This is a genomic window from Nocardia sp. IFM 10818 (genome assembly GCF_054655275.1).
In genome coordinates, this window is the sequence record NZ_BAAHJH010000001.1 from 6,876,825 (window position 1) to 6,933,866 (window position 57,042).

Here is a 57,042-nt window from a genome sequence, read left to right on the forward strand (position 1 = left end):
CAGGTATCGATGCTACGTCGTTTTCTTGCTCCACGACCAGCTTTGATAGCTGTTTTCGTACCCTAGGATTGTTTTGTTACCTAATCGGGACTTGCCCGCGATCGAATGGGAATCGTCGAAATTCTTCGATCGCCTGGTAAACGCACCATTAGGACCGATTGGTATTTTATGGACATTGTTCAACGTAAAGATAGTGGATGTGCGGCAACCCACACGCAAGGAGGGTTGCCCGGTCAACCGCTAGCCTGAGCGGGTGACTGCTGCGCGCCCCGACCAATTCCGCATCTCCGGCACGTTCAACTTCCGCGATGTGGGCGGCGCCCGCACCATCGGCGGCGCCACGGTCCGCGAGGGGATCCTGCTCCGCTCCGCCCAGCTCAGCAGGCTCGACGACACCGGACGCGACACGCTGCTCGGGCTCGGGGTCACCGATGTGCACGATCTGCGCGGGCCCGCCGAGATCGACTTCATCGGCCACGACGCACTGCCCGGCGCGGTGCGGTTGCACATCACGCCGTTCGACGCCGCCATGGGCGAGACCCCGCCGCACGAGGCGCGCCGCCACTCCTCGGCGCACGGCCACATGCTGGAGGTGTACCGGGAGTTCCCGGCCAAGCCCGAGGCGCACGCCGCCATCAAGCGGCTGGCCGACTCGGTGCTCGGCGGCACCGCGCTGGTGCACTGTGCGGCCGGCAAGGACCGCACCGGCTGGGCGGTGGCCACCCTGCTGCGCGCGGTGGACGTCCTCGAGGACGACGTCTACGCCGACTACCTGCTCAGCAATGACGCGGTGCCGACATTGCGCGCCTTCATGACCGCGGACATGAACGAGGAACTCTCCGACGACCTGCTCGGCGTGAAGCCGGAGTACCTGGCCTCGGCCACCGCCTCCATGCAGGACATGTACGGCGGCATCGACGGCTATCTCACCGAGATCGGCATCGCGCCCGAGGATCGCGCGGCCCTGCGCGTGCGCCTGCTCGACTGAACCGCGCCCGTCGCGCCGGGCACCGCCTCAGTCGACCAGGGCGCGACGGACCAGACCGTCCGGATCGATGCTGACCTGGTTGCCGGTGTGGAACCACGGTCCGGTGAAGCGGGACTCGGTGGTCTGCGGATCGTTCCAGTACCGGCGGCTCACATTCGGCCCGCGGCAGAGCAATTCGCCGTGGCCGGTGGCCGCCTCCGGGCCCCAGAGCGCCAATTCGGTGCCGCCGAAGGCGAATCCGAGAATGTCGCGCGCGGCCGCACCGTCCTCGCGGGCCAGGCCGATGCCGCTGGTCTCGGTCGCGCCCCAGACCGACCACTGCCGGGCCTCCGGGAAGACCTCGCGTAGCGTGTCGGCCACGGATTCGGCGGTATTCGGATCGGCCGCGGCCAGCTCGGTGCGATGCCCGGCGCTGCACACCTGGCGCACCCGCTCCATCCGGAGGCCCGCCAGCTCCGGCAGCAGTCCGGCGAAGATGCGCGGCGTCGCCGACACCATATCGATGCGTTCGGCGACAAGGGTTTCCGGAACGGCGGCCCGATCGGGCGCGAGCACCACGGTGCCGCCGACGGCGAAGGTCGGCAGCAGCTGATCCACACAGCCGCTGGCGTGCGCGAGCGGCAGCAGCACCAGATTGCGCAGGCCCTCGGTGGGCAGATCCAGCGCGCCGACCACGGATCGGATGGCCGACAGCAGGTTCTCATTGGTGAGCTCCACCCCGCGCGGGCCGCCCCCCGGACCCGGGCTGGTGTAGCAGAGCAGCGCCAGCTCGCTCAGCGAGGCGCCGTCGTCGATGAAGGCCGCCGCATCGGGCAGCGCCTCCCGATACCCGGCCGCGCTGCCGCCGCCGTCGAGGATGTAGTCGGCGCAGGCATCGCGGATCACGCGCTCCGCCACCGCATCCGGCAGTCCGTCGTGGACCAGCACCGGGACCGCGCCGGAGAGCAGGGCGCCCAGGAAGGCCTGCACCCAGCGCGCGCCCACCGGCATGCGCACCGCGACCCGGTCGCCGTAGCCGATGCCGTGCTCCTGCAACCCGCCCGCGATCCGCGAGGCCGAGTACCAGAGCTCGCGATAGGTGAGGCGGGGGCCGCCGATCTCGACCACCGCCTCCCGCGCGGAGAAGGTGTGCACCTGGATGTCCAGCAGCTCGGTGAGCGCCGGGGTCAGGTTGCCGTAGCGCAGGATGCCGTCCGCGCCACGCGCAAGAGGGTTGTCGCACCGGGCATTTCGCGTGTGCGGGTATTCCACCAGTATTTGCGACATACAGTCCCTCCGAGTGCCCTCGAGCCCTGCCAGGCACCAGTGACTATATGATGCACATCACATCTGTGGGCGGATTGTCGGCAAACGTAGTGGAGTCCTTACGGGGCGGAAACAGGTCAGCGCCCCGTGTAGGTAGCTTTCCCCGGACCGGCTTCCAGGAAACTCCGCACCGCATTCCGCAGGTCCTCGGTACCGAAGAGTTGCCCGGAGACCTGCGGCGTCACCGAATCCGCGTGCGCCACACCGCCGGAACGCCAGGCGCCGATGATCTCCTTGGTGGCGGCGTGCGCGCGTGTCGGGCCATCGGCGAGTCGCGCTAGCAGGGCGCGCGCCGCGGTGTCGACATCCTCGTGCACGGCATTGACCACGCCCCAGTCGGCGAGGGTGGCGGCGTCGTACAGATCACCGGTCATGACGAATTCGCGGGCGCGGCCGGATCCCGCGCGCTCGGCGAGCCGCTGCGGGCCGCCCATCGACGGGGTCAGGCCGACAACGGTTTCCACCAGACCGAACTTGGCCTTGGGCGCGGCCAGGATGATGTCGCAGGCCAGCGCGATCTCGAAGGCGGCGGTCAGGGCGAGGCCGTGCGCGGCGAACACGACCGGGCACGGCAGCGCCTCGAGCGGGTGAATGATGCGCGCGAACAGGGTCTGCCACAACTGGGCGCCCTCCGCGGTCGACAGGCCGTCGAAGACATGCACGTCCACCCCGCCGGAGACCAGCTTGCCGTCGGCTCGCACCAGCAGCGCGCGCGGCGGCTCGGCGGCGAGCTCCTCGATATCGACGGCGAGGGCCTCGAGCAGCGCCTTGTCGAAGAGGTTCAGCGGCGGATGGTCGATGGTCAGCACCGCGGCTCGCGCACCCCCCTCGGTGGCGATGTACTCCAGGCGGGTGGGCTTCGTCTCAGTCATGCGCCCGAATCTACGATACGGGTCTGCCAGTATGGGTGACGTGACCACCTCTGCATCGGAGTCCGGCAGCTACGTCGAACCGGGCGAGTTCAAACGGGATACGAACTACATCACCACCCGCATTACCGCCGATGGCCGGGACGGGTACCCGGTCGAGCCGGGCCGGTATCGCCTGGTAGCGGCCAGGGCCTGCCCGTGGGCCAACCGGACGCTGATCGTGCGGCGGCTGCTCGGGCTGGAATCGGCGCTGTCGCTGGGGCTGTGCGGGCCCACGCACGACAAGCGCAGCTGGACATTCGATCTGGATCCGGGCGGGGTGGATCCGGTACTGGGCATTCACTTTCTGCGGGATGCCTACTTCAAGCGGTATCCGGACTATCCGCGCGGGATCACGGTGCCCGCCATTGTGGACGTGCCGACCGGTCAGGTGGTCACCAATGACTACGCGCAGATGACCCTCGACTTCTCCACCGAGTGGACCGAATTCCATCGGCCCGGCGCGCCGCAGCTGTACCCGGAGGACCTGCGCGCCGAGATCGACACGGTGAACCGGCGGGTGTACACCGAGGTCAACAATGGCGTGTACCGGTGCGGGTTCGCCGGCGATCAGCAGGCGTACGAGACCGCCTACGATCGGCTCTTCACCGCGCTGGACTGGCTCTCGGAGCGGCTGGCCGGGCAGCGATACCTGGTGGGCGACACCATTACCGAGGCCGATGTGCGGCTGTTCACCACGCTGGTGCGCTTCGACGCCGTCTACCACGGGCACTTCAAGTGCAATCGGCAGAAGCTGACCGAGCTACCCGTGCTGTGGGGTTACGCGCGCGACCTGTACCAGACCCCCGGTTTCGGGGACACGATCGACTTCGAGCAGATCAAGCAGCACTACTACATCGTGCACACCGACATCAATCCCACCCGGATCGTGCCCAAGGGACCCGACCTGGCCAACTGGCTCACACCGCACGGCCGGGAATCCCTGGGCGGCAGTCCATTCGGCGACGGAACTCCCCCGCCGGTCTAGCGCTCAGCACCCGCGTAGGTCCCGAAGCTCCAGTAGACGCCTTCGGGATCACGGCAGACGAAATCGCGGGATTCGTAGTCGATCTGGTCGGTGAGCTCGCGGATCATGGTCGCGCCCGCGGCCTTCGCCCGGGCGTAGAGGGCATCGGGATCGTCCACGACGATGTAGACGGAGCCGACGCCGGTCGGCAGATCCTTCAGCGCCGAACCCTCCCGCGCCGAACCGAGCATGAGGGCGCCCCCGCCCGGCCAGGCGAGTTCGGCGTGATCGACCCGCTCCCCTTCCCCGTAGCAGGCGATGGTTTCGAAGCCGAAGGCCTGCTCCAGGAAGCGGATGGCGGCGCGGGCGTCACGGTAGGACAGCGTCGGCCACACCACGGCGGCCCGGACTGAGGTTGTCGAATCGGTCATGCGCCTAGCGTGCGTGCCCGGCGGGCAGTTGGTCTTGGACGAATGGGAACACCTCGCGCTCGCGCCATACCGACGGCGGCATCCCGGCCAGCTCGCGCCACTCCCGCGCCATGTGCGCCTGGTCGTAGTACCCGGTCAGCGCCGCGATCTCGGCGAGGGACGGCGGGTCGGGCCTGCGCAGCAACCGGTGCGAGCGCTCGAAGCGGGCGATGCGGACCGCGTCCTTGGGCGTGACCCCGAATTCGGCGCTGAACCGGTTGGCCAGATGCCGGCGGCTCCACCCGATCTCCTCGGCCACCGCCGCCACCCGCACCGTCGGATCCGGCCCGGACAGCAGCGTCCAGGCGTGCGACAGCTCCGGATCCCACGGCACCGGATGGATGCGGCGCAGCAGGATCTCGTCCAGGATGGCGAAGCGCCGCGGCCAGCTCGCCACGGCCGCCAGCCGCTCCCGCAACTCCCCCGCCGGCCCCAGCACCTCCCCCAGTTCCACGATCCACGAGCCCAGCGCCGCCGTGGGCACCCCGAACAGCGCCCGGCAGCCCAGCGGCGTCAGATCCAGCTGGATACCGTGCTGATATCCGTTGTGCGCGATCACTGCCGGGCGCACGGTGAGCCCGCTGGCCAGCATGCTCCAGGTGCCGCCCGCCTGCTCCGGATGCGAGGAGACCGGCACCTGGATCGGCTCGTCGATGGTGATGATCACGGTCAGCGCCCGCGCGGGCATCCCCACATGGATCCCCGGCTCGAACCCGCGCAACAGATAACCCTCATACCCGAGGACATACGCCCGCAAGCGCGGATCCGGCAACCCGCTCGCGCCCTCCGACACACCGGTCACCAACTCACCGTAAGCGCCCCACCCCGGGCGCGGCGAACGCGACAACTGATTTGGCGAGCCAGGGGGTAACTCCGGGGGTACGACCAGAACCCGGCACGGCACCTATCCGCAGGCCCGGGGCGGAAATTGCGGAGCACCCGAGGGGCCGGCAGAAGGCGCGGAGAGGCGGGGGAGCCTCGCCGGGTGGAACTGCCTGCTCTCGCGGTTCGTTGACCCGGTGCCATAGAGTTTCGGTCGGAGGACCGTGCGAATTAAGGGGTATCGATGTTCAAGTCCGGGCTCGAGAAGGCGGTCGTCTCGCTGCTCGACAATGGGGCGCAGGTGCAGGCACCCGCCGTCGCCAAGTACGTCGAGCGGACCCGACGCAGTCATCCCGATGACACCCCCGCCCAGGTGCTGCAGCGGCTGGAGAAGCTCTACCTCAATACCGTGACCGCCAGCGGCACCGCCGTGGGCGCCACCGCCGCGGTGCCGGGCGTCGGCACCGTCGCCTCGCTCACCGCCATGAGCGCCGAGACCGCGTTCTTCCTGGAGGCCTCCGCGGTGTTCACCCTCGCCGTGGCCGCCGTGCACGGCATCGCCCCCGAGGACAAGGAACGCCGCCGCGCCCTGGTGCTGGCCGTCGTGCTCGGCGAGAGCGGCATGGAGATCGTGCAGAAGAGCGTCGGCCACTCCGCCAAGAACTGGGGCAATCTGCTGGCCAACAAGATTCCCGGCATCAGCTCCATGAACGATTCGCTGCTCAAGCGCTTCATGGTGCAGTTCCTGGCCAAGCGCAGCGCGCTCATGCTGGGCAAGGTGATCCCGGCCGGAATCGGCGCGGCCATCGGCGGATTCGGCAACCGGGCCATGGGGCACCATGTGATCGACAATGCCCGCAAGGCCTTCGGCGCGCCCCCGGTGACCTGGCCCGAGCCGCTGGTCATCGATGCCGATCCGCTGCCCGCCGTGGAAGCCGCGCCGCGGAAACCGCAGGCATGAGCAGACCGCGGCCGCTCGCCTTCGCCGCCGGCGGGCTCAGCAAGGTGTTCGGGACCGTCACGGCGGTCGACGATGTGAGTTTCGTGGTGCCCGCGGGGAAGATCGCCGCGCTGGTGGGGCCGCCCGGGTCGGGCAAGTCCACGGTGCTGCGCATGCTGCTGGGCCAGTTGCGGCCGACGGCGGGCACCGCGAGCGTGGGCGGGCCCGGTTCCGGGGTGCGCCCGGGGCGGCAGGCCGTCGGCGCCATGCTGTCGCCGCGCGGACTGCATCCGGCGCGCACCGTCGCCGGTCAGCTGCGGGTGTTCGCGGCCGCCGCGGGGGTCTCCGACTCCCGGGTGGCAGAGCTGCTGACCCTGGTGCGGCTCGATGCCGTTGCCGGGCAACGGCTGTCGGTCCTGCCCGCCGGAGCGCACACCCGGCTGGCGCTGGCCATCGCGCTGCTCGGCGATCCGCCGCTACTGCTGCTCGACGATCCCGCCGCGGGCCTGGATCCCGCGGAGGCCGTGTGGCTCAACGACTTCCTGCACTCGCATGCGCGCCGCGGCGGCACCGTGCTGCTGACCGCGCGCACCCTCACCGCGGTGCTGTCCGTGGCCGATGAGCTCATCGTGCTGAATCAGGGCAGGATCGCTTATCAGGGCAGCCCGGCCCGGCTGCGCCGCAGTCATCCGGATCGCATCCTGGTCAAGGCTTCCAGCCCGATCGCACTGGCCACCGCCCTTGCGGCAGCGGGTTTCACCGATGCCGTCATGCGCCCCGACGGCCGGCTCGCCGTCGCGGAGGCGAGCCTGCCGCAGCTGGAGGCGGCGGCCGCCACGGCGCGGGTGCAGCTCACCGAGATCACCGCCGAGCACATTCACCCCGACCACGTCCTCGCCACCCTCACCCGCCCGGCGGTCGCCGCCCACCCGTCGCCGACGACGTACGGGATGCCGCGTTGACCCTCGCGCGCGGGTGCGAATTTCCACGAAGGGACTTCCGATGATCCTCACCGCTGTGCCGGAATCCGTGCTGCGGGCGGTGAACTCCGAAGTCCGCAAGGTCGTTTCGCTGCGCATGAACCGGACGCTGGCGGCGATCGTCATGGGCGGCGGTCTGTTCGCGTTCACCGCCATGGGCCTGTTCCTCGACTCCACGCTCGAGGGCGGCGAGCTCATCTTCAGCGGCGGCTGGTCCGCGGCGGCGGTGGCGGTCGCCCTGGTCGGGTCGGTGGTGCTGGCGGCGGTCTTCGGGGCGGCGGCCGCGGGCAGTGAGTTCCGGTATCGGACGATCGACACCAGCCTGCTGTTCACCCCGGACCGGAATGTGCTGCTGGGGTCGAAACTCGGTGTGGTGGGGGCGGTTTCGCTGGGCACCGTACTGTTCACGGAACTGCTAGGCGGGGCGGCCATGCTGATCTTCGGGCGGGAACGGCTCGGTATCGGCGCCGGATTCCTGGCCATTCTGGGCGGGGTGCTGCTGGCCGCGGTGTGCTGGTCGGTCATCGCCGCGGCGCTGGGGCTGCTGCTGCGCTCACCGGTGCGGGCCATGGCCGCCGTGCTCGGCGCGGCCGTGCTGGAACCGCTGGTCTGGGTGGTCGCGCGGGCCATGGGGACCCCGGGGGTGGCGACCATCCTGCCCATCTCGGCCACCGTGGGCACCATGAGCGGCGGCGAATTCGACGACGGCGTGTACATCGCCCCGACTCCGGCGGCCATTGTGGTGCTGCTGCTGTGGACGACCGCCGCGGTGTCGGCGGCCTGGTGGTTCTTCACCCGCCGCGACCTCTGACCCCGATACGACCCGGTCGCCACGCACGGATCCGGCTCCGGGCAACCACGATCGATTCACCTGTCGGTGCCGAGGGGCACACTGGGTGATCGAGTGGTAGTCGGGAGCGGGAACAAACAGGGGGTACGGCGGTCTTACCGCTGTTGATGAGTGCGAAGGTGGATGAAGCGATGGGGCGGGAGTCGGACGAAGCGACGGCCGGCTGGCTGCGGCGACTGTGGGGACGCAGCAAGCAGCACCCGTGGCTGCTCGCGGGAATCGCCGCAGCGGTCGTGATCGGCGCGGTCGTGGAGGTCACCGGGCCGCTGCTGGCCAAGCGGGCCCTGGACGGGGCCACGGCCGGGAACACCGAGATCATCGCGGCCATGGCGGGGCTGCTCGCGCTGCTGGCCGCCGGGCGCTTCCTCGCCAGCTTCAGCCGGCGCATGTTCGCCGGGCGCCTCGCCCTCGACGTGCAGCACGAGCTGCGGGTGGATCTGCTCGGCGCGCTGCAGCGCCTGGACGGGCCCGGACAGGACGCCTTGCGGACCGGGCAGGTGGTCTCGCGATCCATCAGCGATCTGACACTGGTGCAGGGGCTGCTGGCCATGGGGCCGTGGTCCTCGCTGGCGGCACTGCAATTCGTACTGGCGGCCGGTGTGATGCTGTGGCTGTCTCCCCCCTTGGCACTGACGGCGCTGCTGGTGGTGCCGCTGCTCGGCGTGGTCGTCTATCGGGTGCGGCCCGCGCTGTACGCGGCGACCTGGTCGGCGCAGCAGCGGGCGGCGGATCTGGCCCAGCACGTGGAGGAGACCGTCACCGGCGTGCGGGTGGTGAAGGGCTTCGGGCAGGAAGCCCGCATGGTGGATCTGCTGGAACGGCACGGGCGGCGGCTGTACGCGGAACGCATGCGGGCGGCGCGGATCGACGCGCGATTCGCGCCCACGCTGGCGACCATTCCGCAGCTGGGGCTGGTCGGTGTCATCGCCATGGGCGGCGCGCTGGCCCTGCAGGGCGTGATCGGGCTCGGCACCTTCCTGGCCTTCGTCGCCTATGTCAGCACCATGACCAATGCGACCCGCACCGTGTCCATGGTGATCGTGATGGCGCAGTTGACCCGCGCCGCCGCCGAGCGCGTGAATCAGGTCATCGACAGCGCGCCCGCCCGCATCGACCCCGAACACCCGGTGCCGCTGCCCCGCGGGCCGCTGGGCATCGACATCGATGCGCTCAGCTTCGGATTCGATTCCGGCCGCCACGTCCTGCGCGATTTCGACCTCACCGTCGCGCCGGGCGAGACGGTCGCCGTCATCGGGCCCGCGGGCTCCGGCAAATCCACGCTGTCGCTGCTGCTCCCCCGCTTCTACGCACCCGAGTCCGGCCGGATCACGCTGTACGGCGCCGATTCCCGCGCGGACATCGCGGACCTGCGCGCCGCCGATCTGCGTTCGGCCATCAGCGTGGTGTTCGACGAGGCCTTCCTGCTCTCCGACACCATCTCCGCGAATATCGCCCTCGGCCGGCCCGAGGCCACCGACGACGAAATCCGCACCGCCGCCATCCGGGCCGCCGCACACGATTTCATCGAGGCGCTGCCCGAGGGCTACGACACCGTGGTCGGCGAACGCGGCCTGACGCTGTCCGGCGGCCAGCGCCAGCGCATCGCCCTGGCCCGCGCCCTGCTCACCGACCCGCGCATCCTCATCCTCGACGACGCCACCTCCGCCGTGGACGCTCTCACCGAGGCCGCCATCTTCGACGCCCTGCCAACCGATTCGGGCCGCACCACCCTCATCCTCGCCCACCGCGAATCCACCCTGGCCCGCGCCGACCGCGTCGTCAGGTTGCCCGGCCCGGATTCCGCACGCCGCGACACCACGGACTCGCACTCGCCCGCAACGGGATTCGCCTCCACCGACCCAGCCCCCGCGACGAGCACAACCGGGGCCGGTGCGGCACTCACGCCCCTCGGCCAAACGGGCGACAAGCGCCAGGCCGAAAATCCTCCTCGTCATTCCGGCGCGCTCTTGGCCGGAATCCAACCGGCCGGTGCGGATCCCGGCCAAAAGCATGCCGGGATCACGAGCGGAACTGCTCGCCAGCCGCTCGGCTCGGCGCCGCTGTCCAGCCAGGATTCGCAGGCCCGGGCCGACGATACGGCCGAGCGGGATTCGCGAGCGACCCGAACCGACGACACGACCGAGCGGGATTCACAACCGACCCGAACCGACGACACGACCGGTCAGGATTCGCGAGCGGTCCGGGCCGAGGAGGCGGTGGATCCGGATACGCCGGCGGAAGTCCGGCGGGCGCTGAGTCGGCTGCGGGCCGCGGTGGAGCAACCCGGGCTGGATGATCGGGAGTTGCGTGAGCCCGATCCCGGGTTCCGGCTGTCGCGGGCATTGCGGCCGGTGCGCTGGCTGGTGATCGGCATGGTGGCGCTGCTGGCGGTGGATGCCGTTGTCGGCGTGGGTTTTCCGACGATCGTGCGCTATGCCGTGGACAACGGCGTGACCGGCGGCGATGGCGGGGCGCTGGCGCGGGCGGCCTTGGTGGGCGCGCTACTGGCCGGCTTCGGGTGGCTGGTGGCGTCGACCGCGCTGGTGTGGGGCGCCAAGGCCGGTGAGCGCGCGCTGTACGGGCTGCGGGTGCGCAGTTACGCGCATCTGCAGCGGCTCGGGCTGGACTATTACGAGCGGGAACTGTCCGGGAAGATCATGACCCGGATGACCACGGATATCGACGCGCTGTCGACCTTCCTGCAGACGGGTCTGCCGGACGCGCTCATCGCGCTGCTGATGGTGGTGGGCATCGCGGGCGCGCTGGTGCTGATCGACGCGCATCTGGCCCTGATCATCTTCGCCACGCTGCCGCCGCTGCTGGTGGCCGTGTGGCTGTTCCGGCGGGTCTCCAATGCCGCCTACAGCGCCTCCCGCGAGCACGCCGCCACCGTGAACGGCGACTTCGCCGAGAATGTGGCCGGATTGCGGGTGGTGCAGGCCAATCGGCACGAGGCGGTGGCCGCGCGGCGCTTCGCGGAGTATTCGCAGCGCTACCGGGACAGCCGCATGCGGGCGCAGCGCGCCATCTCGGTGTTCTTCGCCTTCGTCGGCGCGTGGGCCGATCTGGCCCTGGCCGCCGTGGTTTTCGTGGGCGCGCGCCAGGTCGCCGACGGCGCCACCACCGCGGGCACGCTGGTGGCGTTCGTGCTGTATCTGCAATTGCTGTTCGGGCCCATCCATCAGCTGTCGCAGCTGTTCGACGGCTATCAGCAGGCGCGGGTCGGGCTGCGGCGCATCGGGGAACTGCTGCGCACGCCCTCGTCCATCGCCGCCGACCCCGCGGACGCGGTGCGCATCGACAGCACGCTGCGCGGCGAGGTGGTCTTCGACAATGTGCGCTTCAACTACCCTGGCGCGGCCCTGCCCGCCCTCGACGGGATCAGCCTGCGCATCCCGGCGGGCACCAGCCTGGCGCTCGTGGGCGCCACCGGTGCGGGCAAATCGACCATCGTCAAACTCCTCGCCCGGCTCTACGACATGCCCCGGGACGAGAACACGTTGCACGGCTCGGGTGATGCGGTTCACACTGCCGCGCAGGGCTCGGCAGCGGACGGCATCGGCGCCTCGGAGCAGGGTGTCCGAGAACCCCTGCACACCGGCTCGATTCGCGTCGACGGCGTCGATATCCGCGACTACAAACTCACCGACTTCCGGACTCAGCTGGGAGTTGTGCCACAGGAAGCTCACTTATTCACCGGCGACATCGCCAGCAACATTGCATTTGGCAAACCTTTTGCGAAGCCGGCGGAGATCGCGGCGGCCGCCGCGGCGGTCGGCGCACTGGAAACCATCGAGGCATTGCCGCACGGAATGCGGCAACCGGTCGGCGAACGCGGGCGCGGGCTCTCGGCCGGGCAACGGCAGCTGATCGCGCTGGCCCGCGCCGAACTGGTCGACCCGCGACTATTGCTCTTGGACGAGGCCACCGCCGTCCTGGATCCGGCGGCCGAGGCATCGGTGCTGGTAGCGAGCGAATCGGTGACCCGGGGCCGGACCGCGGTGATTGTCGCGCACCGTTTGGCGACCGCCGCGCAGGCCGATCGGATCGCCGTCGTCGAGCACGGGCGAATCACCGAAATGGGGACTCATGACGAACTGCTGGCGGTACGGGGAACGTACAACCGACTGTGGGCTGCGGCGCGGGCTACAGAGGGAATATTCTCGAGCGAGGACGAGTCGTCACGAGAAGATGTGTCCGCCCGGTGGTAGCCGTGCCCATGAGTGAACAGGGGTGGGCATATCCTCAGAGGGGGCGCATCGGCGCGCATCCGCCGATTACCCGTGCCGGGCACGTCACAAACGTCGCAGCGCGAAGAACGAAATGAGGCGAACACCTGCTGTGAGCAGCTCAACATCCCAGTTCGGACAGAACCAGTGGCTCGTCGACGAGATGTACCAGAAGTACAAGCAAGACCCGTCGTCGGTCGATGAGAGCTGGCACGAGTTCCTCGCTGACTACACGCCGGAGAACACCGGCGACACCGGCAACAGCCAGCCGGTCCCCACCACCCAGGCCGCGCCCGCGCCGGCCCCCGCCGTCGCGGCTCCCGCGCCCGCCGTCGCTCCGCAGCCCGCTCCCGCAGCCGCCGCGCCCGCCGCCCCGGCCCCCGCTCCGGCGCCCGCGCAGGTGCGCGCTCCGCAGACGACTCCGGCCCCGACCTCCAATGCCGCGCCGACCTCCGGTGGCCCCAAGCCCACCGCCGAGGACGAGACCAAGGTGCTACGCGGCCCGGCCGCCGCCGTCGTGAAGAACATGTCGGCGTCGCTGGCCATCCCGACCGCCACCTCGGTCCGCGCCATCCCGGCCAAGCTGATGATCGACAACCGTCTGGTCATCAACAACCACCTCGCGCGCACCCGCGGCGGCAAGATCTCCTTCACCCACCTGCTGGGTTACGCCATCGTGCAGGCGATCAAGTCGTTCCCGAACATGAACCGGCACTTCGCCGAGATCGACGGCAAGCCGAACGCGGTCACCCCCGCGCACACCAACCTGGGCCTGGCCATCGACCTGCCCGGCAAGGACGGCAACCGTTCGCTGGTGGTCGCGGCCATCAAGAACTGCGAGACCATGAACTTCGCGCAGTTCCACAATGCGTACGAGGACATCGTGCGCCGCGCGCGCGACGGCAAGCTGACCGCCGACGACTTCGCCGGCGTCACCATCTCGCTGACCAACCCGGGCACCATCGGCACCAACCACTCGGTGCCGCGCCTCATGCAGGGTCAGGGCGCCATCATCGGCGCGGGCGCCATGGAGTACCCGGCCGAGTTCCAGGGCATGAGCGATGAGCAGCTCGCCGAGATCGGCATCGGCAAGCTCATGACGCTGACCTCGACCTACGATCACCGCATCATCCAGGGCGCGGAGTCCGGCGACTTCCTGCGCACCATCCACAAGCTGCTGATCTCCGACGAGCTCTACGACGAGATCTTCCACGGCATGGGTGTGCCCTACGAGCCGGTGCGCTGGCGCAAGGACATCAAGGAACGCGGCATCGACAAGAGCGTCCGCGTGCAGGAGCTCATCGCCGCCTACCGCAACCGCGGTCACCTCATGGCCGACACCGACCCGCTGCGGCTGGTGAAGGACAAGTTCCGCTCGCATCCGGACCTCGATGTCACCCAGCACGGCCTGACGCTGTGGGACCTGGACCGCGAGTTCAATGTCGCGGGCTTCCACGGCCAGGAGCGCATGAAGCTGCGCGATGTGCTGTCCATCCTGCGCGATGCCTACTGTCGCCACGTGGGCGTGGAGTACACCCACATCCTCGATCCCGAGCAGCTGCAGTGGATTCAGGACCGGGTCGAGCAGAAGCACGAGAAGCCGACCGTCGCCGAGCAGAAGTACATCATGTCCCGGCTCAATGCGGCCGAGGCGTTCGAGACCTTCCTGGCGACCAAGTACGTCGGCCAGAAGCGCTTCTCGCTGGAAGGCGCGGAAGCCGTCATCCCGATGATGGACGGCGTCATCGATCAGTGCGCCGAGCACGCCCTCGACGAGGTCGTCATCGGTATGCCGCACCGCGGCCGCCTGAACGTGCTCGCCAATATCGTGGGCAAGCCCTACTCGAAGATCTTCACCGAGTTCGAGGGCAATATGAACCCGGCCGCCACGCACGGCTCCGGTGACGTGAAGTACCACCTGGGCGCGCAGGGCACCTACATCCAGATGTTCGGCGACAACGACATTCAGGTGTCGCTGACCGCCAACCCCTCGCACCTCGAGGCCGTCGACCCGGTGCTGGAGGGTCTGGTCCGCGCCAAGCAGGATCTGCTCACCAAGGAAGACCTGGTCACCAAGGGCGAAGAGGCGCGCACCTTCTCGGTCGTGCCGCTCATGCTGCACGGTGACGCGGCCTTCGCCGGCCAGGGTGTGGTCGCCGAGACCCTGAACCTGTCCGGCCTGCGCGGCTACCGCACCGGCGGCACCGTGCACATCGTGGTGAACAACCAGATCGGCTTCACCACCGCGCCGGAGTACTCGCGCTCCACCGAATACTCCACCGATATCGCCAAGTTCATCGGCGCGCCGATCTTCCACGTGAACGGCGACGATCCGGAAGCCTGCGTGTGGGTGGCCAAGCTGGCCGTCGACTTCCGGCAGAAGTTCCAGAAGGACGTCGTCATCGACCTCATCTGCTACCGCCGCCGCGGGCACAACGAGGGCGACGACCCGTCGATGACGCAGCCGCACATGTACGACGTCATCGACACCAAGCGCTCGGTGCGCAAGTCCTACACCGAGAGCCTGATCGGCCGTGGCGACATCTCCATGAAGGAAGCCGAAGACGCCCTGCGCGACTACCAGGGGCAGCTGGAGCGGATCTTCAACGAGGTGCGCGAGCTGGAGAAGTACCCGCCGGAGCCGTCGGAGTCGGTGGAGGACGAGCAGCAGATGCCGTCCACCCTGGTCACCGCCGTGGACAAGACCGTGCTGCAGCGCATCGGCGACGCGTTCGTGAACTCCCCCGAGGGCTTCACGGTGCATCCGCGCGTCAAGCCGGTCATGGAGCGGCGCCGCGAGATGGCCTACGAGGGCAAGATCGACTGGGCCATGGCCGAGTTGCTGGCCTTCGGCACCCTGATCGACGAGGGCCGCGCGGTGCGCCTCACCGGTCAGGACTCCCGCCGCGGCACCTTCACCCAGCGGCACGCGGTCATCATCGACCGCAAGACCGGCGCCGAGTACACCCCGCTGCACAACATCGGCTCCGCCAACCCGGGCTGGTTCGCGGTGCACGACTCGGCGCTGTCGGAGTACGCGGCCGTCGGCTTCGAATACGGCTACTCGCTGGGCAATCCGGATGCGCTCGTGCTCTGGGAGGCGCAGTTCGGCGACTTCGTCAATGGCGCGCAGACCATCATCGACGAGTTCATCTCCTCCGGTGAGGCCAAGTGGGGCCAGCTCTCCGAGGTCGTGCTGCTGCTGCCGCACGGTCACGAGGGCCAGGGCCCGGACCACACCTCCGGCCGTATCGAGCGCTTCCTGCAGCTGTGCGCCGAGGGTTCGATGACCGTGGCGGTGCCGTCCACGCCGTCGAACTACTTCCACCTGCTGCGCCGCCACGCCCTGGACGGCATCCGCCGCCCGCTGGTGGTCTTCACCCCGAAGTCCATGCTGCGCAACAAGGCCGCGGTCTCCGATGTCGAGGACTTCACGGACAACAAGTTCCGCACCGTCCTGGAGGAGCCGACCTACGAGTCGGGCGACGGCGATCGCGCGAAGGTCAAGCGCGTGCTGCTCACCTCCGGCAAGCTCTACTACGAGCTGGTCGCCGAGAAGAACAAGAACAACCGCGACGACGTGGCCATCGTCCGCGTCGAGCAGCTGTACCCGATTCCGAAGTTCCGCCTGAACGAGGCGCTCGAGGGCTACACCAATGCCACCGACCTCGTCTGGATCCAGGAAGAACCGGCCAACCAGGGCGCCTGGCCCTTCTTCGGCCTCAACCTCCCGGAGATCCTCCCGGCCCGCTTCGGCAAGCTGCGCCGCATCTCCCGCCGCGCCATGTCGGCCCCGTCCTCGGGTTCGTCCAAGGTGCACGCCGTCGAGCAGCAGGAGATCGTCGAGGAAGCCTTCGCCCCCACGGTCTAGGTTTTCGCGAAACAGCGCGAACGACACAGCCCGCCGAGTCATCGACTCGGCGGGCTGTTCTCGTTGCGGCGGAACGGATGTCAGGCCTGGGCGTCCTGCGCGTCGCCCTTGTCCTCGGCGGCAGCGGCCGGGCTCTGGATGTTCCAGGCGGCCATCATGGCGGCCACGCCTTCGGCGGCGGTGACTTCCTGAGCCTGCTGTTCCTGGTCCGACATATCGGGTACCTCCTTCTGCTACTTCCCTTGCGAAAGGTGATGCTACCGGTCGGTTTTCGGGTCATCGGGGTGAGAAATGTGCTGCGACAAGGGGTTTCACGGGCGAGTGAGGCGACTCACAGTCCAGTGAGCGAGGGTTGCCAGGGCCTATTCCAGAGTCATATATTCCACGTGGAATATTTGGCACGGAGGAACTGGGAGGTCAGCGGTGGGCGAGAAGCCGGCGGGGGCGGGGCTGACGCCGTTGTCGATCGCGGTGCTCGCGCTGCTCGAGGAGCGGCCGATGCATCCGTACGAGATGTATCAGCTGCTGATGACGCGGCACGAGGATGAACTGGTGAAGGTCAAGCCCGGATCGCTCTATCACGGCGTGGCCCGGCTGGCCGAGGGCGGGCTGGTGGTGGCGGAGGGCACGGACCGGGCCGGGAATCGGCCCGAGCGCACCACCTATCGCATTACCGAGGCGGGGCGCACGGCGCTGCGCGAGCGCATCACGAACATCCTCAGACAGCCCGTGAAGGAATATCCCCTCTTCCCCGTCGGACTCGCCGAGGCGCACAACCTGCCGGCCGACGAGGTGATCACGCTGCTGAGCGAGCGGATCACCTGGCTCGAAGGCCGGCGTACCGAAATCGAGGCCATGCGCGACCACGCCGCCAAACGCGATGTGCCGCGCCGATTCTGGATAGTCCTCGAATTCATGCAATCCCGAATCAGCACCGAGGCCGAGTGGTTGCGCGGGTTCATCGCCGAGCTGGAGAGCGGCGAGATGCCCTGGGATCCCAATGACCCGGCCCCCCTCACCCGACCGAGATAGGAACCAATCCCATGTCCACTCAACGCAATCCATGGCTGGCGCTGTACGCGCTGGTCGTCGGGTTCTTCATGATCCTGCTGGACATGACCATCGTCGCGGTGGCCAATCCGGCGATCATGCGGGATCTGCACGCCGACATCAACAGCGTCATCTGGGTGACCAGCGCCTATCTGCTCACCTACGCGGTGCCGCTGCTGGTGACCGGGCGGCTCGGAGATCGCTTCGGGCCCAAGAACATCTACCTCGTCGGCCTGGCCGTGTTCACCCTCGCCTCACTGTGGTGCGCGGAATCGGACTCCATCACTATGCTCATCGCGGCGCGCGCCGTGCAGGGCCTGGGCGCGGCGCTCATGACGCCGCAGACCATGGCCGTCATCACCCGCACCTTCCCGCCGGACAAGCGCGGCGCGGCCATGGGCCTGTGGGGCGGCGTGGCCGGGCTGGCCACCCTGGTCGGCCCGATCCTGGGCGGCTTCCTGGTGGACAGCCACGGCTGGGAGTGGATCTTCTATGTGAACGTGCCGGTCGGCATCATCGCCTTCGGGCTGGCGCTCTGGCTGGTGCCGGCGCTGCCGACGAATGAGCACAAGTTCGATCTGGTCGGCGTGGCGCTCAGCGGAATCGGCCTGTTCCTCTTGGTCTTCGGCATTCAGGAAGGCAATAACCGGGATTGGGACGGCGTCATCTGGGCGCTGATCATCGGCGGCCTGGTGGTGCTGGGGCTGTTCGTGGTCAACCAGTCCCGCAATACCGGTGAACCGCTGGTGCCGCTGGGCTTGTTCAAGGATCGCAACTTCGCGCTGTCCAATCTGGCCATTGCGGCCATGGGCGCGGCGGTGACGGCCATCTTCGTGCCCGCCTACTTCTACCTGCAGGCGGTCCGGGACCTGACCCCGACCAAATCGGCGCTGGTCTTCGCGCCCATGGCCATTCTGACCGGCGTCTTCGCACCGCTCATCGGCAAACTGTCGGATCGCATGCCGCCGCGCGTGATTCCGGCCATCGGATTCGCGGCCTTCGCGGCGACCGTCTTCGGATTCGCGGCGCTCATGACACCGGATTCGCCGCTCGCCGCCTTCCTCGCCATCGGCGGGGTCGCCGGTATCGCCAACGCCTGCATCTGGGCGCCGCTGGCCACCACCGCGACGCACAATCTGCCGGTGCAGCAGGCCGGTGCGGGCGCGGGCATCTACAACACCACCCGCCAGGTCGGCTCGGTGCTCGGCTCGGCCGCGGTGGCCGCGCTCATGTCGTCCAGGTTCGCGGCGCAGGGGCTGGCGAGCGGTCCCATCGGAGAGGGCGGCGCGGGTGCGGAGCGGATGCCCGAGCAGATTCTCGACAAGGTCAGCACCGCGCTGAGCCAGTCCATGTATCTGCCCGCGGCGATCCTGCTGATCGGCGTGGTGGCGGCCGCGCTGTTCATCGGCCATCCCGAGGGCGGCGGCAAACAGCCGCCCGCACCCGCCAAGGCGGATATCGCGGGCTGAATCGCGCGGCGGGGTGGGACCGTCAGTAGACGAGACCGAACAACCGGGTCCAGTCGATGCGGATCTCGATCGGCATGTCCACGACGGTCTCCCCCGCTATGTGCACGAGCCGCCGGTGCGGGCGATAGTGACCCAGCACCAGCACATGCGTCTGAATGGCGCTGACCCGGTCCCGATCCATGTACACCAGCCAGTACCAGGGGATTCCGGCCAGCGCGTACTCGGCCTGTTTGTCCGCGGTGTCGACGCGTTCGGTCACCGGCGACACCACTTCGATCGCGATCTTGACCCGGGCGGCGGACAGCAGCCCGGAATCATTGGGCGAGCAGGAGAACAGCGCGATATCCGGGCGCCGCACCGTGATCCGCGGTAGCTCCCACAGCAGCACGTCCTGATCGAGGCCGACATACAGCCAGCCGTCGTTGTAGCGGCTCATATGCTTTTCGGCGGCGGCCTCCAGCATGGACGCAATGCGCGTGGCCGCGTTGCGATGTGGCTGTGCGGGCGCTTCGGCCCGCACCACATCGCCGTTCACCACCTCGACCAACCGGCAGAAGTCGCGCGGCAACTTCTTCCAGACATCGAGCGTGATCGGTTCGGGCTGCAAGTTTTCTGCCCGCGCCCATTCGAGTACTCCAGACACGCGCGCTGTTCCGCCTCTCCGCGACTTTGGCGCACGGCATGGGTGCCGTAGATCGTTGGGCACGCGTGCCGGCGGTTGATTGCCAAAACCATTCTGGATGTACCCGGCGAGTTATCCGGGCCTCACGAAATCAGGTGTCACCTTGACATAAACATACCGGGTGCCGGGCACGATTCAGCCGATTCGCACGGTGATCGAGGGGTAGCCGGTGGCTCCGTCGGGCACCACGTCGCGGCGTTGGTCGGTCTGCACCGCCCCGGTGCCGTCGGTGGCGCGGGCCCAGATGGTGTGCTGGCCGGGGGTGGCCTCCCAGTCGTAGACCCACTGCCGCCAGGAGTCGATGCTCGGTTCGGCGGCGAGGCGGGCCGGTTGCCATTCGCCGTCGTCGATGCGCACCTCCACCGCGCTGATGCCGCGGTGCTGGGCCCACGCGACCCCGGCAATGGTGATGCGGCCGGGCTCGAGGCGGCTGCGGGCGCCGGGCGTGTCGATGCGGGCGGCAGTCTTGATCGGGCCGCGTTCCGACCAGCCGCGTTTGGTCCAATACGCTTCGGCGCGATCGAATCTGGTGATCTCCAGTTCGGTCACCCATTTGGTGGCGGAGACGTAGCCGTACAGGCCGGGCACCACCAGCCGGGCCGGATAGCCGTGCGCGACCGGGAGCGGTTCGCCGTTCATGCCGACGGCGAGCATGGCGTCGCGGCCGTCGGTCATGACCGCGAGCGGGCTGCCCGCCGTCCAGCCGTCGATGCTGCGGGACAGCACCATATCGGCGTCGGGATGCGGTCCGGCCTCGGCGAGCAGTTCATCGAGCCGGTAGCCCAGCCATTTCGCATTGCCGACCAGATCCCCGCCGATCGGATTGGAGACGCAGGCCAGGGTGACCAGCCGTTCGATGGGAGTGCGGGCGGCGAGATCGGCGTAGGTGAGCGTGATTTCGCGATCCACCATGCCGTGGATCCGCAATGACCAGTTCTCCTTGCTGACCTGCGGGACCGTCAGCGCGGTATCGATCCGGTAGAAGTCCGAATTCGGCGTGACATAGGAGGCCAGCCCCGGAAGCCGCAGATCCGCCGCGGGGTCCACGCCCGTCATCGGCCCGGACGGCGACGGCAGCTGCACAGCGGCCCGCTCCCCCGAAACATCCCGGGACCGCAATCCGAACAGCCGGCCGGTGAGTCCGGCGCCCATGCCCGCGGCCGCGGCAATGGCGATGGCGCGCACCACCTGCCGACGCTCCAGCTCCACATCCGACGACATAGTCGACTGCGCCCCAGCAACTTTCGCACCGCCACCAGCGATTCTCGCGTCGCCTCCTGCGACTTTCGCGTCATCCGCGGCGACTTCGGCCGCACCCGCGGCGCCGTCCCGGGATTCGGCGGCAATGTCCTCGTAGGCGGCGATGCGCCGGGCGGCCATGCGCAGCACCGCGATTCCCGCCCAGACGCCGAGCACCGACGGTACGGCCCACGTCCACGCGGCGGGCGGTCGGGTCAGGGCGGCGAGCACCGACAGGATTCCGAAGACGACGAACAGGGCCGACCCGATCGGCTGCCGCACCCGTTCCAGCAGCCCCGCGAGCGCCGCGACGCCCAGGGCCACCACGCCCATCGAAATGAACAGCACCAGTTTGTCATTGGTGCCGAACAGGTCGATCGCCCACTCCCGCAACCCATCCGGAGTGTTGTCCACGACCCAGTCGCCCACCGCCTGCAGGGGCGTACTGTCCGGGCTGATCAGCACGGACACCAGTTCGGCGACGCCGAGGATCACCCCGGCGGCCACTATTCCACTCGCTATCCGCAGCCCGCGACCGGTCATGAACGCGACCCTACTGCCGGATTCGCCGGATACACCCGATCGAGGTGTGACAGAACGGTGACGGACCCGAAGCCCCCGGTCCTAGCCGGTCGCGGCCTTGTGGCGCTGGTAATACCGGGCGACACGAGCCCGATTCCCGCAGCGTTCCGGTGAGCACCACTGCCGGCGCGGATGCGCGGGCAGGAAGAGCATCACGCAGTCCTCGGCGGCGCACCGCTTCACCTTGGCGAGGGCGGGATCGGTCAGCAGATCCACCGCGGCATCGGCGAGGGCGGCGGCCAGGCGAGCGCCGGCGGTCCCGGCGCGCGTCGGTATCGCGACGAGACCCGTTCCGTCCCAGTCCATGACGCGAATGGCAGGCGCGGCCGATTGCGCCGCCGTCAAACCCGCGAGCGCGGCCGAGGGCGGCCGCCGGTCGTGCAACAGGGCGTCGAGCACGGCGGCGGTGTATTCCCGCACGGCGCGCACGGCCTGGAGGTCGGCCTCGTCGAGCCGAGCCGGAATCGGTTCGCCCAGCCGGTCGGCCTGCCGTCGCAACCAGTCCGCCAGCTGTTCGGGCGTGGTCAGCAGGTCGGCGCCGACCGGCCGGGTGTTGACCAGGTCGAGGGCCAGCGGTTCACCGATCAGCGGTTCGAGGTCACTCACATTTCTAATGCTAACTCACCCACTTGACACATTAGAAGTGATCCGGCTAAAACTAATGCAACATCTCAACGAGAAAGCATGTGAGTCATGAGCGAGCTCCCCCTGATCCGCCACCAGAGCATCGAGGTCGACGGCGTCGAGGTCTTCTACCGCGAATCCGTCCCCACTCGTCCCGACGCACCGACCCTGTTGCTCCTGCACGGTTTCCCCTCGGGCTCACACCAATTCCGCCGCCTCATCGACACCCTCGGCGACCGCTACCGCCTCATCGCCCCCGACTACCCCGGCTTCGGAAACACCGTCGCCCCAGCCGATTTCGCGTATTCCTTCGACCGCCTGGCCGACATCACCGAGGGCTTCGTCCGCGAGCTGGGCCTGACCCGCTTCGCCCTCTACGTCTTCGACTTCGGCGCCCCCGTCGGCTTCCGCCTGGCCACCCGCCACCCGGAGTGGATCACCGGCCTCATCGTCCAGAACGGCAACGCCTACGAATCCGGACTCTCCGACGGCGCAAAGGATTTCATCTCCCTGCGCCCCGATCAGGACGGCGCGGAGGACACCATCCGCGGCCTGCTCACCCTCGAAGGCACCCGCGGCCAATACGAACACGGCGTCGCCGACCCGTCTCGGCTCTCCCCTGACAGCTGGACCCTGGACCAGCACTACCTCGACCTCCCCGGCCGCAAGGAGGCCCAGGTAGCCCTCGCCTTCGACTACCACTCGAACCTCGCCCGCTACCCCGAATGGCAGTCCTGGCTCCGCGAACACCGCCCGCCCACCCTCATCACCTGGGGCGCCAACGACCCCTTCTTCCCCGCCCCCGGCGCCCACGCCTACCTCGCCGACCTCCCCGACGCCGACCTGCACCTCTTCGACACCGGCCATTTCGCACTGGAAACCCACCTGCGCGAAATCGCCGGCCTCATCGCCGATTTCCTCGACCGCCTGCCCGCACGGTGACACCGCTCACCCACCGTCACGTTCCACCGGGCCGCCTCCGAGTACGGCCCCGGACACGCCACAGGAGCGCTCCTGCGACTTCAGAATCGCGATAAGACGGGATTTTGCGCTAAGACACCCCCTGTGTCGAGCGACGTCATCTATCGCCATCCCGGCATGCTTTCGGCCGGGATCCACACCGGTGACGACCGGACAAGGCCGAACCAGGACGGCGCCGCCAACCCGCCCGCATTCCGGATGCGACCGCACGGGTGTTGCCGGGGTGCGGTCACACGGTGCACGAGGACTGCCCGGCGGCCGCGATTCCATTGCTGGCCGGGTTCCTCGGTTGAGACGGGCTAGGAGGCCGGGGTGTAGCCGACCATCCACGGCACCGCGAACTTGTCGGTGAGCATGCCGAAGCCCTCGGCCCATTCGGTCTTGCCGAAGGGGAGGGAGACTGCGCCGCCCGCGGAGAGTTCGGCGAAGACGCGTTCGGCTTCCTCGCGGTCGTCCATGTCGACCGAGACGGCGTAGGCGGGGCTGGCGGTGTCGACCGTCTGGCCGGGCGGGCAGTCGGAGCCCATCAGCAGGTGGGAGGTGCCGCGCAGCGGGAGGGCCACGTGGGCGACCAGGTTCTTGGCCTCCTCCGGAAGGCTTGCGCCGTCGCCCATCTCGCCGAAGCGGGTGAGTTGGAGGTCGCCACCGAAGACGGATCGGTAGAAGGTGAACGCCTCCTCGGCGTTGCCGTTGAAGAACAGGTAGGGGTTCAGGTTCACGGTGCCTCCTCGCTCGATGGGGTATCCGGGAAACGGCGGCGGCCGCCGCCCCCGTAATGGGGACGACGGCCGCTGCCGGGATTCATCGGTGATCAGCCGTAGATCGCGTCCACATCCGCGGCGTACTGCTTCATCACGACATTGCGCTTGAGCGACATCTTCGGGGTGAGCTCGCCGCCCTCCTGGGTCCAGTCGACCGGGAGGATGCGGATCTTCTTGATGGCCTCGGCGTGCGAGACCAGCTTGTTGGTATTGGCCACCGCCTCGTTGATCTCGGCCACCAGCGCCGGATTCTCGATCAGATGCTCCATGGTGGTGTCGGTGGAGATGCCGTTGCGTTCCTTCCAGCCCGGCAGCGCCTCCTGATCCAGGGTGATGAGCGCGCCGATGAACGGCTGGCCGTCGCCGACCACCATGACCTGGCTGATCAGCGGGTGCTGGCGCAGGGAGTCCTCGAGCATGGCCGGGGAGACGTTCTTGCCGCCGGCGGTGACGATGATTTCCTTCTTGCGGCCGACGATGGAGATGAAGCCGTTCTCGTCGATGGCGCCCAGGTCACCGGTCTTGAACCAGCCGTCCGCGAAGGCGTCGGCGGAGGCCTCCGGATTGTTCCAGTAACCGCCGAACACGACCGGGCCCTTGATGAGCAGCTCGCCGTCCTCGGCGACTTTGGCGGCGTGCCCCGGCAGCGGGCGGCCCACCGAGCCGACCTTGATGTGCTGGGGGGTGTTCACGCTGACGGCCGCGGTGGACTCGGTCAGGCCGTAGCCCTCGTAGATGGTGACGCCGGCGCCGCGGAAGTAGTGGCCCAGGCGCGCGCCCAGCGGACCGCCGCCGGAGACCGCGGACAGGCAGCGGCCGCCCATGGCCTCGCGCAGCTTGCTGTACACCAGCTTGTCGAACAGGCTGTGCTGCAACTTCAGCACCAGACCGGGCTTGCCGTCCTGCAGCGCCTGGCTGTACCGAATGGCGACCTCGGCGGCATAGTCGAAGATCTTGCCCTTGCCGCCGTCGTGCGCCTTCTGCTTGGCGCCGTTGAAGACCTTCTCGAACACGCGCGGCACCGAGAGGATGAAATCCGGCTTGTACTGGCCGAACTGCTCCACCAGCGTGGTCCAGTCGGAGGTGTGCGCGACGGTGACGCCGGCGTCGAAGGCGGCCAGCGCGACGGCGCGCGCGAAGACGTGGGCCAGCGGCAGGAACAGCAGCGACTTGCGGCCCGGCCGCAGGAATTCGCTCATGGCCGCGCGGTCGGCGGCGGATTCGGCGTACAGGTTGGCGTGCGAGAGCATGACGCCCTTGGGCCGCCCGGTGGTGCCGGAGGTGTAGATCAGGGTGGCCGGGGAAGCCGCCTTCACCTGAGCGCGGCGCTCGTGCACCACGGCGTCGTCGAGATCGGCGCCGCGCGCGACGAGATCGGCGATGGCGCTCTTGTCGAGTTGCAGCACCTCCTTCATCTCGCTCAGCCCGCCTTCGATTTCGGCGATGGTGGCGCGGTGCTTGTCGTTCTCGACCACGGCGAGCTTGGTGGCGGAGTCGGACAGGATCCACCGGCACTGCTCGGCCGAGGAGCTGTCGAAGATGGCGACGGTGCAGCCGCCGGCGGCCCAGATGGCGAAGTCGAGGACGACCCAGTCGTAGCTGGTGGCGGCCATGATGGCGACGCGATCACCGAGTTCGACGCCGGAGGCGACCAGACCCTTGGCCACACTGGTCACGGTCTTCGCGAACTCCGCCGCGGTGACATCGTTCCAGCCGCCGTTGCCGTCCGGGGTATTGAAAACCACCAGGTTCGGCGTCTTCTCCGCATGCCGGAATGCTCCGTCCGACATATTGGCGCTTTCCGGGATGGTGTAAGAAGCCGGGACTTCGAACTCTCGCATCGTTGCCCTTCCACAGTGCGTTACTGGCAAGTAATGTACGCCACGCTCGACGGCCGCGTCGGACCGACCGCACAGTCTTGTCCCGGCGCGCGGTACCGGGGCCGACGCGGCGAATACGGCACCCATCCTACGGAGGACGAGCCGTCGGCAGACCGGTTCCCGCGCAGGTCGCGGGCACCGGCCGGGTGTTTCCGGCTATCCGGCCGAGCGGGTCGGGGCGGGCCGCAGCGCGCGCCGCAGGAAGCCGCCGAGCTCGGTGGTAATCGCGGCGGCGGGGGCCACCAGACCGGCCTGGAGCTGGGCGACGTGCCAGAGCCCCTCGGTTTCGGTGAACCGGGTATCCACCCCCGATTCGCGCAATTTCGCCACCAGCCGGGTGCACTGGTCGTACAGCAGCTCGTCCACATCGGCGTGCACATAGGTCGGCGGCAGGCCGTGCAGATCCCCGAGCAGCGGCGCATAGCCGGTGTCGCGACCGTCTCCGCCACCCAGATAGGCGGCGGCGCAGGCGCGCGACCACGGCTTGTTGATCACCAGATCCCGTGCCCGGTCCGGGATCTCGTTCGGATCGGCCCACGGGGCGATCAGCCCCAGCGCGGCCGGGATGAAACCGTGCTTGTCCCGCAGCCGCAGGGCCAGCGCCAGCGACAGCCCGCCGCCGGCCGAATCACCGGCGATGGCAATGCGTTCGGGACGGTAGCCGAAGGCGACCAGTTCCAGGAACGCCGCCTCGGCGTCGTCCAGGGCGGCCGGATACGGATGCTCGGGCGCCAGGCGATAGTCCAGAACCTGCACCGGGCAACCGGTTTCACGCGCCAGGAAGGCCGTCAGCGGGCGATGGCTGGCCGGGGATCCGACGGTGTAACCGCCGCCGTGCAGATACAGCACGGTGGCGATATCGGAGCTCGGGCCCACCGTCACCCGTTCGGCCGGGCGGCCGCCGAGCCGGACCCGCTCCACGTGCGTGCCCCGCGGCGCGCCCTGCAACGGGGCGCCCGCGTTCATGAGCGCCCGCTGCACCGCGAAGGGCAGGCGGGCGTTCAGGATGACGCGGAAGATCGGATGAAAGACCGCGCGGGCCACGGGAAGTGGGAGCGACAAGTCGGGCATGACCGGATTCCTTACGGCAGGACGCGCTTTTGCACGATGGCGGCGATGCGCTGATAGTACGAGCCGGTGCTGCGCACGAACAGGTCGAGAAGCTTTGCCTCCCAGCCGATCAGCACGCGACCGTGGCCGCGGGCGACGCCCTCGGTAATGGTCTGCGCGGCCATTTCCGGGGTGTGCATGGCCAGCTTGGAGTCGAACAGCGCGGCCAGGTTCTTCTGATCGAGTCCCTCGGCGACGGTGGCATTGCGCGCCACCGCGGTCTTGATGCCGCCGGGGTGCACGCAGGTGACCTTGACCTTGTGGCCGGACATGAGCATTTCCTGGCGCAGCGCCTCGGTGAAGCCGCGCACCGCGAATTTGGCCGCGTTGTAGGCGCTCTGGCCGGGGACGGCGATGAGGCCGAACAGGCTGGAGATATTGACGACATGGCCCGCGCCGGATTCGACCAGGTGCGGCAGGAAGGCCTTGGTGCCGTTGACGACTCCGTAGAAGTCGACGTCCATGATCCGGTCGATGTCCTTGAACGACGTGGAGATCACGTCGCCGTGGTGGGCGATGCCGGCATTGTTGTAGATCTGGTGGACCGCGCCGAAGTGCTTCTTCACCTCGTCGGCGTAGAGCAGCACGGCCTCGCGCTCGGCCACATTGAGCCGGTCGGATTTGATCTGCACGCCGTACTTCGCACAGCGGCGCACGGTTTCGGCGAGGCCCTCGGTGTCGATGTCCGACAGCGCGAGCTTGGCGCCGCGGCGGGCCAGGTTCTCCGCCAGCGCGCGGCCGATGCCGGAGCCGGCGCCGGTGATCACGCAGACCTTGTCCTTGAAGTAAGCATCGTTGCTCACGGATTCACTACTTTCGTCCGGTTGGGGTTACTTGCCGACCGCTCGGCCTATTTGCTGACCGCGTAGGCGGACACATCGAATTTCTCGAGCAGACTGCGGAAACGGAAGGTGAAATCCGGCCACAGTGTGGTGTTGTTGCCGTGCTTGTCGAGATACCAGGACGCGCACCCGCCCGTGCTCCACACCGAACCGGCCAGCTTCTTCTGCAGTCCGGCATTGAACTCGTCCTGCACATCTTTGCGCACCTCGACGGTCCGCAGTCCGAGGCCGTCGATCTGCGCCACCGCATCGGCAATGTAGTTGATCTGCGATTCGATCATGTACACCATCGAGGTGTGTCCCAGGCCGACATTCGGGCCCAGCAGGAAGAACATATTCGGGTAATTGTGGATCGTCGAACCCTTGTAGCCCTGCTGCCCGCCCTCGTCGAAAACCTCGGCGAGCGTGCGGCCGTCGCGCCCGGCAATGGTCTCGAACACCGGTGAGTCGGTGACGTGGAAGCCGGTGGCCACCACGATGGCGTCCACCACGCGCTCGGTGCCGTCGGCGGTGACGATGGAGTTGGCGTTGATCTCCCGGATGCCGTCGGTGACCAGGTCTACATTGTCGCGCGAGAGCGCCGGGTAGTAGTCGTTGGAGATCAGCATGCGCTTGCAGCCGATGCGGAAGTCCGGGGTCGCCTTGGCGCGCAGTTCCGGATCCCGGATCTCGGCGAAAAGCTTTGCGCGCGCGACGGCTTCGAGGGCGAGCATGGCCGGCGGGAACTTGGCCAGGCCCACCACCTGGGTCTCGCGCACGGCGTAGATGGCGGCGCGCGAGAGCGCCTGGTATCCCGGAATGTGCTTGAACGCCAGCTTTTCCGGCAGCGTGTAGGGGCGGTCCGCGCGCGGCAGCAGCCACGGCGCGGTGCGCTGGTAGACGTCCAGGTGCGCGACCTGCTTCGCGATATTCGGCACGATCTGAATGGCCGAGGCGCCGGTGCCGATCACCGCGACCCGCTTACCGGTCAGGTCGGCATCGTGGTCCCAGCGCGCGGAATGGAAGATCTCGCCCTCGAAGCCGTTGATGCCCTTGATATCCGGCAGATTGGGCTCACACAGCGCGCCCACGGCGGAGATCAGGATGTCCGCGGTGAACGGGCCCTGCGAGGTCTGGATGTCCCAGCGCGAGGTCTCGGCGTTCCACTGCGCGCCGGTCATATCGCAGCCGAAGACGTGGCGGTCGCGCACGCCGTACTTGTCGGCGACGCCCTGGATGTAGCGCTGGATCTCCGGCTGCTTGGAGAACGAGCGCGACCAGTCCGGATTGAGTGCGAAGGAGTACGAGTACAGCTGCGAGGGCACATCGCAGGCCGCGCCCGGATAGGTGTTGTCGCGCCAGGTGCCGCCGACATCATGGCCGCGCTCGAGCACCAGGTAGTCGTTGCGACCCTGCTGGCTCAGCCGGATCGCCATGCCCAGGCCCGAGAACCCGCTGCCGACGATGATGATGCGGGAATGCCGGACAGGCCGGTTGCCGACAGCTTTGTCTGTAACCTTGCGACTCATGTACCCGAGCGTAGGGTCTTATTGAGCCCGAGTCAACAGTATTGACTCATGTTCAGTAAGCTGAACCCGTGACCAAGGAGCGCACCGTGACCAAACCGGAGACCGGAGCCAAACGCGTGCGCCTCAGCCCCGACGAGCGGCGCAGCCAGCTGATCACCCTCGGCGCCCGCATGCTGCGCGAACGCGCGCTCGAGGATATCTCGGTCGGCGAGATCGCCGAACAGGCAGGCATCTCCCGCGGCCTGCTCTTCCACTACTTCCCCACCAAACAGGACTTCCACCTCGCGATCGTCCAGCACGCCAATGCCCAGCTGCTGGAACGCACCACCCCCAATCGCGATCTCGCCCTCCCCGATATGCTCCGCGACGCCATCCAGCGCTATGTGGACTACGTCTCGGAGAACCGCACCTCGTATCTGGCCCTGCTGCGCGGCCCGGCCTCCGCCAGCCCCGATCTGGCCGCCATGGTCGACGCCCACCGCCAGGCCCAGGTCGACCGCATCCTCACCGAATCCCCCATCCCCGCCACCGACGCCGACCGCCCCCGCCTGGCCCTCGCGGTGCGCGGCTGGATCGCCTTCGTCGAAGAGACCACCCTCACCTGGCTGCGCTCCGAACCCATCACCCGCGCGGAACTGATCGATATGCTCGTCGACTCCCTCCCCGCCCTGGCCCTGAACCAGGCACTATCCGCAGCCCTGCGCGACTGACCGGCGCCGAGCTGTCCAGCGGCCACTCCCCCGTGACGGCCGCCGCGATCAACGCCGCCGCCAGCGGGCTGTGCGTATCGGCCAGACTCCGGTACAACCGATCGGCCTCCGCGCCCCCGGCCATCGATTCGTTTTCCGACATGAACCCCTCCTGAAGTAATAACTGGGCAACAACCTCGGGAACTTCCAGCAATAAACTGAGAAGTCCCTGAAAATCCAAAAACCAGGCGGACTTTCACACGATTCGGAAGTTGTCCCCGGACCTTCCACGGTAAGCGAACTTTCGGCCCGCCCGGCCCGGTCCGGTATCAATCCGAGACATTGCCGATGGAAATTCGTTGCGCCGCGCCCTCCCGCCGCCGAGGTATAGGTGAACCTCGAGAGTGACACGGCGAAAGCACAAGAGCGCCTGAAAAATCCGGTCCGGCAGGGGTGAAATTTCGCGCGGAAGGCCGGACTCCGGTCCTCAGACCAGGCCGCCGAACTCGCGCAATCCGTCCAGGTCGAGCACGACCAGGTGCCCGTTGTGCAGGCAGGCCAGCTCCGCCTTCCGCATGGTCGTCATGGCGCGGCCGATGGCATCCACCCGGGAACCGATGAGATTTCCGAGTTCCTTGTAAGAAAGCCGCACCGTGACTTCCCGCGCCGCGATTACCGGATCACCGGGCGCGCGCACGAGCGTGATTGCCCGGCCGTGGGATTCCGCGAACTCCACCAGCAGCCGCGCCAGCCGGACGTGCACCGGGCATTCCCCGAAGTCCAGGCGGCGCTGATCGGACCAGGCGAGACGGTCGGCGATGGTGCGGCACGGCACCTGCCAACCATCGGCGTGCGCATCCAGGAATGCCAGGAATACCTCTCCCGGAATGCAATGGGCGATGGTGGCGGTGCAGACGGTGGCGGTGGCGGATCGCGCCGATCCCGGATCCAGGGCGCCGAGTTCACCGATCACATCGCCGCTGACCCGGATGGCGAGCAGTTGCTCATCGGCATTGGAGATCTTCACACAGGCCGAGGCCGTCTGGTCGCGCGAACGCAGCAGGTAGACGCTCGTCGCGTCGGCGCCGTGACGCACCAGCGTCCGGCCCGGGGCGTAGTACTGCTGGGCGCCGAGTTTGAGCAGGTCCCGCCGGGATTCCGGGCACAGCCGAGCCAGGAAGGTGCCCTCCGGCCACGGCCAGTCCTCCAGGCTCACGATCCGCCCCCGTGTCGCCGATGGTGCCAAGGGTACGCGCGAATTCTGTTGGGACGCAGTTACAGAGCGTGGGCGTCGAGCCAGTTGCGGGCCAGTCCGGCCGGATCGACATTGTTGTCGCGGACCTGGCGGATCATGTCCGCCAGTTCGGTGGTGGTGAGTTCGCCCGCCACGTAGTTGAGTTTGCGGAGCTGCTGGTCGGTCAGGGCGGCCTTGCGCAACAGCGGGAGGACATTGGCGGCGCGGAAGGCGTAGTCCGGATCCGCGAGGGCGGTCACGGCGAGACCGCCCTCGGGGAGGTAGGCCGGCGGGCCGGACAGCACGGCCACTTGAACTTCACCGGAGGACAGGGCGTTTCGCAGGTCCGCGGGGGTGGAATAGGTGCGCGGGGCCGGGAGGGCACAGTCGTACACGGCGCGCAGCGGGGCGAGCACGTCGCGTTCGGGATCGAGGGGTGCGTGCAGCGGTTCGAGCGCGGGACCGGTGGCGATGCCGACGGTGAGTTCGGGGCAGCGGGGTGCGAGGTCCTGCAGCGAGGACGGGAATTGCGCGGCGGCGGATTCGGGGACCACCACCGCGGGACGCAGATCCGTGCCGTCGGCGGGATCGGAGACGATCAGGCCCTCGGGGAGCGCGCGATTCAGGGCGGTGATCACGTCGTCGGGTTTGCGGGCCGCGGCGGTGGAGTCGAGGGCGGTGAGCAGATCGCCGCTCACCTCGGGCAGGACGCTCACGGTGCCGGAGTCCAGGGCGGAGAGGTAACCGCGCTGTTCGATCCCGGATTTGGTGGCGGTACGGGCGCCGGTGCGCGACAGCGCGCCCGCGTAGATCTCGGCGAGAACCCGGGATTGCGCGGAATCACCGGCGCCGATGGTGAGCACCGGGCCGGGATCGTCGCCGCCGCAGCCGACGGCCAGCGTCGCCACCGCGCCGGCCAGCGCGAAACGCACCAGCGCACGACGCGCCCGCCGGGCATTGCGATCAGGCTGCGCGAAAGAGTCTGTTCTGCCGAACACCCGCCATAGTCTGCCGTCTCACACCGCCGAAACGCGAAACCGACCCACAGTAGGCCCCGGGCGCGGCGCACAACGGGCAGTATGAACACTCAGGTTCGCCACGGAAGTACCGGCGGGCCGCACGCATCCCGCTCGGAAGGACGACAGTGCACACGCTCACCACGCGCGCCGATGGCAGGCGCACCACCCGGACCGTGCTCCGTATTCTCGCCGCCGCGGTGGCGCTGGCCGCGGCCATGGCGTCCACGGCCTGTGGCGGCGACTCCGATCCGCTGTCGGGCGGGGGCAGCTGCTCCACCGACACCAATCAGATCACGGTCGGGTCGGCCAACTTCCCGGAATCGGAGACGGTGGCCAATATCTATGCGGAAGCGCTGCGGGCCAATGGCTTCCAGGTCGACACCAAGCTCAATATCGGCAGCCGCGAGGCGTACGTGCCCGCGCTGCGCGAGTGCGCCATCAGCCTGATCCCGGACTACACCGGCAATCTGCTGCAGTACCTGGACAAGAACGCCACCGCCACCTCCGCCGCGGAAGTGGACAAGGCGCTGGCGACCGCGGTCGGCGAGCAGCTCGGCATCGGCACCCCCGCCCCGGGCCAGGACTCCGACGCGGTGGTGGTCACCCGCGCCACCGCCGATCGCTGGAATCTGAAGACCATCGGCGATCTGGCCGCGCATTCGGCCGAGGTGAAGTTCGCCGCGCCCGCCGAATTCCAGGAGCGCCCGGTCGGATTGCCCGGCCTGAAGAAGAACTACAACCTCGACATCTCGGCGAGCAATTTCGTGCCCATCGCCGATGGCGGCGGTCCGGCCACCGTGCGCGCCCTGGTCGACGGCCAGGTCACCGCCGCCAATATCTTCACCACCTCCCAGGCCATCGCCGAGAACAACCTGGTGGTGCTGGAGGATCCCAAGAACAACTTCCCGGCCCAGAACGTGGTGCCGCTGTTCAATGCCGCCAAGAAGAGCGACAAGCTGGTGGCGGTGCTCGATGCCGTCTCGGCCAAGCTGACCACCGCCGAACTGATCTCGCTCAATACCGCGGTGTCGGGCTCGGCCAAGACCGAGCCCGCGGCCGCCGCGAAGACCTGGGTGGCGGCGCAGGGGCTCGACAAGCCGGTCGGATAGGAGAGTCCGCGTGTCCGATATCGAGTTCAGCGGCGTCACCAAGACCTATCCGGACGGCACCACCGCGGTGCAGCACCTCGATCTGCGCATCGAGTCCGGATCGTTCACGGTATTCGTCGGCCCCTCCGGCTGCGGTAAGACCACATCCATGCGGATGATCAACCGCATGATCACCCCCAGCTCGGGGACGATCACCGTTGCCGGACGGGATATCTCGACGACCGATCCGGTGCAGCTGCGACTCGGTATCGGCTACGTGATCCAGAGCGCCGGGCTGCTGCCGCACCGCACGGTCGTCGACAATGTCGCGACCGTGCCCATGCTGCAGGGCAAGCGGCGTGGCGAGGCGCGCAGGGCCGCGCTGGAGGTGCTCGACCGGGTCGGCCTGGATCGCGGTCTGGCGCAACGTTATCCGGCGCAGCTCTCCGGCGGGCAGCAGCAGCGCGTGGGTGTGGCCCGGGCGCTGGCCGCCGACCCGCCCATCCTGCTCATGGACGAGCCGTTCAGCGCCGTCGACCCGGTGGTGCGCGCCGAATTGCAGACCGAAATGCTGCGGCTGCAAGCGGAATTGCGCAAGACCATCGTCTTCGTCACCCACGACATCGACGAGGCCGTCACCCTCGGCGACCGCATCGCCGTCTTCGGGCCGGGCGGGCGGCTGCAGCAGTACGACCGCCCGCAATACGTTCTCGCCCAGCCCGCCAGTGATTTCGTGGCCGAATTCGTCGGGCGCGATCGGGGGTACCGGGCGCTGTCGTTCCGCAGCGCCGAGGGCGTGCGGCTGCACGACGTCCGCACCGCCACCGTCGACGAAATTCGCGCGCTACGACTGGAACTCGGTGAGTGGGTGCTCGCGGTGGACGAACGCGGGCATCCGCTGGGCTGGGTCGACGTGACCGGGGTGGAGGGCTTCCGCGCCGGAAAACCCCTGCACGACTGCATGTCCGCGGGCGGGTCGCTGTTCCCGCCCGGCGGGGATCTGCGCCTGGCCCTCGACGCCGCGGTCTCCTCGCCCTCCGGAATCGGTGTGGCCGTGGATGATTCCGGCGCGGTGCGCGGCGGCGTACTGGCGGGCGATGTGCTCGAGCAGCTGGCCCGCCAGCGCGGCGAGGAGGACAGCGAACGCAATCGCGACTTCTTCGAGGAGTCCCGCTGATGCCGGAGCCGCGATGAACTACCTGATCGACAACTTCGGTGAGATCGCCGGCTTCACTCGCACCCATCTGGCCTTGGCGCTGGCGCCGCTGCTGATCGGCCTGCTCATCGCCATACCCCTTGGCGCACTGGTGCATCGGGTGCCGTGGCTGCGCCGGGTGACCGTCACCGCCGCCGGTATCGCCTACACCATTCCCTCGCTGGCCCTGTTCGTCATCATTCCGCCGCTGGTCGGCATCTCCACCATCGATCCGCTGAACGTGGTCATCGCGCTGACCATCTACTCGGTGGCGCTGCTGGTGGTGGCGGTGCCCGCCGCCCTGGATTCGGTGCCCGCCACCGTCCTCGACGCGGCCGACGCCATCGGCTACACCCGGCTGCGCCGCACCCTGACCGTCGACTTCCCGCTCGCCCTACCGGTTTTCCTGGCCAATCTGCGGGTCGTGGCGGTCACCAATATCTCCATGGTCACCGTCGGCGCGCTCATCGGCGTGGGCGGGCTGGGCAAGCTGTTCACCCAGGGCTATCAGCGCGACTATCCGGACGAGATCGTCGCCGGCATCATCGTCGTCCTGGCGCTGGCGCTGGTCATCGATCGCGCCCTGTTCCTGATCGGCCGCTGGGCCACCCCGTGGGTCCGCACCACCACGAAGCGCGGCGGCATGCAAATGCTGCGCACCGCGGTCGATCCGTCCATGGATCCGGTGAAAGGCGCGGGCGCATGAACCTTTTCCTCGACGCCTGGGATTTCCTGAGCTCCGGCGCGAACTGGTCGGGCCCCACCGGCATCGGCGCCCGCCTGGGCGAACACCTCTGGTACAGCTTCCTCACCGTCGCCGGATCGGTGCTGCTCGCGGTCCCGCTGGGCCTGCTCATCGGCCACACCCGCCGCGGCTCGGCGCTCATTGTCGGTTTCGCCAATGCCATGCGCGCCCTGCCCACCCTGGGCCTGCTCACCTTCCTGGTGCTGCTCCTGGGCCTGGGCCTGATCCCGCCGCTGCTGGCGCTGCTCACCGTGGGCATTCCGCCGCTGCTGGCGGGCGCGTACGCGGGCATCGCCAATGTGGATCCCGATGTGGTCGACGCCTCCCGCGCCATGGGCATGCGCGAATACCAGGTGCTGCTGCGCGTGGAGCTGCCCAATGCCCTGCCCATCCTGCTGACCGGCCTGCGCGCGGCCACCCTGCAGGTCGTGGCCACCGCGACCATTGCCGCCTACGTCAATCTGGGTGGCCTGGGCCGCTATATCTTCGACGGCATCGGCCTCTACAAATACGACCGCGTCCTGGTCGGCGCCATCCTGGTGGCCGCGCTCGCGCTGGCCCTGGACGGCCTGCTCGCGCTCGCGGTGTGGCTGAGCGTGCCCGGCACCGGCCGCCTGCGGTTTGACCTCCGAGTGTGATCGGGGTCACGATGTGGGGTGGCCCGAAGAAGTGCTGGATCACCCACCAAGTCAGGAGGCTGTTGTGAAAGCAATGAAGGCTCGCGACATCATGCACCGCACCGCGGAATGCATTCCCGCGGACGAAACCCTGGACCGGGCGGCGCAAATGATGCGCAATATGGATGTCGGCGCCCTGCCGATCTGCAATAACGACCGCTTGATCGGCATGCTCACCGACCGTGACATCGTCGTCCGCTGCATTGCCGAGGGCCACGACCCCAGCCGGGTCCGCGCGGGCGATCTGGCACAGGGCACCCCGCGCTGGGTCGATGTGGACACCTCGGTCACCGATGTTCTCGACATCATGGAGCAGAACCAGATCAAGCGGCTGCCGGTCATCGACGTCAAGGGCGGCAAGCAGTTGGTCGGCATGATCTGCGAATCCGATCTCGCCAAGAATGTCTCCGATGCCCAGCTGGCCGAATTCGTCTCGGCCGTCTCGGTTCCGCACTGAGCCCTGTCCGGTGCGACGGGGTCAGTTCCGGTCGATGGTGAGCCGGCTGGCCCCGCCGCCGATCTCGATGTCGTAGCGATCCGCGGCCGCCGCGTAATCCGGCGACTCCAGCCGCGTCTCCCCGCCCAGCGCCCCGAACTTCTGATCGTCGAGGCGGAACCGGCTCGCGCCGCCGCGCACCACGGCCAGCACGCCCACATCCCGGGGGCGGGTGATCCCGACCCTGCTGACCCCCGCGCCGAACCGCACCGGCACGGTGCCCTGCGGACGGCCCAGCAGCAGATCGACATTGCCGGCCCCGCCATTGACGGTGATCTCGGTGACGCGCAGCGGACGCAGATCGGCGGTCATGCCGCTGACGCCGTGACCGATCTCGATCCGCCACGGTATGGCCGGATTCAAGGCGATATCCGCCGCGCGCTTACGCCAGGGAAAGAGCTGAAAACCCTTGTAGTCGACGGCGATGGCATTGCCCGTGGCCGCGACCACCGGCGGCGGACCATCGAAACGCGCCCGGAACAGGCCCGACAGATTCGCATCGGCGAGGATCGCCACGTGCACGACACCCCGTCCGAATCGCAGTACGCCCGTGGCCGTGCCGGCCAATGGTGCCGAGTAATCGGTTTCGCGCATGGAGCTGCCTCCTGATCATCGCTGAATACCGCTCGGGCTCTAGCGGCCTCAACGTAACCCAGACTCCGTAATGACCGGCGCATTCGCGCACCACGTGTTCCCCGAATGCAATTCGGCCCCCGGTGCGGAAACCTTCCCGCCCCACCCACAATTCGGCCCCCTTGCAGGAACTGCAAGGGGGCCGAGATCGCAGAGTCGTGTTATGCCACGCCCTCCGCGCGGGCGGCATTGCCGACGGCCTCGGCGACGGCCGGGGCCACGCGCGGATCCAGCGGGCTGGGGATGATCTTGTCGGCCGACAGCTCATCGGCGACCACGCCGAAGATGGCCTCGGCCGCCGCGACCTTCATGCCCTCGGTGATCCGGCGCGCGCCCGCATCCAGCGCGCCCTTGAACACGCCCGGGAACGCGAGCACATTGTTGATCTGGTTCGGGAAGTCGCTGCGCCCCGTGGCCACGATGGCGGCGTACTTGCTCGCCACCTCCGGGTGGATCTCCGGATCCGGGTTCGACATGGCGAACACGATGGACTCCGGCGCCATGGAGGCGATGAGCTCCTCGGCGATGGTGCCCGCCGACAGGCCCAGGAACACGTCCGCGCCCGCGAGGGCCTCGGCCGCGCCGCCGGTCACATCGCGCGGGTCGGTGCGCTGCGCCAGCTCGGCCTTCACCTCGTTGAGGTCGGTGCGATCACGGCTCACGATGCCCTTGGAATCGAGCACGATGATGTCCGAAACACCGGCCGCCAGCAGGATATTGGTGCACGCCACACCGGCCGCGCCGGCGCCGGACACCACGACCTTCAGGCCGGACATATCGCGGCCCTGCACCGCGGCCGCGCCCTTGAGGGCGGCCAGCACCACAATGGCGGTGCCGTGCTGATCGTCGTGCATGACCGGGCAGTCCAGCGCCTCGATGACGCGCTTCTCGATCTCGAAGCAGCGCGGCGCGGAGATGTCCTCCAGGTTGACCGCGCCGAAGCTGGGGCGCAGCCGGATGAGCGTCTCGACGATCGCATCGGGATCGGTGGTGTCGAGCACGATCGGGATGGAGTCCAGCCCGGCGAACTTCTTGAACAGCGCCGCCTTGCCCTCCATCACCGGCAGCGAGGCGCGCGGGCCGATATCGCCCAGGCCCAGCACGGCGGTGCCGTCGGAGACCACCACGACCAGGCGCTCGGCCCAGGTGTAGGTCTTGGCGAGGGACTCGTCCTTGTGGATGCCGCGGCAGACCTGCGCCACACCGGGGGTGTAGGCGATGGACAGATCGCGCTGCGTCTCGAGAGGTGCGGTGAGTTCGACCGAGAGCTTGCCGCCGAGGTGGCCCGCGAAAATCTCTTCCGTGGTGATATCGGACAGGTTGGCATTGGACGCGGGGCTGGTCTGGGTGGCGTTCACAGCTTCAGTCACAGGTGACACGATTTCACTCCTGCTCGGTGCGGACTCAACCGTTTGACGGTTACCGTTCGGTAATAGGTAATAGGGTTTCGGTGCTCTTATATCGGCGCGCCGGCCGCCTCATCGCGAGCCCGCCAGTGAAACCTTGCCAGCACATCGTGGCAACAGACACAAAGTATTACGGGATCGCGGAAAGCGTGTCGCGACACAGATCATCGAGCGAAAACCGGACGGGTGGGTCCGGGCGATATCGCCGGGGTGACCGAGGGAGAATCCGCGAGTCGCGGATCGTGATCACCGAGTCCCCGAGGCCGGGCGGTGGCTTCGGCCAGGGTCCAGCCATTCTGCCAGTACCTGCTACGACGCGCCAAATCGCCCCTGGGGCCGTCCCGCTGGTACGTCATCCCCGAAGCGTAGGGGATGCGAATCACCCCTGGGTTTCAGGAAACTCGCAGGTCCGCACCGTCCTGCGGCGAAGTGTCTCGCGGACTTGTCACGGTGGAGGTGAGTTCGGGCAGCGCACGCTCGGGCCGCACCCACACCGTCTCCAGACCGCCGGACAGCAGCCGCACCCGCCAGTCGTTCGTGGCGCCCGGATGGTCGGTGCGCCGGTGCATGCCGCGGGTCTCGGTGCGGGCCAGGGCCGTGTACTTGGTCCAGCGCGCGACGGCCAGCAGCGCCGCCGCCTGGCGGGCGCGCACGCGGTCGGCGCCGGATCCGCCGAGATCGAATTCCGCGCCCGGCCACATGCCGTCGAGTTCGCCGATGCTGTCGCGCAGGCTGCCGTCGCTGCGCCAGTAGCTGCGGCGCAGCGGCAGGGTGTGCTCCTGCACCAGGCCGATCACCGCGCGCGGATCGATGCGGGCCTTGGCGCCCAGGCCCGCGCCGGGGACCGGCCGGGTCTTGCCGATCTTGCGCCGGGTGCCCGCGAACCGGGCGGCCGCCGCACCCGCCCAGACGCCGGTGGAGATGGCCCACGCGCCGTTCTGCCCGCCGAAGCCGGAGACCGCGCCGGTAATGGGTTCGCGGGTGGTCACATCGCCCGCGCCGTAGAGGCCGGGAACCGTGGTGGCGCAATCGGGTCCGGACAGGCGCAGGCCGCCGGTGCCGCGTACGGTGCCCTCCAGCACCGCGCGCAGCGGCACCCGGCCCGACCAGTCCGGTCCACCGTGCCGCAGCAGCTCCCCGCGCAGGTCGGCGGGCAACTGGTCGAGGGTGGCGTAGACGCGGCGGCCGTCGGCGAGGGCGGCGAAAACCTGCGCCCGCGAACCGCATCCATTGCCGCACAGCACCGAGCGGGATTCGTCGTAGAGGGTGGCGAAGTGCATGACCTGGTCGGGCGCGAAGACGGCGGCGCCCGCCATCCGCAGCGGATTTTCGGCGGGCACCAGCGAATACGCATTGGAGAATTCCATGCCGGACAGGTCGGCCCCGGCCTCCACGCCCATGAGCAGCCCGTCGCCGGTGTCCACATCGGTGCCCGCGCCGCCGGAGAGAAAGGCGCAGCCGCCGGTCGCCAGGACCACCGCCCGGGCCCGCGCGGTCCAGGCCCGCGGCTCACCGGACAGCGCCACCCCGGCCGCGCCCGACACCACCCCGTCGCCATCGGTGATCAGCTGCAGGGCCGGATGGTGATCGAGAATCCGCACCCCCGCGACGAGCATGCTGCGCCGCATCCGGCCGAGGTATTTGACGCCGTCCAGGTACACCCGCGCGGGCCGGCCGGGATGCTCGCCCTGGAACCGGAACCCGCCCTGCACCAACTGCCCGACCCGCCGGTGGGTCTCCTCCAGCACGCGCCGCATCCACTCCGGATCGCCGATCCCGCCGGCATGCGCGAAGTTCTGCGCCACCGCCTCCTCGCGCCCCCGCCCCGCCGGAATGTTCCACAGCGTCACCCCGCCCCGGGCGGTCGGTCCGCTGGTTCCGCAGCGGGCTTTGTCGACGACCAGTACCCGAGCACCCGCGGCAGCGGCGGCGAGCGCGGCCCAGGCTCCGGCCGGACCACCACCCAGGATCAGTACATCGGCGTCGAATTCGCCCATAACGACAAATGTTCGGCCACAGTTCAACGCCCCGCAACCGTTATGCGTATTTCAATTCCACCACTGCGCCCACAGCAGATATCCGGCTATCAGAAAAACGACCATCGATCCGGAAAAAGACGCGAATCCACGACGCCGGTCCGCGAATATCTGTGCTGCCGAAACCGCGAGTGCCGCACCGATATGCCAGGCCACGGTGTCCCAGCCGGGACCGGGAAATCCGCGCCGGATACCGATGATCTCCGCACCGATGACGGTCGCCGCCAGCACCACCACGCCGCCGGCGACCACCCCGCTCACCCCTCGCACCAGCCTCATACCGGCTCCACGCGCCCGCCCTGCCCGGCGTCGCGAACCGCCCGGTGGGTCCCCGTCATCCGGCAATCACCGGCACCCCGCTCGCTTTACCCACGATCTCCTCGAATTGTGTTGGGTCGGTGGTGAATTCACCGAGACGAATGGTCTTGTTGCTGCCGTGGTAGTCCGAGGAGCCGGTGGTCACCAGCCCCAGCTCGCCCGCCAGCGCCGCCAGCACCTCGCGGTCGGCGGCATTGTGATCGGGATGGTCCAGTTCCAGCCCGCCCAGGCCGATCTCGGCCAGCTCGCGAATATGGTCGAGCGCCAGCAGCCGGCCGCGCTTGCGGGCGCGCGCATGCGCCACCACGCTCACCCCGCCCGCCGAGGCCACCATCTCGACCGCCCGTCGCAGCGGCGTGTCGGCCTTCTCCACGTAGTACCGGCCGTGCGGGGCGAGCAGATCCTGGAAGGCCGCGTCCACCGTCGGCACCACGCCCGCGGTCACCAGCGCCCGCGCCAGATGCGGCCGGCCCGCCGACGGGCCCACCGCGGCCATCACCGCGTCCGGATCGATGGGCAGGCCGTCGGCCGCCATCTGCTCGGCCATGGACCGTAGTCGCACGATCCGCTCGGCCCGCAACCGTTCCCGCTCCTGCGCGAAGGACTCGTCGGCCGGATCGAACAGGTAGGCCAGCAGATGCACCGGCACCGGATACCCGTCCTCCCCCAGCCCCACACACGACATCTCCATGCCCCGCACCAGCGTCAGCCCCGCGGGCAGGGCGGCGACGGCCTCGGCCCAGCCGGAGGTGGTGTCGTGATCGGTCAGGGCGACCACGTCGAGCCCGGCGGCCGCGGCCTTGCCGATCAGTTCGGACGGGGTGTCCGTGCCGTCCGAGGCGGTGGAATGAGTGTGGAGATCGATGCGCACGCCGTCCATCTTGCCTGCGGCGCAGCGGCTGTCCCGGGCGGCCGGGCAATTAGACTCGCCGAGTGCCGTCGATTCCACCGCTGCCGTCCCTCCGCTGGACCGGACGGGCAGGCGAGCGCGCATCCGCCGGGCAGCCCGCGAGCGTGGCCGCCGGCGGCATCGTCGACTGCGCGGTCTACGTCGACGGCACCCGGCTGTGGGAGCAGTGCACCTACAAGAACGCCCTGGACGAGGTCCGGGAGCGCAATTCCGGCTTCGTCTGGCTCGGCCTGCACGAGCCCGGCGCCGCGCTCATGACCGATGTGGCGGAGACCTTCGGGCTGCATCCGCTGGCCGCCGAGGACGCCATCAAGGGCCATCAGCGCCCCAAACTGGAACGTTTCGACAAGGTGCTGGTCCTGGCGCTGCGCACGGTGCGGTATCACGAGCACGAGTTGAACACCGTCAGCGAGATCGTCGACACCGGTCAGATGATGGTGTTCCTGGGCCGGGATTTCGTCATTACCGTCCGGCACGGTGACCACACCGGGCTGGCCGGGGTTCGCCGGGAGCTGGAGGCCGATCCCGCGCAACTGGCGCTGGGCCCCAGTTCGGTCCTGCACGCGGTCGCCGATCACATCGTGGACTCCTACGTGGAAGTGGTCGCGGATATCGAGGACGATGTGGACGCCATGGAGGAAGAGGTCTTCACCCCGGCCAACAAGATCAAGATCGAGGCGATCTATCAGCTCAAACGCGAAGTGGTGGAACTACGCCGGGCCGTGAAACCGCTCACCATCCCCCTGCAGCTGCTCACCCACGACATGTCGCTGCCGCTGCCCACCGAGATCCGCTCCTATATGCGCGATGTCACCGACCACCACACCGCGGTCACCGAGCAGGTCACCGACTTCGACGAATCCCTCAGCGCGCTCATCAATGCCGCGCTCGCCAAGGTGGGGGTGCAGCAGAACACCGATATGCGCAAGATCTCCGCCTACGCGGCCATGGCGGCGGTGCCGACCATGATCGCGGGCGTGTACGGCATGAACTTCGATCACATGCCCGAGCTGAAGTGGACCTACGGGTATTACGGCGTGCTCGGGCTCATGGTGCTGGCGTGCGTACTGCTCTACGCGAACTTCCGCCGCAACAAGTGGTTGTGAGACTTACAGACTCGCCGCCGAGCGGCCCGGATCGCGCACGTCGATCCGCGCCTCTTTCCACGCGTCCCTGAGCGCGGCCGCCCCGCGGATCCGAACCCACGCGGCTTCGGTCGCGGTAATCGGCGTGACACTCAAGAAGCGCACGGGCTCAGCGGGTTCCGGCAGCACGACCTCCGGGATATCGCTCTCACCCAGCAGCACCGCGGTGAACGGGGCATTGGCCCACAACGGTTCTCCCACATCCAGCAGCGCATCGGGTTGCAGCACAACGCCTTCCACGGCGGGCGCTGCGACCAGCACGCCCAGCGCCCGGGTCAGCCCCGAGCCCGCGCCGACCCCGCCGCGCAGGGTCAGCACCAGCTCCGCGCGCGGCCCGCGCACCGGATCGGCGAGCGCCGCGGCCGGATCCGTCATGGGATGCCGGGAACCGCCCAGCGTCACGTAATGAACGAACTCACCGTCCGGGATGCGCAGGATATCGATGGGCTCCAACCCCAGGAACGTCACCGATGCCGCATCCGCGGACTCCACACCGAAATGCCCGAGCGTGCGCGCCCGGACCTGCTTCATCACATCCATGAACTAGATGGCCAGCCTCGCCAGCATGTCGCGCGCCTGCTCGGCGGCCTTGGGATCGCACAGCACGTCGTAGCGGCCGGCCACCAGCTGCATGGTGGAGGCGAAATCGCGCTGCCCGCGGGTGGCGGCATACGGGATGGCGGTGGAGATGACACCGAAGATGATGCCGCCGATCAGGCCCACCAGCAGCGGCCAGTACTGGCTGCCGCTGGTGCTGAACAGGCTCAGCAGCAGGCCGATGAACAGGCCCAGCCAGGCGCCCGACACCATGCCGCCGCCGATGACCTTGCCCCAGGTCAGGCGGTACAGCACGCGCTCGACCTGCATGAGGTCGACGCCGACGATGGTCACGTTCTCCACCGGGAATTGATTGTCGGCCAGATAGTCGACCGCCCGCTGCGCCTCCGCATAGGTCGGGTACGAGCCGACCGGCCAGCCCGAAGGCGGCGTCGGCAGACCGGGTCCCCGGTTGCGGCCGGCGTTCCCCATGGGATTCGTCATGACTCCATCATGCCTAGTTCGGATCGTCCGACGGCGGTACGAATTGCGTGTTGCGCGTCATTCCTGCCGCTCGTCCTTTATCAGCGATGACCTGCGCCATTTTCGCACTGGCCTCATCGATCATCTCATCGCCCAGCATGACCGCGCCCCGGGCGCCGCCCGCCGCCGACGTATGGAAAGCGTACGCGTCCAGAATCTCCTCCGCGCGGTCGTAGTCGGCCTGGCGGGGACTGAAGATCTCGTTGCAGGCGGTGATCTGATCCGGATGCAGCACCCACTTGCCGTCGAAGCCGAGGGCGGCGGTGCGCGCGGCGGCCCGCCGGAAGCCGTCGATATCGCGAACGGCCAGGTAGGGGCCGTCGATGGCCTGCAGGCCGTGCGCCCGCGCGGTGAGCAGGATGCTCATCAGAATGTGGTGGTAGGCGTCGCCGGTGTCATAGCCCTCGGGCTGCTCGCCCACCACGAGGGTGCGCATATTGATCGAGGCCATGAAGTCGGCCGGGCCGAACACCAGCGTCTGCACGCGCGGGCTCGCGGTGGCGATGGCGTCGATATTGCGCAGCCCCAGCGCGTTCTCGAGCTGCGGTTCGATGCCGATGCGGCCGACCGGCAGGCCGTTGGCCTTCTCCAGCTGGGTCAGCAGCAGATCCAGGGCCCGCACCTGCCCGGCGTCGGTGACCTTGGGCAGCAGGATGGCGTCGAGTTCGGAGCCCGCGCCCTCGACCACGGTGATGACATCGGCGTAGGTGTGCTCGGTGCTCCAGTCGTTGACCCGCACCACCCGGATCTGGCCGTTCCAGCCGCCGGCATTGAGCGCGGTCACGATGTTCGCCCGCGCGGCCGCCTTCGCCGCGGGCGCGACCGCGTCCTCGAGATCCAGGAACACCTCGTCGGCGGCGAGCCCCTTGGCCTTCTCGATCATGCGCGGGTTGCTGCCGGGTACGGCGAGCACCGAACGGCGGGATGTCATCGATCACTCCTTGGGTGTTCGCGCTCGTGGCGCGACATTTCGGGCAGTCCAGACCCACTAGCCTTGATTGTTATGGCAGCGACGAGAGTTTTCGCCGCCCGGCTCGCGGGCTTGGTGGTGCTGGGACCGGACGGGGAGTCTATCGGCCGCATTCGCGACCTCGTGATCTCCGTCCGCTACGACCGCCAGCAGCCGCGGGTCCTCGGCATCCTGGTCGAACTGCCCACCCGCAAGCGGATTTTCGTGCCCATGCTGCGGGTGACCTCCGTCGAGCCGGGTTCGGTCACGCTCACCACCGGCACCATCAGCGTGCGGCGGTTCGAGCAGCGGCCGGGCGAAATGCTGGCCATCGCGCAGATTCTCGACTCCACGGTGCGGGTGGACGATCCCGCGCTGCCCGAGCTGGGCGACACCGAGGTGGTGGTGGTCGATCTCGGCATCGAGCAGTCCCGCACCCGCGATTGGCTGATCTCCCGGGTCGCGGTGCGCGAGCGCCGCCGGCTCGGCTTCGGGCGGCGCGGTGCGGTGCACGTGGTGGACTGGTCGTTCGTGCGCGGTCTCACCCAGACCGAATTGAACATGCCCGGCCAGGACGTCACCCAGTTGCTCGCCCAGTTCGAGGGCATGCGGGCCGCCGATGTCGCGCACCTGCTGCGCGACCTGCCGAACAAGCGCCGCATCGAGGTGGCGGACGCGATGGACGACGACCGGCTCGCGGACGTGGTGCAGGAGCTGCCCGAGAGCGATCAGGTGGAACTGCTGGAATCGCTGGGCACCGAACGCGCCGCCGATCTGCTCGAGGCCATGGATCCCGACGACGCCGCCGACCTGCTGGGCGAGCTGCCCGCGGGGGAAGCGGAATCGCTGCTGGCGCTGATGGATCCGGAGGATTCCGAACCGGTGCGCCGCCTGCTCGAGCACGCCCCCTACACCGCGGGCGGTCTGATGACCTCCAAACCGGTGGTGCTGACCCCGGCCACCACGGTCGCGGAAGCCCTTGCCCGGGTGCGCGATCCGGAGCTCACCCCGGCGCTGGCCAGCATGGTCTTCGTGGCCCGCCCGCCGACGGCCACGCCCACCGGCCGCTATCTGGGGTGCGTGCACTTCCAGCAACTCTTGCGCGAGCCGCCCGCCAACCTGGTCGGCGGCATCGTGGACGCGGATCTGGTACGGCTGCGGCCCGACGCCCCGCTGAGCGCCGTCACCCGCTATTTCGCCACCTACAACCTGGTGTGCGGTCCGGTGGTGGACGATGAGAATCACCTGCTCGGCGCGGTCACCGTCGACGACGTGCTCGACCATCTGCTGCCGGAGGACTGGCGCGAGCAGGACGAGGACAATCACGACGTCAAGGGCTTGCCGCTGGTCGAGGGCACAGGAGGGCGTGCATGAGCGGTCAAGCGCGGAGGCGGCAGCGGAGCGTAACCACGGAGCGCTCCGCTCGTGCACTGAAAGGCACAGCATGAGTGAGCGCGCCGACAAACTCAGCGCCCGCCAGCGCATGGAGACGCCGGTCGAGAGCCGTTTCCGCGGTCTGGACTGGGATGCCGAGGCGCTGGCCCGCAGCAGCGAGAAGGTGGCCCGGTTCCTGGGCACCGGCCGGTATCTGGCGATCCAGACCATCATCGTGATCGCCTGGATCCTGTTGAACGTCTTCGCGGTCCGGCTGCGCTGGGACCCGTATCCGTTCATCCTCCTGAACCTGGCGTTCTCCACCCAGGCGGCCTATGCGGCGCCGCTCATCCTGCTGGCCCAGAACCGCCAGGACAACCGCGACCGGGTGTCCTTGGAGGAGGATCGGGCCCGAGCTGCTCAGACAAAAGCCGATACGGAATTCCTGGCGCGCGAACTCGCCGCGCTGCGACTCGCCGTCGGTGAGGTGGCAACGCGTGACTATCTGCGGCGCGAGCTGGAAGATGTCAAGGAAACCCTGATCAGACTGGAGAAGCTGGCATCCGACGGTGAGGTCGTCAAGCCGAAGAAGGCAAAGAAGAGTACCGACCGAAAGAGTCACGAGGTTGCGATTTCACGCCAGAAAGATTCCGAGTAGCACCGCAAGTTGTACACAAAGACCTGACTGATGGGTAACCTGGATCACGTTGTTCCGAGCGACCGACCCAGACACCAGTGCAGTGCGGTGTCGGTTTCAAGGGTCAGGCCGCACGACTGAGGGGATTTGTGTGGTGGCGAAGAGAATATCTGCACCGGTGACAGCGTCGGCGCTGTTGATTGCGGGCCTGGTCACCGCCGGTTCGACCACCAACACCACGGTGAATCCCCAGCCGGCCCCGCAGGCCGCGCCGGAAGCGCTGCTGGCCGCCCGGGCCACCGACGGCGCCGGCGAGAGCGTCGCCGAACCCGCCTCGGACCTGACCGTGGGCCTGGTTCCGGCGGCTCCGGAAGCGCCCCGCAAACTCAGCGCACTCACCCCGCCCAGCGACGGCTCACCGCTGCTCGGCTCGGTATCGCTGCAGAACATCGCCCTGCCCGGCGGCACCGGCGCGCTCGGCATTCCGGAGATCGTGCTGGCCGCCTACCGCAATGCCGAACTGGCGCTGGAATCCTCCACGCCCGGCTGCGGACTGTCCTGGAGCCTGCTGGCCGGTATCGGCCGCATCGAGTCCTTCCACGCCGGCAGCGGCCGCACCGATGCCGCGGGCACCACCGTCTCGCCCATCTACGGTCCGGCACTGGACGGCACGCTGCCCGGCAACGAGGTCATCCCGGCCGCCGGCGGCGGATTCGTGCGGGCCATCGGCCCCATGCAGTTCCTGCCCGGCACCTGGTCGCTCTACGCCGCGGACGGCAATGGCGACGGCGTGGCCGATCCGCACAATGTCTTCGACGCCGCGCTGGCCGCGGGCAAGTACCTGTGCTCCGGCGGGCTGGATCTGCGCGATTCCCAGCAGCAGCTGAAAGCCGTACTGCGCTACAACAATTCGATGTCCTACGCGGCCCAGGTGCTGAGCTGGGCGCAGGCCTACAAGACCGGCGGCGCGCCGGCCGCGGTGGACATCTCGGACGCGCTCATCGCGCCCGGCTCGCTGCCGCAGGCCGGACCGGACATGACCGCGGCCGCCACCGAGATTCCCACCGTCACGACCACCGAGGCGCCGACCACCACCGTCGCCCCGGAAACGCAGACCCAGGTGATGATCACCATCCCGGGCCTGCCGGCGATCCCCTGCGGCGTGTTCTGCCCGGCCCCGATCCCGGACCTGAATGCCTGTGAGCAGGCGCAGGATTCGGCGCCCAAGCCCGATCCGGTCGATCCGGCGCGCGACCCGAACGAGGAAGCCGTTCCGGAGGCCGGTCAGCAGCCGGGCCAGCCGGAGGTTTTCCAGCAGGTTCTCTGCACCCAGCCGCAGCCGCAACAGCAGCCCGCCCAGCAAGCGCAGCAGCCGCAACCCGCCGAACAGCCGGAAGCGGCCCCCGAGGTTCCGGCCGTGACCGAGGAGCCCGCCCCGATGGCCCCCGCCGAACCGGCGGCTCCGGAAACCACTCCGGCGCCGGGCATCACGCTCCCGTTCGGCATCACTATTCCGCTTCCGGCCCCGGCGCCCGCGCCCGTTCCGTAACATTTAGGTAGTTCGCGTGGTTTGGGGGCTTCGGCCCCCGAAAACCCTCGTCGCGCGCGTCTTTTCGGGGTTCGGGGGCATTGGCCCCGTAGCCGTTTCTTGGCCAAACCTGAGAATTGGTCACGAAGGAGTAACGAACAGGTCTCGAATGATGTAGCGTGGTTCTTCGTTGCAGCACCCCGGTTTCACAGCCGATGGCAATGGAGGGTCACCACACAGTGGGTCGTCACCGTAAACCGCCGGTCCCCAAAGTTCGTCGCGGATCGGTCATCGCATTGACGGGGCTCATGCCCGCAGGACTCGCCACCGTCACCGGAGCAGCCGACGGATCGCTCGCCGAGAAGCTGAATGTCGGTATCGAACAACGGCTTTCGGTGGATCCCGACGATCACGTACCGCTAGCCGAGGCGGCCCCGGCCGCCGAGGACAAACTGCTCCGCGAAGCCAAGCAACTCGCTCCCCCGCCGCCACCGGTGGTGAAGACCGTGGCGCAGCCCGACGGGCGCGTGCCCGCGGCGCTGCCGGCCGGACCGCTGGGCGTGCCCGGCGTCGCCGTGAACGCCTATCAGAACGCGGAACGCATTCTGGCGGCGGACAATCCGGTCTGCAATATGCCGTGGTCCATGCTGGCCGGCATCGGCCGCGTCGAATCCATTCACGCCTTCGGCGGCAAGGCCGACGAGGCCGGCAACACCATCGACCCGGTCTACGGACCGGTGCTCGACGGAAGTCTGGCCGGCAACAACGTGATTCACGATTCCGACAATGGCGCCCTGGACGGCCTGGACGGCTACGACCGCGCGGTCGGTCCCATGCAGTTCCTGCCGGAGACCTGGACCCGCTTCGCCGCCGACGGCAATGGCGACGGCATCGCCGATCCGCAGAACCTCTTCGACGCCGCCCTCACCGCGGGCAAGTACCTGTGCTCCGGCGGCCTCGATATGCGTGATGCGGGCCAGCAGACCCGTGCCATCCTGCGCTACAACAACTCCATGGCCTACGTCGCCAATGTGATGGCCTGGGAGGCCGCCTACACGACCGGCATCCAGCCGGTGGCCGCCCAGCTCCCGCGCATCTAGACCCCGCGCCCATCCCCGTAGCGGCGGTCCGCACCGGCGCTCCTAGACTCGGGGTATGCCAGTGGTAACGGAATCGGATGTGCGGGGCGCGCTCGCGAAGGTGGACGACCCGGAGATCCGGAAGCCGATCACCGAACTGGGCATGGTGAAAAGCGTCGAGATCGGCGCCGACAGCAGTGTCCACGTCGTGATCTACCTGACGACAGCGGCCTGCCCGATGAAAACCCAGCTCTCCGAGCGGGTCACCAAGGCCGTGGCCGACGTGCCCGGAGTCGGCGGCATCACCGTCGGCCTGGACGTCATGAACGACGAGCAGCGCACCGAACTGCGCCGCAAGCTGCGCGGCGATGCGGCCGAACCGGTCATCCCGTTCGCCCAGCCCGGCTCGCTCACCCGGGTGTACGCCGTCGCCTCCGGTAAGGGCGGCGTCGGAAAGTCCAGTGTCACCGTGAATCTCGCCGCCGCGCTGGCCGCGCGCGGGCTCTCGGTGGGCGTGCTGGACGCCGATATCTACGGCCACTCCGTACCCCGCATGCTCGGCACCGATCAGCGGCCCACCCAGGTGGAGCGGATGATCATGCCGCCGCAGGCGCACGATGTGAAGGTCATCTCCATCTCCATGTTCACCCAGGGCAATACGCCCGTGGTGTGGCGCGGGCCGATGCTGCACCGGGCGCTGCAGCAGTTCCTGGCCGATGTGTTCTGGGGCGATCTCGACATCCTGCTGCTGGACCTGCCGCCCGGGACCGGCGATGTGGCCATCTCGCTGGCGCAGCTCATCCCCAATGCCGAGATCCTGGTCGTCACCACCCCGCAGCTGGCCGCCGCCGAGGTGGCCGAGCGCGCCGGATCCATCGCCCTGCAGACCCGGCAGCGCATTGCGGGCGTGGTCGAGAACATGTCCTGGCTGGATCTGCCCGACGGCACCCGCATGGAGCTCTACGGCTCCGGCGGCGGCCAGTCCGTGGCCGAGAACCTGACCCGCGCGGTCGGCGCGAATGTGCCGCTGCTGGGCCAGATTCCGATCGAGCAGGCGCTGCGCGAGGCCGGCGACGAAGGCGAGCCCATCGTGCTGCGCGATCCCGAGAGCCCCTCCGCCAAGGCCCTGCTGGGCATCGCCGACAAACTCGCCGTCCGCCGCCGCGGCCTGGCGGGCATGTCGCTGAGCATCGACACCACGCGGCACCTGTAGCTCAGAGAACCTCTAGATCTCGTGCCCCGCTGCCTGACGGCAGCGGGGCACAGTGCTGGGTGGGAAGGTGGTGCCTGTCGGCGGGCAGAGCGCTGGAGGGCGGGGAGAGCGCAGGCGGCGGGCACCGTGCTGGCGGGCGGGCACCGTGCTGGCGGGCGGGCAGAGCGCTGGCCGGCGGGCACCGTACTGGCGGGCGGGCACCGCGCTGGGGCGCAGTGCTGGGAGGGCGAAAACGATCGTCGCTGTTCACAACTCGACGGCTGATTTCCGCCGGGCCGAGGTGTGCCCGGGGCGCGGTGGACACCTAAGCTCGGGAGCATGCTCACGCTGCTGCTGTACGTGCTGATCGTCGGCCTCGTCGCCGCGCTGCTGTTCCTCGTTGCCAGCGCGATCTTCGGGCGGTCGGAGGAGCTGGGGCCGCTGCCGGAGGGCACGACGGTCACCGTGCTGCCGGCCGGGGGCATCAGTGGCAGCGATGTGCGGGCGCTGCGGTTCCAACAGGTGTTCCGCGGCTACAAGGCCGGTGAGGTGGACTGGGCGCTCACCCGGCTGGCCGCCCGCATCGACGAACTCGAACACCAGCTGGCCGCCGCCCGCGGCGATCGCTCCGCCGTGGCGTTGAGCAAGCAGCCTTCATCGAACGGCGCGCCGCAAGCGGCACCCGCTGCGCCCGGGAAGAGCGCGGCACCGGTCGCACCCGCGCCGCAAGCGGCACCCGCTGCGCCTGTGCAGAGCGCGGCAGCCGCCACGCCCGCGCCGCCGACGGTTCCCGCCACGCCTGTGCCGCAGGCAGCCGTGGACGTGCCCGCGCCACGCCGGGTTACACCGGGCGAACCGCCCGCATTATCGGCGGGCGGCGAGGCTGCATCTGTCCCTCAGGTTTTGCCGGGCGCGAGCTCGGGCGAGGGCGCGGGGGCGACCGGGGGCGCGGGGGCGGCCGGGGGCGCGGGGGCGGCCGGGGGCGCGGGGGCGGCCGGGGGCGCGCCGGACGGGCGGAGTTCGACGCCGGAGGCCACGGTGGCGGGGCCGGGCGAGGAGTCCGGTGAACGCGGTACCGAGCCGATCACCCAGCGCCCCGAGCCGGGTGCGCCCGGTGCGGGGCCCGCGACCCGGAGTGGGGAGCCGGGCGCGCGGTGAGCGAGGTGGATATCAGCGCCGACGGATATGTGCGGTGCGGATGGTCGGAGGGATCGCAGCTGTATCGGGATTACCACGATCAGGAGTGGGGGCGGCCGCTGCACGGGGATGACGCGTTGTTCGAGCGGGTATGCCTCGAGGCGTTTCAGTCGGGGCTGGCGTGGATCACGATTCTGCGGAAGCGGCCGGCCTTCCGGGCGGCGTTCGCGGGGTTCTCCATCGAGCGGGTCGCGGAGTTCGGGGACAAGGATGTGGCGCGGCTCATGGCGGACACCGGCATTGTTCGCAACCGCGCCAAAATCGACGCGAGCATCCATAATGCGCGGGTTGCCCGGGACCTCGGGAAAAGCCTGGACGAGCTGCTCTGGTCCTTCGCGCCGGCCGCCAAACCGCGCCCGCGCACGCTCGCGGATGTGCCCGCCGTCACGCCCGAATCAACAGCTCTCGCAAAAGAACTGAAGCGGCTCGGATTCAAGTTCGTGGGACCCACGACCGCCTATGCGCTCATGCAAGCGACCGGAATGGTAGACGATCACATCGCCGATTGCTGGGTGAATGTGAGTACTCGCTAGACGGCACGACGGTCGGTTTTTGGAACTCAGGTACCCGCCCCGATCCGCGATAGGGAAGAATGGGCTTGGTGCGGCCCGCCACATACCGGCGGGCTGCCTGGTTGGTGACAACTGGAGTTCCATGAAAGTGCGCAGCAGACCGCGCAGATCTGGAGGGAGCAGAGGATGGCGGCCATGAAGCCCCGCACCGGGGACGGTCCCCTCGAGGCAACCAAGGAAGGGCGTGGAATCGTCATGCGGGTTCCACTCGAGGGTGGCGGGCGACTGGTCGTCGAGCTCACGCCGGAGGAAGCCGCGGCGCTCGGTGACGAACTCAAGAGTGTCACCAGCTAATAGCCAGACTTGCCAGTGCCGGTGAGCCACACCCCACCGTTTGACCGGCTCACCGGCGCCACGGTGAAAACCGAATCACCCCCGGCCGAGCGCCTGATCGCTTGCGCCGATCTACTGTCCTGCCCGGAATGCGGACACGACATTTCGGTCATCGACCGCACCCTGCGCTGCCCCCGCGGCCACAGTTTCGATATCGCCAAACAGGGCTACGTCAGCCTCCTCACGGGCGCCTCCACCAAAATGACCGGCGACACCCCGGCCATGCTCGACGCCCGCGCTGCCTTCCAAGCCGCCGGCCACTTCACCCCCATCGCCACAGCCCTCGCGCACGCGCTCACCACCGGCCCGGCGCTCGCACCGGCAGCCGCGGTCGCCCCCGCCACCGCGCACCCAGTCGCCACCGACCGGCCGACGGCGCACTCCCCCGAGCTCAGCGCACAGCAGCCCGTGGCCTCCCCCGCGACGCCGCCGAATCGAACCGCGACCGTCCCCGAGCCCACCGCACGCCGCGGCCCGACGACACGCCCGGGCTCGACGGCGGCGGCCGCCTCGGCCGCACGGCTGTCAGCGACACTGCTCGCCGGCCCCGGCCGAACTCCGCGTTCCGCGACCGAAGCCCCTCGACCCGGCGCGCTTCGCGGCCGGGAGCCACGCGGGCCGCGCAGACCACACGTCGGCGCCGATGATGCCTCCCGGCGTGGCGCCGTGGAGACGGCCCCGGCCGCGCGAATCACCACATCTCTGCTCGGCGATCCGGACACCGGGAGCGGTGAGAATGCCGCGAACCCGTCCGCAGCAGCCCACAGTGAGGCTGACGTCGGTGCGCCTGGTCCGGGCAGTACGACGAGAACGGGCGGCGCGGCAGAACTTTCGCCGAAGGCCGGGGCAGCCGTCCTCGAAATCGGTGCCGGAACCGGGTATTACCTGGCGGCGGCGTTGGATGCGCTGCCGAGCGCGCGCGGCATTGCGCTGGATGTCTCCAAGACCGCTGCCAAGCGCAGTGCTCGAGCACATCCGCGGGCGGGCGCGGTGCTCGCGGACGCGTGGCGCGGGCTGCCGATCCGCAATGGCGCGTTGAGCGCGGTGTTGTGCGTCTTCGCGCCGCGGAACGCCGGCGAGGTGGCGCGGGTACTGCGTGCGGATGGGCGGTTCATCGTGATCACGCCGACCTCGCGGCATCTCGGTGAGCTCATCGAGCCGCTGGGCATGGTGCGGGTCGACGCGGCCAAGGACGACCGGCTGGCCGACTCGCTGGGTGAGCGCTTCGAATTGCTCGATCGACGGGCGGTCGAGTACACGATGGCGCTCACGCATGCCGATATCGCCAATGTGGCGGCCATGGGGCCGTCGGCCCGTCATGCGGCGGCCGAGCGCGCCGAACGCATTGCGGCGCTCCCGAATCCGATGCCGGTGACGGCGTCGGTGCGGGTCGCGGTCTATCGGGTGCGAGGCTGATCGGCCCACAGGTCCGGCTGTGCGGCGCGACGCTCCCGCCGAAGCGCGGGGACCGCGCTTCGGCCATGCGCCGCCGGAATGGCGACCTCGGCGCTACCCGGCTCGATGATGGCGGCGGGCACCGGCGGGGATCGCGATCTATCGCGTGCGGGGCTGATTGGGCAGCAGGTCGAGGAGGTTGTGGACGAGGGGGCGCGGCTCGTCGGTGCGGTGGGCGATGTAGATGGTTGTGGTGGCGTCGGTGTCGGCCAGGGGGATGATGCGGGCCGAGGCGGGGGCGGTGAAGGCGGCGCTGCGGGGGGCCACGGTGACGCCGAAGCCGGCGGCCACCAGGTAGAGGATGATGGTCCAGTTGGTGGCTTCCTGGACGATGCGGGGGTGGCGGCCGGAGGCGCGCAGGGGTGCGAGGTTCTTTTCGTGGGCCAGGCCGCCGGCGGCGCGGGGGAAGAAGACCAGGGGGTTGTCCACGAGGTCGGCGCCGGTGATCGCGGAGCGGTCCGCGAGGGGGTGGTCGGCGGGCAGGATGGCGACGTAGGGCTCGGTGATCAGGGGCACGGTGACGGTGCCGGGCTGCGGGTCCGGGTCGCGCACGATGGCCAGGTCCAGGGCGCCGGTGGCGAGGCGCTCCATGAGATGGCTGGTGAAGCCTTCCACCAGTTCGACTTCCACGAGCGGGAACAGTTCGCGGAATTCGCGCACGCCGCGCAGCGGGTCCAGGGGTAGCACCGAGGGCACGAAGCCGAGGTAGAGCGTGCCCTGGCTGCCCTGGCCGATGCGGGTGATCTCGGCCAGATCGCGTTCGGCGTGGCCGAGCAGGGCGATGGCCCGATCCTTCAGCACGACACCGGCGGGGGTGAGCGCCACCGTCCGGGAGGTGCGGGCGAAGAGCTTCGTCCCGAGCAGCGTTTCCAGGCGCTGGATCTGCTGGGTGAGGGCGGGCTGGGCGATGTGCAGCCGCGCGGCGGCCCGCCCGAAGTGCAGTTCCTCGGCGACGGCCAGGAAATAGCGCAGATGCCGCAGCTCGACCCCATCCATAAGTCGATCATATCGATCCGAGCTATCAAGTATTGGACGTTATGGTTGCTGGCACGCAATGCTGAAGCGGTGACTCAGACCGATGCCCGCACCCCCGAAATCGGCTCGATCGTGGTCGAGCCCATGTCCTCCGAGGCCGATGCCCGCGCCTTCCGCGACCTCAATCTGGAGTGGATCGAGAAGTTCTTCAGCGTCGAGGCCGCCGATCTCGCCACCCTCGACCATCCCGGCAAGATCGTCGCCGACGGCGGCCAGGTGTTCATCGCCCGCGACGGCGAGCAGATCATCGGCTGCGGCGCCATGGTGGCCGAGGGCCACGGCGTGTACGAGCTGTCGAAAATGGCCGTGCCGCCGCAGCATCGGGGCCGCGGCATCGGCCGCATCGTGCTGCGCGCGGCGGTCGACTGGGCTCGCGCCCAGGGCGCGACCGAGGTGATCCTGGCCAGCAACAGCGTGCTGGCCAATGCCGTACACCTGTACGAGTCCGAGGGTTTCGTGCACGTGCCGCCCTCGGAACTGCCGCCCAGCCCTTACGACCGGGCGAACGTCTTCATGAAGTACCGATTGAACGACAGCGTCGCGTAGCGACTCCATGAGGGGTGGTGGCCGGGCGACGGGTGGGCTTAGCTCTTGCGCGCGAGGTCGTAGATCCGCGCGGTGTGGGCGGCAATGTTGTTCCAGTCGAATTCGCCGATGGCCCGGGCGCGTCCGGCCGCGCCCATGGCCGCGGCCGACTCCGGGTCGGCCGCCACCAGATTCACCGCGTGCGCCAGCGCCCGCTCGTAGTCGGCGGGTGCGGCCTCGTCGTAGCGCACCAGGCGCCCGGTCTCCCCGTCCGTGACGACCTCCGGAATCCCGCCCACATCCGAGGCGACCACGGCGGTCCCGCAGGCCATGGCCTCCAGATTCACGATGCCGAGCGGTTCGTACACCGAGGGGCAGACGAAAACGGTCGCGGCCGCGAGGATTTGGCGCACCAGCTCGGTGGGCAGCATCTGCTTGACCCAGTAGACGCCGTCGCGGGTGGCGGTGAGTTCCCGCACCGCCGCCGCGACCTCGGCCTCCATGGCCGGGGTGTCGGCGGCCCCGGCGCACAGCACCAGCTGAATGTCCGGGTCCAGATGCCGCGCGGCGGCCAGCAGGTGCGCGACGCCCTTCTGCCGGGTGATGCGCCCGACGAAGGCCGCGACGGGCCGTTCCCGCGACACCCCGAGTTCGCCCAGAATGTCGCGGCTGCCCGCGGCGGGCCCGCCCGGATGCCACACCTCGGCGTCGATTCCGTTGTGCACCACATGCACTTTGGCGGGATCGATATCCGGGTAGGCGGCCAGCACATCGGCGCGCATGGCATCGCTGACCGCGATGACCGCGTCGGCGCAGTGCATGGCATTGTGCTCCGACCACGACGACAGCCGGTAGCCGCCGCCCAGCTGTTCGGCCTTCCACGGCCGCCGCGGTTCCAGCGAATGCGCGGTCAGCACATGTGGAATCCCGTAGAGCGTGGCGGCCAGGTGCCCGGCCAGCCCGGTGTACCAGGTGTGCGAGTGCACCACGTCGGCGCCGCCCGCGGCATCGGCCATGCGCAGCTGCGCGGACATCATCTGCAGCGCGGAGTTGGCGGCGTAGAGCATCGGATCCGGTTGGTGCACCACGGCATCGGCGCGCTGCACGCCCATGCAGTGCACCGTCACGTCACACAGGCTTCGCAATCGTGGAACCAGTTCGGTGACATGCACTCCCGCCCCGCCGTACACCTCGGGCGGGTACTCGCGGGTCATCATCGCGACCCGCAGTTCGCGGGCGCCCTCCGCGCCGTAACTCACCGGTCCAAAGTAGACGCTCGAGCGGGACCTAACCAATCGCCCCGGCTGCGAAATATGCGAGGTGAGGGCAATCTCGGGGCGGTTCCTGGCATACCGGACGTCAACCCGCGATCAACACGGAACATGGTCGCCATTCCGTGTTCGAACTCACCCGGTAGTTTGGCATTGTGAGGAGCCA

General features: G+C 68.8%; 52 protein-coding genes and 1 pseudogene (1 of these 53 cut by a window edge). 28 read left to right on the forward strand and 25 right to left on the reverse strand.

Annotation, left to right across the window (positions count from 1 at the left end; genetic code table 11):
* Positions 1-253 precede the first annotated feature (253 nt).
* Positions 254-988 carry a tyrosine-protein phosphatase gene (locus ACYQ5L_RS31825; protein WP_459961890.1) on the forward strand — a complete coding sequence of 245 codons (735 nt, stop codon included), beginning with the start codon at positions 254-256 and terminating at the stop codon, positions 986-988.
* Between the two features lie 27 nt (positions 989-1,015).
* Here ACYQ5L_RS31825 and ACYQ5L_RS31830 read toward each other — a convergent pair whose 3' ends face one another.
* On the reverse strand, positions 1,016-2,254 hold the full coding sequence (locus ACYQ5L_RS31830; protein ID WP_459961891.1) for a class I adenylate-forming enzyme family protein: 1,239 nt from the start codon (positions 2,252-2,254) through the stop codon (positions 1,016-1,018).
* Positions 2,255-2,370: 116 nt separating this feature from the next.
* Positions 2,371-3,165, reverse strand: coding sequence for an enoyl-CoA hydratase/isomerase family protein (locus ACYQ5L_RS31835; RefSeq protein WP_459961892.1), 795 nt, complete (start codon positions 3,163-3,165; stop codon positions 2,371-2,373).
* Positions 3,166-3,205: 40 nt separating this feature from the next.
* Here ACYQ5L_RS31835 and ACYQ5L_RS31840 point away from each other — a divergent pair, with 40 nt between their 5' ends.
* Positions 3,206-4,189 carry a glutathione S-transferase family protein gene (locus ACYQ5L_RS31840; RefSeq protein WP_459961893.1) on the forward strand — a complete coding sequence of 328 codons (984 nt, stop codon included), beginning with the start codon at positions 3,206-3,208 and terminating at the stop codon, positions 4,187-4,189.
* On the opposite strand, the gene ACYQ5L_RS31845 is transcribed toward ACYQ5L_RS31840, so the two are convergent.
* Both ACYQ5L_RS31845 and ACYQ5L_RS31850 read right to left on the reverse strand, forming a co-directional pair.
* Positions 4,186-4,599 (reverse strand): VOC family protein, encoded by a 414-nt coding sequence (locus ACYQ5L_RS31845; protein WP_459961894.1) that lies wholly within the window; start codon positions 4,597-4,599, stop codon positions 4,186-4,188. The genes ACYQ5L_RS31840 and ACYQ5L_RS31845 overlap by 4 nt on opposite strands.
* Positions 4,600-4,603: 4 nt before the next feature.
* Positions 4,604-5,440, reverse strand: a complete 837-nt coding sequence (locus ACYQ5L_RS31850) for a helix-turn-helix domain-containing protein (RefSeq protein WP_459961895.1) — start codon at positions 5,438-5,440, stop codon at positions 4,604-4,606.
* 264 nt (positions 5,441-5,704) lie between these two features.
* Between ACYQ5L_RS31850 and ACYQ5L_RS31855 the strand changes: the two genes are divergently transcribed.
* The 5 genes from ACYQ5L_RS31855 (at position 5,705) to ACYQ5L_RS31875 (ending at position 16,330) form a co-directional block, all read left to right on the forward strand.
* Entirely contained in the window at positions 5,705-6,421 is a 717-nt protein-coding gene (locus ACYQ5L_RS31855; protein ID WP_459961896.1) for a hypothetical protein, read from the forward strand.
* Positions 6,418-7,362, forward strand: a complete 945-nt coding sequence (locus ACYQ5L_RS31860) for an ATP-binding cassette domain-containing protein (protein WP_459961897.1) — start codon at positions 6,418-6,420, stop codon at positions 7,360-7,362. Before ACYQ5L_RS31855 ends, ACYQ5L_RS31860 begins: the two co-directional genes overlap by 4 nt.
* Positions 7,363-7,402: 40 nt before the next feature.
* Positions 7,403-8,191 (forward strand): ABC transporter permease, encoded by a 789-nt coding sequence (locus ACYQ5L_RS31865; protein WP_459961898.1) that lies wholly within the window; start codon positions 7,403-7,405, stop codon positions 8,189-8,191.
* Positions 8,192-8,361: 170 nt separating this feature from the next.
* On the forward strand, positions 8,362-12,441 hold the full coding sequence (locus ACYQ5L_RS31870) for an ABC transporter ATP-binding protein (protein ID WP_459961899.1): 4,080 nt from the start codon (positions 8,362-8,364) through the stop codon (positions 12,439-12,441).
* 112 nt (positions 12,442-12,553) lie between these two features.
* On the forward strand, positions 12,554-16,330 hold the full coding sequence (locus tag ACYQ5L_RS31875; protein ID WP_459961900.1) for a multifunctional oxoglutarate decarboxylase/oxoglutarate dehydrogenase thiamine pyrophosphate-binding subunit/dihydrolipoyllysine-residue succinyltransferase subunit: 3,777 nt from the start codon (positions 12,554-12,556) through the stop codon (positions 16,328-16,330).
* An 80-nt stretch (positions 16,331-16,410) separates the two neighbouring features.
* On the opposite strand, the gene ACYQ5L_RS31880 is transcribed toward ACYQ5L_RS31875, so the two are convergent.
* A complete protein-coding gene (locus ACYQ5L_RS31880) occupies positions 16,411-16,545 on the reverse strand; it encodes a hypothetical protein (RefSeq protein WP_459961901.1) in 135 nt (44 codons plus the stop codon).
* A gap of 208 nt (positions 16,546-16,753) precedes the next feature.
* Here ACYQ5L_RS31880 and ACYQ5L_RS31885 point away from each other — a divergent pair, with 208 nt between their 5' ends.
* Positions 16,754-17,362 (forward strand): PadR family transcriptional regulator, encoded by a 609-nt coding sequence (locus ACYQ5L_RS31885; protein WP_459961902.1) that lies wholly within the window; start codon positions 16,754-16,756, stop codon positions 17,360-17,362.
* Positions 17,363-17,373: 11 nt separating this feature from the next.
* Entirely contained in the window at positions 17,374-18,849 is a 1,476-nt protein-coding gene (locus ACYQ5L_RS31890) for a DHA2 family efflux MFS transporter permease subunit (RefSeq protein WP_459961903.1), read from the forward strand.
* Between the two features lie 22 nt (positions 18,850-18,871).
* On the opposite strand, the gene ACYQ5L_RS31895 is transcribed toward ACYQ5L_RS31890, so the two are convergent.
* From ACYQ5L_RS31895 to ACYQ5L_RS31905, 3 genes are all read right to left on the reverse strand, one after another.
* Positions 18,872-19,492: a Uma2 family endonuclease gene (locus ACYQ5L_RS31895; RefSeq protein ID WP_379197846.1), complete on the reverse strand. Its 621-nt coding sequence runs from the start codon at positions 19,490-19,492 to the stop codon at positions 18,872-18,874.
* 174 nt (positions 19,493-19,666) lie between these two features.
* Complete coding sequence (locus ACYQ5L_RS31900) at positions 19,667-21,313, reverse strand: molybdopterin-dependent oxidoreductase (protein WP_459961904.1); 1,647 nt, start codon at positions 21,311-21,313, stop codon at positions 19,667-19,669.
* Between the two features lie 81 nt (positions 21,314-21,394).
* On the reverse strand, positions 21,395-21,958 hold the full coding sequence (locus ACYQ5L_RS31905; RefSeq protein WP_459961905.1) for a CGNR zinc finger domain-containing protein: 564 nt from the start codon (positions 21,956-21,958) through the stop codon (positions 21,395-21,397).
* A gap of 87 nt (positions 21,959-22,045) precedes the next feature.
* Here ACYQ5L_RS31905 and ACYQ5L_RS31910 point away from each other — a divergent pair, with 87 nt between their 5' ends.
* Entirely contained in the window at positions 22,046-22,918 is an 873-nt protein-coding gene (locus ACYQ5L_RS31910) for an alpha/beta fold hydrolase (RefSeq protein WP_459961906.1), read from the forward strand.
* A 338-nt stretch (positions 22,919-23,256) separates the two neighbouring features.
* Here ACYQ5L_RS31910 and ACYQ5L_RS31915 read toward each other — a convergent pair whose 3' ends face one another.
* The 5 genes from ACYQ5L_RS31915 to ACYQ5L_RS31935 all read right to left on the reverse strand — a co-directional run bounded on the left by ACYQ5L_RS31915 (position 23,257) and on the right by ACYQ5L_RS31935 (position 29,058).
* Positions 23,257-23,676: a VOC family protein gene (locus ACYQ5L_RS31915; RefSeq protein WP_459961907.1), complete on the reverse strand. Its 420-nt coding sequence runs from the start codon at positions 23,674-23,676 to the stop codon at positions 23,257-23,259.
* A 92-nt stretch (positions 23,677-23,768) separates the two neighbouring features.
* Positions 23,769-25,559 carry an AMP-dependent synthetase/ligase gene (locus ACYQ5L_RS31920; RefSeq protein WP_459961908.1) on the reverse strand — a complete coding sequence of 597 codons (1,791 nt, stop codon included), beginning with the start codon at positions 25,557-25,559 and terminating at the stop codon, positions 23,769-23,771.
* 195 nt (positions 25,560-25,754) lie between these two features.
* Positions 25,755-26,669, reverse strand: a complete 915-nt coding sequence (locus ACYQ5L_RS31925) for an alpha/beta hydrolase (RefSeq protein ID WP_459961909.1) — start codon at positions 26,667-26,669, stop codon at positions 25,755-25,757.
* An 11-nt stretch (positions 26,670-26,680) separates the two neighbouring features.
* Positions 26,681-27,511 carry an SDR family NAD(P)-dependent oxidoreductase gene (locus ACYQ5L_RS31930; protein ID WP_459961910.1) on the reverse strand — a complete coding sequence of 277 codons (831 nt, stop codon included), beginning with the start codon at positions 27,509-27,511 and terminating at the stop codon, positions 26,681-26,683.
* Between the two features lie 47 nt (positions 27,512-27,558).
* Positions 27,559-29,058 (reverse strand): flavin-containing monooxygenase, encoded by a 1,500-nt coding sequence (locus ACYQ5L_RS31935; RefSeq protein ID WP_459961911.1) that lies wholly within the window; start codon positions 29,056-29,058, stop codon positions 27,559-27,561.
* Positions 29,059-29,126: 68 nt separating this feature from the next.
* On the opposite strand from ACYQ5L_RS31935, the gene ACYQ5L_RS31940 reads away from it, so the two are divergent.
* Entirely contained in the window at positions 29,127-29,768 is a 642-nt protein-coding gene (locus tag ACYQ5L_RS31940) for a TetR/AcrR family transcriptional regulator (RefSeq protein ID WP_459961912.1), read from the forward strand.
* A 466-nt stretch (positions 29,769-30,234) separates the two neighbouring features.
* Here ACYQ5L_RS31940 and ACYQ5L_RS31945 read toward each other — a convergent pair whose 3' ends face one another.
* Together ACYQ5L_RS31945 and ACYQ5L_RS31950 are read right to left on the reverse strand one after the other, a co-directional pair.
* Positions 30,235-30,963: a Crp/Fnr family transcriptional regulator gene (locus ACYQ5L_RS31945; protein ID WP_459961913.1), complete on the reverse strand. Its 729-nt coding sequence runs from the start codon at positions 30,961-30,963 to the stop codon at positions 30,235-30,237.
* A gap of 59 nt (positions 30,964-31,022) precedes the next feature.
* Positions 31,023-31,979 (reverse strand): glycine betaine ABC transporter substrate-binding protein, encoded by a 957-nt coding sequence (locus ACYQ5L_RS31950; RefSeq protein ID WP_459961914.1) that lies wholly within the window; start codon positions 31,977-31,979, stop codon positions 31,023-31,025.
* A 236-nt stretch (positions 31,980-32,215) separates the two neighbouring features.
* Here ACYQ5L_RS31950 and ACYQ5L_RS31955 point away from each other — a divergent pair, with 236 nt between their 5' ends.
* The 5 genes from ACYQ5L_RS31955 (at position 32,216) to ACYQ5L_RS31975 (ending at position 36,162) form a co-directional block, all read left to right on the forward strand.
* The gene (locus tag ACYQ5L_RS31955) at positions 32,216-33,109 is read left to right on the forward strand and encodes an ABC transporter substrate-binding protein (protein ID WP_459963608.1); all 894 of its coding nucleotides are present in this window, start codon (positions 32,216-32,218) and stop codon (positions 33,107-33,109) included.
* Between the two features lie 10 nt (positions 33,110-33,119).
* Positions 33,120-34,265 (forward strand): ABC transporter ATP-binding protein, encoded by a 1,146-nt coding sequence (locus ACYQ5L_RS31960; RefSeq protein WP_459961915.1) that lies wholly within the window; start codon positions 33,120-33,122, stop codon positions 34,263-34,265.
* Between the two features lie 13 nt (positions 34,266-34,278).
* Complete coding sequence (locus tag ACYQ5L_RS31965; protein WP_459961916.1) at positions 34,279-34,989, forward strand: ABC transporter permease; 711 nt, start codon at positions 34,279-34,281, stop codon at positions 34,987-34,989.
* The gene (locus ACYQ5L_RS31970) at positions 34,986-35,666 is read left to right on the forward strand and encodes an ABC transporter permease (protein ID WP_459961917.1); all 681 of its coding nucleotides are present in this window, start codon (positions 34,986-34,988) and stop codon (positions 35,664-35,666) included. The genes ACYQ5L_RS31965 and ACYQ5L_RS31970 overlap by 4 nt, the downstream gene beginning before the upstream one ends.
* A 73-nt stretch (positions 35,667-35,739) precedes the next feature.
* Entirely contained in the window at positions 35,740-36,162 is a 423-nt protein-coding gene (locus ACYQ5L_RS31975; protein WP_459963609.1) for a CBS domain-containing protein, read from the forward strand.
* A 21-nt stretch (positions 36,163-36,183) separates the two neighbouring features.
* Here the strand turns inward: ACYQ5L_RS31975 and ACYQ5L_RS31980 are convergent, their stop codons facing one another.
* From ACYQ5L_RS31980 to ACYQ5L_RS32000, 5 genes are all read right to left on the reverse strand, one after another.
* Entirely contained in the window at positions 36,184-36,795 is a 612-nt protein-coding gene (locus tag ACYQ5L_RS31980; protein ID WP_459961918.1) for a hypothetical protein, read from the reverse strand.
* 200 nt (positions 36,796-36,995) lie between these two features.
* Positions 36,996-38,213, reverse strand: coding sequence for an NAD(P)-dependent malic enzyme (locus ACYQ5L_RS31985; RefSeq protein WP_459961919.1), 1,218 nt, complete (start codon positions 38,211-38,213; stop codon positions 36,996-36,998).
* A 419-nt stretch (positions 38,214-38,632) separates the two neighbouring features.
* Positions 38,633-40,237, reverse strand: a complete 1,605-nt coding sequence (locus ACYQ5L_RS31990) for an FAD-binding protein (protein ID WP_459961920.1) — start codon at positions 40,235-40,237, stop codon at positions 38,633-38,635.
* Positions 40,238-40,288: 51 nt separating this feature from the next.
* Entirely contained in the window at positions 40,289-40,555 is a 267-nt protein-coding gene (locus ACYQ5L_RS31995; RefSeq protein WP_459961921.1) for a hypothetical protein, read from the reverse strand.
* A gap of 55 nt (positions 40,556-40,610) precedes the next feature.
* The gene (locus ACYQ5L_RS32000) at positions 40,611-41,465 is read right to left on the reverse strand and encodes a PHP domain-containing protein (RefSeq protein WP_459963610.1); all 855 of its coding nucleotides are present in this window, start codon (positions 41,463-41,465) and stop codon (positions 40,611-40,613) included.
* A gap of 62 nt (positions 41,466-41,527) precedes the next feature.
* Here ACYQ5L_RS32000 and ACYQ5L_RS32005 point away from each other — a divergent pair, with 62 nt between their 5' ends.
* Positions 41,528-42,610, forward strand: a complete 1,083-nt coding sequence (locus ACYQ5L_RS32005) for a magnesium and cobalt transport protein CorA (RefSeq protein ID WP_459961922.1) — start codon at positions 41,528-41,530, stop codon at positions 42,608-42,610.
* 3 nt (positions 42,611-42,613) lie between these two features.
* Here the strand turns inward: ACYQ5L_RS32005 and ACYQ5L_RS32010 are convergent, their stop codons facing one another.
* The 3 genes from ACYQ5L_RS32010 to ACYQ5L_RS32020 are packed head-to-tail and all read right to left on the reverse strand — an operon-like array spanning position 42,614 to position 44,660.
* Positions 42,614-43,189, reverse strand: coding sequence for a suppressor of fused domain protein (locus ACYQ5L_RS32010; protein ID WP_459961923.1), 576 nt, complete (start codon positions 43,187-43,189; stop codon positions 42,614-42,616).
* Between the two features lie 3 nt (positions 43,190-43,192).
* Positions 43,193-43,690: a YflT domain-containing protein gene (locus ACYQ5L_RS32015; protein WP_379197801.1), complete on the reverse strand. Its 498-nt coding sequence runs from the start codon at positions 43,688-43,690 to the stop codon at positions 43,193-43,195.
* Positions 43,691-43,703: 13 nt separating this feature from the next.
* The gene (locus ACYQ5L_RS32020) at positions 43,704-44,660 is read right to left on the reverse strand and encodes an HpcH/HpaI aldolase/citrate lyase family protein (RefSeq protein ID WP_459961924.1); all 957 of its coding nucleotides are present in this window, start codon (positions 44,658-44,660) and stop codon (positions 43,704-43,706) included.
* Positions 44,661-44,732: 72 nt separating this feature from the next.
* Between ACYQ5L_RS32020 and ACYQ5L_RS32025 the strand changes: the two genes are divergently transcribed.
* The 9 genes and pseudogenes from ACYQ5L_RS32025 to ACYQ5L_RS32065 all read left to right on the forward strand — a co-directional run bounded on the left by ACYQ5L_RS32025 (position 44,733) and on the right by ACYQ5L_RS32065 (position 54,006).
* Positions 44,733-46,052 (forward strand): magnesium transporter MgtE N-terminal domain-containing protein, encoded by a 1,320-nt coding sequence (locus ACYQ5L_RS32025; RefSeq protein ID WP_459961925.1) that lies wholly within the window; start codon positions 44,733-44,735, stop codon positions 46,050-46,052.
* A gap of 70 nt (positions 46,053-46,122) precedes the next feature.
* Positions 46,123-46,710 (forward strand): DUF1003 domain-containing protein, encoded by a 588-nt coding sequence (locus ACYQ5L_RS32030; protein WP_379197795.1) that lies wholly within the window; start codon positions 46,123-46,125, stop codon positions 46,708-46,710.
* A 157-nt stretch (positions 46,711-46,867) separates the two neighbouring features.
* Complete coding sequence (locus tag ACYQ5L_RS32035; RefSeq protein WP_459961926.1) at positions 46,868-48,238, forward strand: lytic transglycosylase domain-containing protein; 1,371 nt, start codon at positions 46,868-46,870, stop codon at positions 48,236-48,238.
* Between the two features lie 218 nt (positions 48,239-48,456).
* Complete coding sequence (locus tag ACYQ5L_RS32040) at positions 48,457-49,317, forward strand: lytic transglycosylase domain-containing protein (protein WP_379197791.1); 861 nt, start codon at positions 48,457-48,459, stop codon at positions 49,315-49,317.
* Between the two features lie 55 nt (positions 49,318-49,372).
* Positions 49,373-50,509, forward strand: coding sequence for an Mrp/NBP35 family ATP-binding protein (locus ACYQ5L_RS32045; protein WP_459961927.1), 1,137 nt, complete (start codon positions 49,373-49,375; stop codon positions 50,507-50,509).
* Between the two features lie 318 nt (positions 50,510-50,827).
* Positions 50,828-51,100 (forward strand): annotated as a pseudogene (locus tag ACYQ5L_RS32050) (DivIVA domain-containing protein); the annotation flags it as partial.
* A 542-nt stretch (positions 51,101-51,642) separates the two neighbouring features.
* Entirely contained in the window at positions 51,643-52,218 is a 576-nt protein-coding gene (locus ACYQ5L_RS32055) for a DNA-3-methyladenine glycosylase I (RefSeq protein ID WP_459961928.1), read from the forward strand.
* A 165-nt stretch (positions 52,219-52,383) separates the two neighbouring features.
* Positions 52,384-52,551 carry a DUF3117 domain-containing protein gene (locus ACYQ5L_RS32060; protein ID WP_006554284.1) on the forward strand — a complete coding sequence of 56 codons (168 nt, stop codon included), beginning with the start codon at positions 52,384-52,386 and terminating at the stop codon, positions 52,549-52,551.
* A gap of 21 nt (positions 52,552-52,572) precedes the next feature.
* Complete coding sequence (locus ACYQ5L_RS32065) at positions 52,573-54,006, forward strand: putative RNA methyltransferase (RefSeq protein WP_459961929.1); 1,434 nt, start codon at positions 52,573-52,575, stop codon at positions 54,004-54,006.
* Positions 54,007-54,144: 138 nt separating this feature from the next.
* Here the strand turns inward: ACYQ5L_RS32065 and ACYQ5L_RS32070 are convergent, their stop codons facing one another.
* The gene (locus tag ACYQ5L_RS32070; RefSeq protein ID WP_459961930.1) at positions 54,145-55,041 is read right to left on the reverse strand and encodes a LysR family transcriptional regulator; all 897 of its coding nucleotides are present in this window, start codon (positions 55,039-55,041) and stop codon (positions 54,145-54,147) included.
* A 69-nt stretch (positions 55,042-55,110) separates the two neighbouring features.
* Here ACYQ5L_RS32070 and ACYQ5L_RS32075 point away from each other — a divergent pair, with 69 nt between their 5' ends.
* Positions 55,111-55,626 carry a GNAT family N-acetyltransferase gene (locus tag ACYQ5L_RS32075; protein ID WP_459961931.1) on the forward strand — a complete coding sequence of 172 codons (516 nt, stop codon included), beginning with the start codon at positions 55,111-55,113 and terminating at the stop codon, positions 55,624-55,626.
* Between the two features lie 38 nt (positions 55,627-55,664).
* Here the strand turns inward: ACYQ5L_RS32075 and glgA are convergent, their stop codons facing one another.
* Positions 55,665-56,834, reverse strand: coding sequence for a glycogen synthase (gene glgA, locus ACYQ5L_RS32080; protein WP_459963611.1), 1,170 nt, complete (start codon positions 56,832-56,834; stop codon positions 55,665-55,667).
* Between the two features lie 197 nt (positions 56,835-57,031).
* Between glgA and glgC the strand changes: the two genes are divergently transcribed.
* A protein-coding gene (glgC, locus tag ACYQ5L_RS32085) for a glucose-1-phosphate adenylyltransferase (RefSeq protein ID WP_379197781.1) crosses the window boundary here: on the forward strand, positions 57,032-57,042 show its 5' portion. Its footprint extends 1,204 nt past the window's final position; only the first 11 of its 1,215 coding nucleotides appear in the window; the start codon lies at positions 57,032-57,034; its stop codon lies off the right edge, out of view.

What these genes read in the sequence shown, in the direction of transcription:
- ACYQ5L_RS31970 (WP_459961917.1), top strand. Translation starts at nt 34,986, where the DNA reads ATGAACCTTTTCCTCGACGCCTGGGATTTCCTGAGCTCCGGCGCGAAC.
- ACYQ5L_RS31865 (WP_459961898.1), top strand. Translation starts at nt 7,403, where the DNA reads ATGATCCTCACCGCTGTGCCGGAATCCGTGCTGCGGGCGGTGAACTCC.
- ACYQ5L_RS31935 (WP_459961911.1), bottom strand. Translation starts at nt 29,058, where the DNA reads ATGAGTCGCAAGGTTACAGACAAAGCTGTCGGCAACCGGCCTGTCCGG.
- ACYQ5L_RS32020 (WP_459961924.1), bottom strand. Translation starts at nt 44,660, where the DNA reads ATGACATCCCGCCGTTCGGTGCTCGCCGTACCCGGCAGCAACCCGCGC.
- ACYQ5L_RS31910 (WP_459961906.1), top strand. Translation starts at nt 22,046, where the DNA reads ATGAGCGAGCTCCCCCTGATCCGCCACCAGAGCATCGAGGTCGACGGC.
- ACYQ5L_RS31855 (WP_459961896.1), top strand. Translation starts at nt 5,705, where the DNA reads ATGTTCAAGTCCGGGCTCGAGAAGGCGGTCGTCTCGCTGCTCGACAAT.
- ACYQ5L_RS31830 (WP_459961891.1), bottom strand. Translation starts at nt 2,254, where the DNA reads ATGTCGCAAATACTGGTGGAATACCCGCACACGCGAAATGCCCGGTGC.
- ACYQ5L_RS31925 (WP_459961909.1), bottom strand. Translation starts at nt 26,669, where the DNA reads ATGCCCGACTTGTCGCTCCCACTTCCCGTGGCCCGCGCGGTCTTTCAT.
- ACYQ5L_RS31955 (WP_459963608.1), top strand. Translation starts at nt 32,216, where the DNA reads ATGGCGTCCACGGCCTGTGGCGGCGACTCCGATCCGCTGTCGGGCGGG.
- ACYQ5L_RS32045 (WP_459961927.1), top strand. Translation starts at nt 49,373, where the DNA reads ATGCCAGTGGTAACGGAATCGGATGTGCGGGGCGCGCTCGCGAAGGTG.
- ACYQ5L_RS32010 (WP_459961923.1), bottom strand. Translation starts at nt 43,189, where the DNA reads ATGGATGTGATGAAGCAGGTCCGGGCGCGCACGCTCGGGCATTTCGGT.
- ACYQ5L_RS31890 (WP_459961903.1), top strand. Translation starts at nt 17,374, where the DNA reads ATGTCCACTCAACGCAATCCATGGCTGGCGCTGTACGCGCTGGTCGTC.
- ACYQ5L_RS31975 (WP_459963609.1), top strand. Translation starts at nt 35,740, where the DNA reads ATGAAGGCTCGCGACATCATGCACCGCACCGCGGAATGCATTCCCGCG.
- ACYQ5L_RS32025 (WP_459961925.1), top strand. Translation starts at nt 44,733, where the DNA reads ATGGCAGCGACGAGAGTTTTCGCCGCCCGGCTCGCGGGCTTGGTGGTG.
- ACYQ5L_RS31835 (WP_459961892.1), bottom strand. Translation starts at nt 3,165, where the DNA reads ATGACTGAGACGAAGCCCACCCGCCTGGAGTACATCGCCACCGAGGGG.
- ACYQ5L_RS31980 (WP_459961918.1), bottom strand. Translation starts at nt 36,795, where the DNA reads ATGCGCGAAACCGATTACTCGGCACCATTGGCCGGCACGGCCACGGGC.
- ACYQ5L_RS31995 (WP_459961921.1), bottom strand. Translation starts at nt 40,555, where the DNA reads ATGAGGCTGGTGCGAGGGGTGAGCGGGGTGGTCGCCGGCGGCGTGGTG.
- ACYQ5L_RS32070 (WP_459961930.1), bottom strand. Translation starts at nt 55,041, where the DNA reads ATGGATGGGGTCGAGCTGCGGCATCTGCGCTATTTCCTGGCCGTCGCC.
- ACYQ5L_RS31965 (WP_459961916.1), top strand. Translation starts at nt 34,279, where the DNA reads ATGAACTACCTGATCGACAACTTCGGTGAGATCGCCGGCTTCACTCGC.
- ACYQ5L_RS31880 (WP_459961901.1), bottom strand. Translation starts at nt 16,545, where the DNA reads ATGTCGGACCAGGAACAGCAGGCTCAGGAAGTCACCGCCGCCGAAGGC.
- ACYQ5L_RS31860 (WP_459961897.1), top strand. Translation starts at nt 6,418, where the DNA reads ATGAGCAGACCGCGGCCGCTCGCCTTCGCCGCCGGCGGGCTCAGCAAG.
- ACYQ5L_RS32015 (WP_379197801.1), bottom strand. Translation starts at nt 43,690, where the DNA reads ATGACGAATCCCATGGGGAACGCCGGCCGCAACCGGGGACCCGGTCTG.
- ACYQ5L_RS31990 (WP_459961920.1), bottom strand. Translation starts at nt 40,237, where the DNA reads ATGGGCGAATTCGACGCCGATGTACTGATCCTGGGTGGTGGTCCGGCC.
- ACYQ5L_RS32060 (WP_006554284.1), top strand. Translation starts at nt 52,384, where the DNA reads ATGGCGGCCATGAAGCCCCGCACCGGGGACGGTCCCCTCGAGGCAACC.
- ACYQ5L_RS31875 (WP_459961900.1), top strand. Translation starts at nt 12,554, where the DNA reads ATGAGGCGAACACCTGCTGTGAGCAGCTCAACATCCCAGTTCGGACAG.
- ACYQ5L_RS32030 (WP_379197795.1), top strand. Translation starts at nt 46,123, where the DNA reads ATGAGTGAGCGCGCCGACAAACTCAGCGCCCGCCAGCGCATGGAGACG.
- ACYQ5L_RS31870 (WP_459961899.1), top strand. Translation starts at nt 8,362, where the DNA reads ATGGGGCGGGAGTCGGACGAAGCGACGGCCGGCTGGCTGCGGCGACTG.
- ACYQ5L_RS31900 (WP_459961904.1), bottom strand. Translation starts at nt 21,313, where the DNA reads ATGACCGGTCGCGGGCTGCGGATAGCGAGTGGAATAGTGGCCGCCGGG.
- ACYQ5L_RS31845 (WP_459961894.1), bottom strand. Translation starts at nt 4,599, where the DNA reads ATGACCGATTCGACAACCTCAGTCCGGGCCGCCGTGGTGTGGCCGACG.
- ACYQ5L_RS31920 (WP_459961908.1), bottom strand. Translation starts at nt 25,559, where the DNA reads ATGCGAGAGTTCGAAGTCCCGGCTTCTTACACCATCCCGGAAAGCGCC.